Source organism: Microbaculum marinisediminis (assembly GCF_025397915.1).
GTDB lineage: Bacteria > Pseudomonadota > Alphaproteobacteria > Rhizobiales > Tepidamorphaceae > Microbaculum > Microbaculum marinisediminis.
Genome location: NZ_JALIDZ010000001.1, coordinates 559,972 through 615,471 on the forward strand (window position 1 = coordinate 559,972; position 55,500 = coordinate 615,471).

Genomic DNA, 55,500 nt, shown 5'->3' on the forward strand with positions numbered 1-55,500 from the left:
GCTTGCCAAGGCAGTGAATACCGGCTCGCTGCCGGTCACGCCGGATACGGAAAAGGAAATTCGGGAAGCCTGCAAAGCTGTCACTGATATGCGCGACGACCTGAGGCGGGCGCTGGGCCGCAACCCGGAGGGCGGGCCATGATCCTGAAAGCCTCGGAGCGCGGGGACGCGCCGCAACTGGCGCGTTACCTGCTGAGTATGCGCGACAACGATCATGTCGAACTGCATGACGTGCGCGGCTTTGTCAGCGACGATCTGGTGGAGGCATTCGGAGAAGCCGACGCCATTGCGCGCGGTACACGCTGCAAGAACCATCTTTTTTCGATGAGCCTGAATCCACCGGAAGGTGCGAATGTCAGTGTCGAGGGTTTTGAGCGGGCCATTGCCCAGGTCGAGGAAAAACTCGGACTGGAAAATCAACCGCGCGCAATCGTCTTTCACGAAAAAGACGGGCGGCGGCATGCGCATGTCGTCTGGTCGCGGATCGACACAGAGCAGATGCGAGCAATCAACATGTCCCACTACAAGACCCGGCTGCGGGACATATCCCGGCAGCTCTATCTTGAGCATGAATGGGATATGCCACGCGGTTTGCAGGATCGCAGCCTGCGCGATCCGCTGAATTTCACGCGGCAAGAATGGCAACAATCCAAACGCGCCGGGCTCGACCCGCGCGAGATCAAGACCGTCTTCCGCCAATGCTGGCAGGCGTCCGACAACAAGGTATCGTTCGAACGGGCACTGAAAGAACGCGGCTTCTGGCTCGCCAAAGGCGATAGGCGCGGCTTTGTCGCCGTCGATTATCGGGGCGAGGTCTACTCGCTCTCCCGCTACGCCGGAGTGAAAGCCAAAGACCTGGAGGCAAGGCTCGGCAATCCGAAACGGCTGCGCGCTGTCGGTGAGGTCAAAACCGAGATCGCGTCCGGCATGACGCAGCAGCTTCAAGCCCATATCAAGGATGCCGAGCGCGATGCCAAGCACCGCATGGCCGTGATTGCGTTTCGCAAAATGGAAATGGCTTCGCGCCACCGAGACGAGCGGCAAAAGCTGTGGGCTGCGCACGAAAAGCGCTGGCAGGCCGAAACAAGGCAGCGCGCGGAGCGCCTGCCGCGCGGCATATCGGGAATCTGGCACCGCCTTACCGGTCGCTATGCCAAAGTCAGGGCGCAAAACGAAGCCGAGGCGCTGCAAGCCTGGCAACGCGACCGGGTCGAAAAAGATACGCTCGTATTCAAACAAATTGAAGAACGGCAAACCCTGCAACGGGACGGCAAAGCGCAGCGTTCAGTCGCGCAGCACGAATTGATGCAATTGCGCGAGGACGTGGCGAACTACCGGACTCTGGATCGCGATGAACGTGATCGCAGGCGAGAGCGCATCAAAGAGGAAAAGTCAGACCGCCGCAAGCGCACACGCGATCAGCGTTCGCGCCGCCGTGGTTTTGAGCCTTGATTGGGTGTTTACGGGCGCGTCAATTGCAGGCGTTCAGCACGGCAAAATCGCCGCTGCCATAGCTGACGTACCAATACACACCATCGGTCGACGAGGGGGGCGATTTTTGGCAGGCATCACGCGAGCATATTTTTCCACAGGGCAGCCCTGTGTTGCGCGGATGGAGAAATACCGTCATGGCCGCCTGACACAACGAGTTGGAAATGCGTTATCACGCTTGTTAGAGGTGCCCTGGACGCCGTCACTGAACCTCTGCCGATAAGCATTATTGGTGCCGGTATTTTCCGTGGACGACCAGTAGTTGGTGCCGTCTGTAAGCACGCCGGCCACCGGCGTGCCGCCGTTCCATAATAGGTTCAATTCATCTTGCGCGGGCATATACCAGTCGTTGTGGCCGTGGGCACCTAAGCCATCACAAAAAAGAGCTGCCTCATAGGGATAATCGCCGTTACCCGTAGCCGCGACAATCAACGCCGTGTTAGCTTGGCCGTCTGTCGTGCTGTTGGCGTTTGTATCTGTAATACCAGAAGCCCCGTCGTTCCATGTCTTGTTGGCTTCGTTGGCGGCGCTGATCACGTAAATATGCCCGGCCCCGATGTCGCCGATGTAATAGCTTCCGTCGGAGCACACATTACCAACGGTCGGGCATCCGCTCGGTACATTGACGGATGTCGTCACGCTCCACTGTTCGCTTGCGCCGCCGACCGTGACTATGGCGGTGTCCGTGTTGCCCGACGCATTGTTGGTGAGACGGAGCTGTAGGAACTCACCCGCGTTGATTGAGCCGGATGCCGATCCCCATGTTTGAGTTTCCGAGCCACAGGCATCATCCGCACAAATACGGTATTGCGGCGTGCCACCGCCGGTGATGCTGATGGCGCCTCCGTTATCAACCTGCAAAATATTGCTTGTGATCAGTTCTGATGGATACTGATCTGTCAGATCACTAAAGCCGAGAAAGCCACCTGACGGTGCTGCTTGCACAGCGATCCAGTTCTCGCCATCACAATATTGAAGGATGTCGTAGTCATCGTTGTAGACGATAGCGCCTTCGGTATCGGTAGGGTTGGAGCAGGTGCCGCCCCCTGCCGAGGGATTCAGCGTGCCCAGCGAAACCCAAGTCGATCCGGCGCAAACCTGCGGAACATTCTGATCGGCGTTGTAGACGATGGCACCTTCAACATCGGTTGGATTCGTGCACCCCGCATATGCCGGTGCAGCCAGGCAGATAACAAAGCCTAGAAGCAATATCGGTGTCAGACTCCGCACATACCCGATCATTGCTCCCCTGTTTCTGTTGCAGGTTCGTCAATGCCGGTGCCATACCTCGCCTCAAGCGCATCCAGACGCGACCGCAGTTTCTCGATTTCGCTCTGTTGCGCTTTCACGGTCTCGATGAGCGGCGCGATCAGGCCGATGTAGTTCAGCGAGAGCATCCCGTTCTCATGCGTTTTGACGAGTTCCGGGAATACCGTCTGGACGTCCTGCGCCATCAAGCCATATTCGACCGCGCGGTTTTGATCGTCCTTCATCGTGAAGCTGTAGGCTTGCAATGCCATTATGCCCTCGAACGAGTTTTCGAGAGGCACAATGTTCTCTTTCAGACGCTTGTCCGATATGTCGGTTATGTAGCCAGTGTAATCGATATTAATCGTGTTCATTGTGTTGGTTCCAGCGTTCCAAGTCAGGTCGGCATCGCCATCAAACGTACCGGCGCTGTTAAACTGGATTTCGGTATCGTTGCCGCCCGGTGTTGTCGCGCTGCCCCCGGCTGAACTGTACTGGGGTTCAGGGATACCGGTCATTATCCGACCTGCCCAAGGTACCCAGTTGGCACCATCGCAGTAGCGGTGAACTTTTTCGCCTGCGGATGAAAAGAAATCGATTTGTCCTGCGTTCGCAGCCGGACTTGTGCATTGGGCGCGAGCAGCGCTCGGAATGAATATAATCAAGCCGAATATCAAGTATAATATTGAAAATGCTTTGTTTTTACTACTACTCATGCCTGCTCAATGATATTTCCCCTTTCTTCTATTGTAAATCGTTTTAGTTTATTAAAATGTTAATTATATCGTTAATATTTTGGTAACAAATGGAGGGGCGCTATGCGCGCCCCTCGTTTCCGGGTTGGTCGGTATCTTCCAGCGGTGTCCGCAGGACGATACGGCCATTGATCGGGCAGGTTTCAAGCTGGAGGGTGTAGCCCTTTCCGTCCTTGTGCATCCAGGCAGCACCGACTTTGTTCCAGAAGGATTTTTCGCCTTTCTGTGTGACGTGCCAGGCCAGGTAATCGGGTGCTTTCGGGGCCTGCCGGGTGTTGTGTGTGGTCTTTGTATTTTCGCGTGCCATTATCTCTCTCCTTTGTTTGTGGTGGCTTGCTAACGCCTTCCCGACAGGCCGGAGGCAAAGGCACGGCTTCATGGTCAACCCGGTCGCGCCGTAAGGCCGAGTGGTGCGGGCAGGCCATTGAAGAACGGGCCGCATTCGGCCAGGGATTTTCAGCGTCCTCATGCAAGCCGCCTTAAGACAAAGAAGTGAGAGCGGCACGGGATTGGAAAATTCACGCCCCGCCCAAAAGGCCAGCCGCATCCGGGTCAGGACTGCCGCAGATCGCCAGTACCGTCCGGCGATAATCCGTATCTGACGCAAGGCACCGTTGCGCTTCTGGTGCGCAGGGACGGCAGGCAAATCCAGTTCAGCGCCCTGCCGATCAATCCCGTTTTCATTCAGCAATGCCGACGACGACGACCGCCGCAAACCGGATCGGCGTTTCAAGCGCATCCGCCTTTTTATTTCAGCGTTCAGCCCGAACCATCAGCGCCAACCTGGCCGATGATGATGTGTGCCGGGGCCGAAAGGCCCTGAGCGGTTCGGGGCCTCCTTGAAACAAAGGAGGATACGATGAAACTTGTCTCACGATTTGAAGCGGCATCGCGCAGCACCGCCGAACTACACGGTCTGCTCCGCGAGGCGTTCACTGCATTTGCCAGCGCCCCGCGCGGCTCGCAGGATCGCCGCGATGCACTGGCATCGATACGCAATATCGAGAACGAGCTGGCGATACGTCCGCCAGGCTTCTGATCCCGTCGGCTGTTTCCCGGTGTTCGCCGGGAAGCAGTCAAGCTTCTGCGCGTCGTTCGAGTGAAGTTGCCAGCAGATCGACCAGCGCCGAACGCTGGTCGGGGCTGAGTTTGTCGAGATTTTGTTGTCGCCAGCGGACAGCCGGGAGGTCGGCGACGTGTGGGATTGTCAGCAAAGACCAATCCGGTTCGCCGCGCTCGAAGCCGATCAGGAAATCGCGGTGCCGGTCGGGCATGCCGCCGATCAACGCCGCGATCATTTGCTGCTGTGTTTCGATCAGCCCGTCGATGGCAACGGGCTCTTCAGTCATGCCCTCGAATCCGTCGCGGTATTCATCGGCGAGGTCTTTGACGCGTCCGGAAAGCACTTCGCCCATGGGACGGTTATGGCTGAGAAGATAAACGACAAAAGCCTCGCGCAATTCGTCCGTCAGGCCCTCATTTGCAAAGAGGCTGCGAACATCGAAGAGATCGCGGGGATGCTGGCGATCCAGCGCGGCGACGAGTTTCCCTGCATAAAGGTCTTCAAAGGAAACGACTGCCGTTTCAGCATAGCCGAAGGCGTCTTCCACTGCCTCGGTAACCGCGATTACAGCAGGCTCTTTGACCACGCCGCGCATCACGGGAGAGAGTTCGATTTTGACCTGCGTTCCGTCTGCAAAGACCAGAAGACGCAGTATCGCTCCTTCGCTGACATTTTCGGTCACGCGCGCGCCGGGAATCTCGGCCAGCGCTGCCGCCTTGATCCGCTTCATGGCAGCATCGATCCCGGCCAGGGCCTGCGGCCTGCCGTGCATCGGCAGATACATCAGGTCGATATCGACCGAGAGGCGCGGCATATTCCGGATAAAGAGATTGATGGCCGTGCCGCCCTTGAGCGCAAAACAGGTTTCGCGCGCGACGATGGGGATTAGGCGCATCAAAAGCCGGACCTGCCGTTGGTATTGGTCACGAAACGGCATCAAGATCCTCCGGCACGGTTATCAGATAGACCGGATCAAGCTTGCCGCCCGGCACAAGCATGCGCTTGCCGGTCCCGAAATCGATTGCTTCCTTGTCTAGACGTTTAAGCCAGGCATGGCGGTGGCGATCTGCAAAGAAGAAAAACAGGCGCTTTACCTTTACGCTGTCACAGTCGGCGAGCAGCTTTTGTAGCCGCCTTGGACTAAAATTAGCAGCGCCCTGCATAATCATGTCGGCCTGATGGAAGCTTTCGTGACGCGGTAATTCATCGAGCATTTCGAGAAAGGCGCGCTCCGGCTGCGAGAGCGTCAGCGGCCAATCCCATTGACCCCATGCGATTGTCGCAAGGCTGCCGCCCTGAAAGCGGCTCAGGTCGCGTCCTGTTTCTTCGGATATGTTCCAGGCGAGACTACCCAGCCCCATTGTGATGGGGTCGTCCCGGAAAAGCGTAGCACTGTTGTGATAGACGAAACGCTGAGGAAGATTGAGTTTTTTCAGCCACCCAGGCGGCTTTGCCGGACCGTACAGATGAACGGTCTTGATCTCGTGCGAGAGATAGTGCGCAAAACCTTGTAGCTCCAGCGCGGTCCGCCCGCCGACGAAAAGCGGCGCTCTCAGCAGCAAGGTCTGGAGCGATATGACGACCTGCTGCCAACTCAGCGTGCCGCGCGGTCGTCTGTAGACGCTGCGCACGGGTTGTTCGAGCCAGCCGTTCTTGACGTAGTAAGCGCGCAGATTGCTGGCTATGCCGCGCTCTTCCAGCCATGCCGCATCGACAACCAGCCCTTCGGGCAGGTCTTTTTCCAGTCGGTTTAGCAATGATGTCTTTTGCGCAGCCATACTGAGTATATTACACGATTCTCAAACCAATCTCAAGTTTATGATTTTATCTGAAAGCTCAATCTGATTGAGTTAATATCGAATTCCTCAAACCATGCCTTAGACGCCCGCCGATGGCGGGCGCAATTTTTCCAGGTGGGAAGCCGCCGCTTACGCGGCGGCGGCCTTGGTTTCGGGTTCGGCCTGCAAGCCGTGCAGGAAATCCGCTGCCCGCTGGGCATGGGCGGCGGCGCTAAAGATCGCCCGCTTGTCTTCCTTCAAGACTTTCAGCCAGCTCTGAATATAGGCTGCATGGTCGGTGCCGGGTTCTGGCGTCAAAGCCAGATCGGCGCAAAGAAACGCTGCGCCAAGTTCGGCAACCAGTTCTTCTCTAGCATAGCCTTCATCGCCCCACCGCTTGCGTCCGAATTCACGGTCAAGTCGCTTCGGGGGCTTCGTCCAGTGGGTCAGCTCATGCGCCAGCGTGGCGTAGTATGACTCAGGACTGCGGAAGCTATCGAAATAAGGCATCTGCACATGATCGCTGCCGCCGCTATAGAAAGCCCGGTTGCCGCCATGCCGGATGTCTGCGCCGGTCGCCGCAAAGAAACTGTCGGCATGCTCGATCCGCTCTGACGGATCAATGACGGGCTCGGGCTTGGCATAGTAGTGATCGGCCAATCCGTCGATCTGCTCGACGTTGAAAACGGTATACGCCTTCATAAAGGGGATTGTCCGTTCTTCTTCGCTGCCGTCGTCCTGTTCCTCGGTCTTGGTGATTGTGTTCGCGTAGACCACCGGATTGCCGCGCTCGCCCTTGCGGACATGCGCGTCAAGTTCCTTGGCCTGTTTGAAGGTCATCCAGTATGGCGAAATAAACCCTGCTTCCATCGCCGCGCCCCACAGCATCAAGACATTGATACCGCTATAGGCAAGGCCGTTATGGCGTAGCGGCTTGATAATCCGCCCGTCCATGTTTCCGGCGGACCACGGCTTTAGCCATGTCAATTCGCCCTGCTCCAGATCGGCAATGATCTTGTCGGTCACTTTCTGATAGATATCGGTTTTCATTGGCTTTTTCCTTCCTTGGTTAGCCGGTTGCGCATGCAACCGGACTAGGCCCGCGCCAATGAGCGGGGGGAGACCGTCCAGACCGCAGACAGCGGTGGGGGATCACCCGCCCTGCACAAACGAAGTGCGGAAGGATGGGGAGACCGCTGGCTGTGCCCGCAGCGAAACGAAGGGCTTGGTCTTGACGGAGGACGGGGCCGCAGGCCCCCAAACAGGAAAGAAAGTCAGCCCACCAGGGCTGTCAGAAAATCATGCGCAAGGGATGGAAGCCGAATGGCCGAGACCGGCAAAGACGGGCTCGGTTCACGACAGCCCGTCCCGAAATGGGGTGCCAATGACTAAGTTTTCCAGGGTATTTGAGACTTGCCGCACTTGCAGGAAATGGCTTTCTCACCGGGCACTTTGACGTCTGCGCGAATATGACGGCCACAATGCTCGCAAACAAAAAGCGCAACCAGTTTCTCGATATCTTCGAGCAATACATCGATATCCTCGCCGACGATTTTATCGGCATTATCGTGAGAGACCAGGTTCGCAATAAGAGCGGAGCCTGCCAGATCAGAGAAGATTTGCGTATCCAGCAGATCGGGAGACTTGTCCTTCAACGTCGAACGCAGCGCACTGATCAATTCGTCGGACATGCGCTTTTCGTTTATATCGTTGAAGCGGAAGGCCACTTTGACTTCGAGTGCCTGGCAGATGTTCTTGAGGACAAGCTCCAGCAGCTTGCGCAGGTCATTGGTGACGTCTTCCTTGCCCTTCTTCTGCTCGATGATCTCTTTCAGCGTTGCGGGGCTGTTTTCGAGAAGAATGCCATTGGCATCATCTGACCGGACCTCATGAAAGATCCAGCCATGCTGTCCCATCTCCTTCTTGATTATGTCGAACCAAATATTCTCGTGCGTCAGGATGATGATCTGCCAATCGGCGAACTCGTCGCGCAATAGGCGCAAGAGCCTGCGGCGATGGGATGTATCAAAACTTGTAACGATATCATCTAGAACAAGGAACTTGGCGTGCTTGTTGAAGATGCGCGCGTTCGCAAGGAACAGCACGACGCCGAGGCTGTTAAGGTGACTCTCACTTAAATACTTGCGAGGCGGTTGAGTGGGCGTGCCATGAAACGAGTACTGGAACTCGACCCCTTCATCACCAACCATCGACAGGCGAACTTTGTCCACGGCCTCCTTGGGATGAAGCGCCGCGTAGAACTTCCCGACATCAGCGCTGATCGTGTCGAGTACGGCTTGAAGCGCGCCATTCTGAACTTTGATGAAGGCTTCCAGTATCGAGGAAAGGGTAATGATCTGGCCTTCATACGCGTCTTTTATCTTCTGGTAAGTCTCAAAGTCGTTCACCTGGTCGCTGACCGTCTTAAGCTTGGTCAACGTGGCTGCGACCTTCTTTTCCAATTCTGTGAGTTGCAGCTTCTTGGCAGCCTCATTGGCGTGCTTCACAGCCTTTTCGGCTTCCGTACGCAACGCCTTGAGATCAGAATCAAAATTGGCGGGGGTTGCAAAAATTCTCTTCTCATCGAAGGCAGATTTCAGGTCTGCTAAAAAGGTCCGAAGCTTGAGGCGCGCAGTCTTGGCAGACTCGATCAGCGATGAGAAATCCTCCAGATCAGAGTAAGTCTCTGTGATCGTTTTCGTCTTGAGGCCCGCAGTGGTGACGGTTTCAGCAAGCGCATCCTTGAGCAAGCCTGCTTCATCTAGCTGCTGTTGCAAAGCCTCCAAGGCTTCGAGGCGCTTGCTGACCTCTTCCTGAAGTTGTGAAAGCTCGTAGGGACTAAGACAAAACGGGCATTGCGGATCGGTGAAGACCTTGTCGTCGAGAACGGCCTTGCCGCGCGACAGGAAATCGCTGAGCCGCAGCTTGTTGACGTTCTCGTTCTCCTTGGCGATGGCATTGTATTTTTCCGTAAACGCCTTGGCGTCCTGAGAGACCTGATCAATGTCACCGACCAGTTCACTACATGCCTTTTCAAGCTGCGCGAGTCTTTCCGCCAGGCGTATCTTCTCTTCACTGCTTCCCTGTCCCCGCAGCTCTTCCAGCGCTTCGGCGTAGGATTCTTCGTCTGCAACTTTTGTCTTAAGCTCAAATGGCTCCATGACTTTTTCGGCAATACCGTAAAACTCATTTCTGTTTGGAACCACCTGACCTGTTTCTTCAATCATTCCGGATTGAAGGCGCTGAATCTGCTGCTTTGCTGTCGTGTATTCGCTTTCTTTCTCAAGCTGGTTTTTTGTCTGCAGCAAGACATTTCTGAACTTAGTAATTTCACTGTAGCCAATTATATCGGCAATAGCTTCGCGCTTTCCGCCCTTTGTCTTATCGAGAAAGTTTACAATGTCGGCGTGTCTGAGAATGATATTGTCACTCTTCAGGTCGGCGATGAGCTGCCCCACATTGTCATTGGCATAGGTGGTTGAGGTTTTCAGCGTTGCTGAGAGTGCCTTGGTTCCGTTGCGGTCTGTGCCGTCAAAAACCAACTCGACGCTACTGGGCTCGTCGTCGGCCAGGACATTGCGCAACGAGTCTTGTTTGCAATCCTCCCGCCACAAATGGTCCACGCGGTCATGAATGAACCACTCAAGCGCATCTGTGATGGTGCTCTTGCCCGATGCGTTCTCGCCGAAGATGGCAACGCTCTTGGTTTTCTTCGAAAAATCGAGCGGAAGCTCGAAGCGTGCCCCGCGGAAGCGCGAGACCTTGAGCTTGTGAATCTTAGTCATGACCGGTCTGCCCGCTGTCCGCCGCGACAGCCGTGAGCGCGTCCTTCCGCGCCTCTTCCAGCGCTCGCAGCAACTTGATCTTGCTCAGATCGTTATCTTTGCGCAGCTCGGTAACAGCGGACACGGTGTCCATATCGAGGGATTCATCCTTCGCCTGGGAGTCCAGGAACTCCGTAATAACCTGCGAAGCTGTCTTGATGTTTTCGGTGGCCAAAGCCCGTCCCCCCCGTTTAGTATTAGTAAATGCGAATATTATTTACACAAACATACAACCTCAACGAGCAAGAAATCAAGTTCGTTCGCGGCATTGCCGGAATTTACTTTATCTATTTAACCGAAAGTGAAATCTCATATCCCTTCTCGAACTCAAAGCTGATCTACATCGGCATGAGCGAGTCAAAACAAAACAGCCTATTCAAGAGGCTCGGCGGCCATTTGTCTGGCCAGTCCGGTAACATGGGAATTAGCAACTACGCGAAGGCACAGAAGGTGAAGTTTACGTACTATTCTGCCAACGTGCTAAGCAACTATGGTAACGACAACCTTTTTGACATTGAAAATTTTTTCTTAAGTGATTTCCTCAAGCACTACGGCTGCTTTCCCATCTGCAATGGCCAGTCAGGTCATAAACCGGGCGAAACATCGAATCCGATAAAAGCATCGGTAGATTGGTCCTACTTCGACTAACCATCATGCTCTCTTAAGGCGGCTGGATGGTCAGTTAGAGTAAAGCGATGTTTGCATATTCCGGAAGGCGTCTTTGACCGTCGCAAGACCGCCCAGCTTTTCCTTGCCTTCGCTGACACTGCCGTAGCGCGCCGTCAGGAATGTGCCGAGCTTCTTGGTCGCGAGTTCGCTTTCCCCACGAGCCTCATAGGCCGCAAGTATCGCTAGAAGCAGGTCTTTCATATCGCCGTCTGCGTCAGTCATTCCTACTGACCGAACATTGTCGGCGCGTTCGTGTCGGGTTTTCGGCGGATTCGTAAACAGCACGTAGCTGAGAACGTCGAACAGGTCGCTGTCGGGAGCATCGACAAGTCTTCGGATGTCATTGAGCCGATCCGCGTCATAACCGCGATCAGAAAGCTGCTGCAAGAAATGATCACGATTGTCAGGGTCGCTCCAAACTGTGCGTAGGTGATCTTCGTCAGGCACAATCCCGGACAGATCACCAAACAGCCGTTCGAGAAATTCTGCCGCAGAAATGGGTTTACCTTCAGGGCTCCAGTAGGTCGTTGACGCGATGTACTTGATTTTCCGAACGCTTCCATCCGAAAGCTTCACGACAATTTTCTCGCGTGGCGGTTCTTCGGGCCCTTCTCCGCCCGGTTCGGGTGGCTCTTCGTCCGGTCCTGGCTCAGGTCCGGCAGGAGGGACGCGCGGGCCTCTTGGGGGCTCTGGTTCAAGCGGCTCACCATCCCATTCAGGGTCGTTGAAGTTCTCATGTGCTTTTACGAAATCCCAGATGGTGAAGAAGTCCTTCCCTTCGTAGGTCCGCGTACCGCGACCGATAATCTGCTTGAATTCGATCATGGAGCGGATCGGGCGCATGAGCACGATATGGCGAATGTTGCGCGCATCCACTCCCGTCGAGAGCTTCTGAGAGGTCGTCAGAACAGTCGGGATCGTCTTGTCATTGTCTTGGAAGTCGCGAAGATGCTGTTCGCCGACAGCCCCGTCATCGGCAGTGACACGGTGGCAATAGTGAGGGTTTTTGCTGTCCTTCACCTGGTTGATCAGGTCGCGCACCAGAGCCGCGTGGTCCTGCGTGGCGCAGAAGACCAGCGTCTTCTGCCTTTGGTCGAGCTGGCCCATGAATTCTTTCACGCGGCTCAGCTCGCGTTCGGGAATGATAATGCGAGTATTGAAATCGCCTTCAGAGAAGGCTTCACCTGCTTCGACATCACCAGTAACCAGCTCGTCGCTGCCGTCATAGACATACTCGTCGATGGTGCTCGCCATCTGGCGAACCTTGAATGGCGTCAGGAATCCGTCTTCGATCCCATCGCGCAGGGCGTAAGTGTAAACGGGGTCCCCGAAATACGCATAGGTATCTGCGTTGTGTTTGCGCTTGGGGGTCGCTGTCAGTCCAAGCTGCACAGCGGGCTCAAAATACTCAAGCAAGCGCCGCCATTCGCTTTCGTCCTTCGCGCCGCCTCGGTGGCATTCATCGATGACGATGAAGTCGAAGAAGTCAGGCGGGTACTGCGTATAAACGGGCTCACCTTCGCCCGTCATGAAGGTCTGGAAGATTGTAAAGAACAGGCTCGCGTTTTTCGGCGGCTTGCCATGGTTCTTCCGGATCGTGTCCGGATCAATCCTTGTCACCGCATCATTCGGAAAAGCGGAAAAGGCGTTGTAGGCCTGATCGGCAAGGATGTTGCGGTCAGCAAGGAAGAGGATGCGCGGACGGCGCACCGGCTCGCCCGTGAGATTCCATTTGGCCTGAAAGAGCTTCCACGCGATCTGGAAGGCGATGGATGTCTTGCCCGTCCCCGTGGCAAGCGTTAGCAGAATGCGCCGATCACCCTTCGCCAAAGCTTCAAGCGCTGCCGTGATTGCCTTGTGCTGGTAGTAGCGCAACTCCCACTTGCCGCCGTCCGTCTCGAAATCCACCGCCCCGAAACGTTCGCGCCAGTCGTTTTGATCGGCAAAGGTGCGGTCCCATAGCTCTTCGGGAGTCGGGAAGGGCAAGTCCATGTCGCCCTCGGCCCCGTTCGCCATGTCGATCTGATACCAGCTCAAGCCGTTCGACGCGTAGGCATAGCGCGAACCCAAACGGGTCGCGTAGTCTTTCGCCTGTCCAACACCGTTGCGGTGGCTGACGCCTGCGCGCTTGGCTTCCAGTACAGCGAGCTTCTGGCCCTTGTGGATCAGTACATAGTCGGCAGACAGCCCCTTGCCGCGCGTACCGCCCGACTGAATCCGCCCAGGGCAGATGACTTCACGGCGAACCTTTGAGCCGTTCTGTCCCCAGCCCGCCGCCGCAAGAACGGGGTCTATGCGCTCGGCGCGGGTATCGGCTTCGGTTTCGTCGTGAATACTCATCGTCTTTACTCGTTACGTCATGTTAATTCGCCCGCGAAGGCTTTCTGCAAAAGTGATTGTCGAAGATCTTCAATGTCCTGAATCTTCTTGTTTGCTAATTCGCTCAAAGCTCGGCAAGAAATATGTACTTCATCGATAACTTCAGCGATGCGCCGCTGCATATCCAGTGGTGGCAGTTCGAAACGATAGGCGAACAAATGTTTCCTATTCACTTTGGGCATGCCCGCTCTGTCTGAGCCGCTGATTGCATACTCCGTAAAATCGTGTCCCAAGAGCATGTGAAATAAGAAGTCTCTATCCAGCTTGTCGGGGTTCGGAGTAAGAGGGTAGACGTCTGCGCTACAAAGTCCTTGAAAGTCAGGCCTAGCAGCTTTTCTTAAGTAGGGCCTGATCTTACTATAGAGGACGGTTGTTTCGTTAAAGAGATACTTGCCAGACTTCAGCTTTTCTTCACGCGCCGTTTTTACGTCAATGAGTTCATCCGTTCCCGTGATCATATTCCCCGCGCCGAGGTGAAGCATGTCGATGTACGAATCTTCTCGTGGATCAACGAGACTCGATTTAATTTCCGCAACATCGGAGAGGGTGACATTCTCGCCATCTGACACACAACGGCCAAGTTCATCCGCTTTGATACTCTCAAATAATTCTCGCGCGTTTTGGAGGTTGGCTTCAGCATTTTCACGGGCGCGGGCTAGACCCCTGAAGGCCTCATTTAGAACCGCGACAATTCGCTGTTGTTCTTCGAGAGGCGGGATCGCTATCGGCCAATCTTTGACAGTGGCCTGCGTGATAGAGGGAGGATTTGCCTTGTTTGAGAACTCGTAGATGTCAATGCCACGCATCCACCAAGCTAAGAAGTCAGATGAAATCTTCTCTTGGTCGGGAATAAGTCCCATAATATTATTATCTACACAACTAGCGACCTTGATCCGCCGCTTCTTGTTCGTCGCGATTGCACCACCGACCTTTGGAAATACGATACTCTCGGGCGGCAACACCTTTGCGCCAAGTGCATTCCTAATTTCCTCAGAAATATAATTCGGAGTCTCAATCAGGTAATCTTCGTTTCCAACGGTATTCATATCGCCAACCTTGAAGACGGGGAAGTCTCCTTTGGGGCAACCTTGATGCTTGAGTGGGAAGCCAGCGCCAGACTGGATTTGACAGACTTCACCCAAAGTGGCGTGGCTCCACACTGACCTCACAGCATCCCCCGAATGTCTTCAAGGATTTGTGCCGTTTCAGCGTCCCGCGCCAGCATGTCGGAAATGATCTCTTCGGGGCTTCGCAGCGCCTCAGCCTCCGGTGTGTTGGGGTTCTTGACCGATAGGTCATAGGTCCCCTCGTCCAGATCGGCGCGGTTCACGATCCAGCTATTCAGCCCAGGCGCGCGAGTGCGTTGTAGTTTCACGAACTCAGACAGATCATCGTCATTCAGCGGGTTGGTCTTGCCGAGGCTGCGCCCAGGGTTGAGCTGGTAATACCAGATATCCCGCGTCGGTGCGCCTTTATCGAAGAACAGCACCACGGTCCTCACAACGGCCCCCTGAAACGTACCTGCCGGGCAATCAAGGATTGTATGTAATTCCGCGGCCTCCAAAAGTTCTTTGCGTAGGGCGATCGAGGCGCTGTCGGTATTGCTGAGGAAGGTGTTCTTAATCACCACGGCTGCCCGCCCGCCTGCCTTAAGCTTGCGGATGAAGTGTTGCAGGAACAGATATGCCGTCTCGCCCGTACGGATCGGGAAGTTCTGCTGCACCTCGCGCCGCTCGCCACCACCGAAGGGGGGATTGGCGAGGATGATGTCATGGCGGTCCTTTTCCTGAATATCCATCACGTTCTCATTGAGCGTGTTGGAGTGGATCAGGTTCGGAGCCTCGATGCCGTGCAGGACCATGTTCATGATCCCGATGATGTAGGCGAGGCCCTTCTTCTCCTGACCAAAGAATGTCTTGGCTTGCAGGGTCTCATATTCGGACGCGGAGAGCTTATCGGTGCGCAGGTAGTCGTACGCTTCGCAGAGGAAGCCCGCCGAACCGACTGCGCCGTCATAGATCGTCTCGCCGATCTTGGGGGCGGTGACTTTGATCATGGCACGGATAAGCGGGCGCGGCGTGTAGTATTCGCCCCCATTGCGCCCCGCGTTGCCCATGCGACGGATACGGGTTTCGTAGAGCTGGGACAGCTCGTGCCGCTCGGCCTGGGTGTTGAAAGACAGGCCGTCCACGGCTTCGAGCACGTCACGAAGAATATAGCCCGAGCGAAACTTGTTGCGCAGTTCGGTAAAGACTTCGCCGATCTTATATTGGATCGTTTGCGGGCTCGTCGCAGATTGACGGAAGGACCCAAGGTACGGGAAAAGCTCCTGATCAACGAACTTGATCAGATCGTCGCCAATGCGGGCGGCGTTATGATCAAATTCGCTATCCTTCTTTGGTGCGGCCCACTTGTCCCAGTTGAATTCGCCTTCAATGATTGGGGTGTAGTCCTCGCCGTCGAGTTCAGCGCGATCACTGCGCTCGGTTTCGAGATCGTGAAGGTACTTCAGGAACAGCACCCATGAAGTCTGCTCTACGTAGTCCAGCTCATTTGCGATGCCTTCTTCTGCGCGAAGGTCCCTCTCGATCTTGTTGAAAGCGTTCTCGTACAATTTGCCTCCTGCTGGACTACTTAGCGACTTGCTAGTCGGGTTTTCTGGTTTGTTGTTTCGACGACGCGGCCTCTTCGATGGGATGGCTCTCCACGTAAGCGCGCATAAACTCGCGTAGCACCTGTGCGGCAGGTTTATCCTGCTCGCGGCACACAGCAACAAAGGCGTCACGAAGATCGCGCTGAACTCGGATGCGAAGGCCGACATCTTTCATGGCGCGGAGTGTAACCAATGGATACACAATTGTGTAGTAGAAATCCTGCCGTACAGTTATGAAAAATGTCGGGTCCTGCGGCGTTCCTTTGGCGCATATCCAACCTGCGTAAGGTTGGTCGTGGTCCATCTTCGACAAGATGGCGGCATCCAATCCGCGCAGGGTTGGTCAGGGATGCAAGGGGCTCGAAGGCCCCTGCTCGATGGGATGGGTCCAGGGTAAGGGGCAGCGCGAAAGCTCCCTTCCTTGGTCTCGATGAAGGCGTCTCCATGAAATGGTCAGGGGTCTCGGGGGCAGGAACGCCCCTGAGTCGATGGGTGCAGGGTGAGCGAAGTCTCCCGCGAGTGGTTGACCGGCGATACGGTCTACTGGCTCTGGAATGGGCTCAATGCCCTGAAGGAGCAAAGGCCGGGGGGATGCAACGGGGGCGCGCAGCGGGCCCCCTTGCCAAGATAGTTTTGTACTACAAAACACATCTTGCGATTGGCTGAAACCGGTGTTCGAAGCGTTGTTCGACCCTATTCGGTCTGGTGCTGATATTGCCGGATAACTGGCCCTGCTCGCTTCTTCAATAGCTCGATCAGGGCGGGGTCGTCGCGTTCGTATTCATCGGGAATATGCAACGTGATGATCCGTCCGTCGGCTGGGCGCTGCTTGTACTTTTTCCTGATACGCTCGCGGTGGTGCGTTTCCATCGCAATTATCAGATCGACACTCTCAATCAGTTCCTTTGAAAGCGGCGTCGGTGCGTGAGGATCAGTGCCAGCCGACAAGCTCTCAATACCAGGATAATCCCGGAATACAGACTCGGCTGTCGGGCTTCTGAGCTTGTTGGCGGTGCAGACAAACAGGACACGCATGCGCCCATTTTACCTCCGGTTTGAGGTCAATGGAATCCTCCGGCAGCAGTCGCCTTTCATCCATCGGTACGATACGCGCGAGGCACTTGCTGCAACACAACATCGTATTGCGACTGCCAGGGGATTGCTGGCTTTTGTCCGGTAAGCGTTTCGTAAGGCGACGGCAGGACCAGCCTGCCCGAAAAACCGGATGGTTCCCGCGTCAGCACATACATGTGGCTGAACCGGAAATCGCGGATCATGATGAGTAAATCCTGCCTGCCAATCGGCAGGCAAAATCCTTTGCGATCAATCCAGTTTTCAGCAGGTTCGCCAGAATCTTCGTCGTCAGCAGCTTCGTCTTTGCGCAAATAATGCCTTTCCTTCGCAACGCCATAGTCCAGGCTTTCGCCCTGGCTGATGGACAATTCGGCGAACATGATTACTGACGGTTGATCGTAAGTCGGCCTGATCGGGACGCCGTACCCTTGTTCGAGCGTCGGAAAGATATCACCCGAAAAGTCGGGCGCGGTTTCGCCCAAAACGCGGAGGCCATAGTCCCCCTCCAGTTCCTTCCAGAGCTTCTCGTACCTGACGCCATCGCCGACGAATTGCTTCATCGCCAGCCCCAAACCTTCTTCGGGCGGGGTTACCATTTCGACTTCAAGAAATTGTACGCAAGCATTGAGGAAGGTTGCGCCGCGCATATTCTCGCCGTTGCGCAAACGCTGGACGTTTTTCAACGTCGAGTCGTAAGTCACATTCTTTGGCAGATACCTCAGAATTTCTTTTGTCAGCACAACATCGCCGACATCGTGCTTGTCGCGGTAAGCAATGACGGCACGCCTGATCCGCTCGATCTGATGGGTCTCAAATCTCCTGACGAAATCCATAGCTGTCCATTCACTGTCCAAGCCAGTTTGCGGAAAGCGCACCTATGTTTGGATTGATCGCACGAAAAGTCAGCCGAAACAACGCTGCCTTAAGCCAACAATATAGGGCTCGTGGATCGAAGTTGAAGACAGGAGAACGCAATGAGCAACAACGGCTATAGCCACGGTTACAAGACCGGGCTTAACGGCGGGAAGGTTGATACGAGCAATATGCCCTCCCAGCAAAAAGAAAGCACCGATGCCGGTGTGAATAAAGGCCAGCAGGATCGCGGCGGCAAGCGGTAATCCGTATTGCCGGGCGGGGCGGAATATCGCCCCGCCCCTTCAATCAAGACGAGAGCAACCGAATTCAAGGCAAAGGATCAATCCTATGCGCACGATTCTATATCGCGGCACTTTCTACGAAGTCTGCCCACGCTGCGGGCTCTCGCCCTTCGACTACCAGAAGCTGATCGTTCACTTTCCCTGCCATGTTTGCCGGAACGGCGAACATCGGCCCGGTCAGCGACATCGGCATTTTTCCTGGGATGTTCGGCATGGCCCGCCCCTCAAATAACAAAACAGGATCGCCGACCGGCAGCTTGCTTGTCGGCGTTTCTTTCTACGCGCTCGCCGCCTACTGGCCCGAGCTGACCGGCGCAGACCCCAATGCTGGCGATCAGTTCTATCTCGGCTTTTTCAAGTTCATCGGCGCGATGGCGATATTCGGCGGGCTGGTCGGTTACTACAATGCCTGGCGGCGGCGTGAACAACGCAAGCAGGCCGAAGCGCCCTCGGGAACATTTGGCGAAGCGGCTTTTGCCACGCTCGATGAGTGCGGACAGGCGGGCTTGCTGAATCCGCGCGGCCTCTATCTCGGTCTGCTTGAAGGGCAGCCGATCTTCTATTCAGGCAAGGCGCACCTGCTGACAGTCGCCCCGGCCCGCCAGGGCAAGGGCATCAATGTCGTCATTCCGAACCTGCTGCACTTTCAGGGGTCGGTGTTTGTCACCGATCCGAAAGGCGAGTTGGCAGCCGTCACGGCGGCGCATCGCGCGGAGCGGCTCGGTCAGAAAGTTTATGTCCTCAATCCCTGGGGGCTGCACGGCCTGCCGCAGCACCGCTGCAATCCATTACAGCCGCTGCTTGATGCGGCAAACGATCCAGCCCTGCTGCGCGGGATAGCGGACGAAGCCAAGGCGCTGGCCTTGCAGCTCCTGCCGGAGCCGGAAGATCAGAAGAACAGGTATTTCCGGGAAGGTGCGCGCACGATCCTGCGCGCGGTGATGCTGCATCTGGCAACACGCGGCGCGCCCGAAACCTGCACCCTGCCGGAAATGTGGCGGGTGCTCTCAAACACGCGGCGTATCGGGAAACTGATCGATGAGATGGAGGAGTCCGACGCGCTTTTCGGAATGGTGGCCGATCTCGGTCAAGACCTCGCATACCAGATCAAGGACAACCCCGATCAGTTTGCCGACTTCCGGCAAGGGGCGGTGCAGGCGCTCGATATCTTCGATCCGGTGAGCTGGCTCGGCGAAGCGGTCAGCGGCAGCGATGTCGATTTCCGGGAACTGAAAGACGGCAAGGCAAGCGTCTATCTGGTGATCCCTCAAGACAGGATCGCAACGCATGGGGCTTGGCTCGGCCTGCTGACCCGGCAGGCTATTACAGCCGTCGCGCGGTCCTCGGGAAAAAGCGAGGTGCTGTTCCTGCTCGATGAGTTCGCCAACATGGGCAAGCTCTCGGGTCTCGCGGAAAGTCTGACGGCCCTGCCCGGTCTTGGCGTTCGGGTCTGGGCTTTTGTCCAGGAACTGTCCGAGATTATCCGGCTGTATGGACCACATACTACGAGGACAGTGATTTCGCAGGCTGAGGTGACTCAGTTTTTCGCCGTCCAGGACGACCAGCTCGCCAGAACGCTTTCAATGGCGCTCGGGCAGCGGACGGTGAAAGCCCGAAACTACAGTCTCGGTCGTTTTGACAACGACGAGATTGGCGAAAGCCTGGGTGAGACCGGCAGGCCGCTTATGTCGCCTGACCAGATTCGCCTGATGGGCGAGCATGAGCAGCTTCTTTTTATCAAGGCGCTGCCGCCGCTCCGGGCACAGAGATTGCCGTTCTGGTTCATCGCGCCCTGGGCGTCATGGGCCGCACGCAATCCGGTTGAAGGAAACTACCCGGTCGAAATGCCGCTGGTGCGGCTGAAATACCGGCGGAAGGAAAAGAGCAATGGATGAGTTTGACATTGAAGTCATCGGCGCAAAACAGCCGCGCAAGCGGGGCGGACGTATCAAACGGTTCGCCGGGTCTGTTGCGCGGGCGGTGCGGGCAATGCTCATGCGTCCCCGCATCCTGGTTCTCGCCGGAACGGCTGCATTCGCGCTGTTCGTCGGAACGCCGCATGCGGGATGGGACTATCAGTGTCGCCATCCGATGCGATCAGGCAAGCCGTGCCAGTCGGTGCGCTATTGCGCCTATTACGGCATCCAGGGACGGCGGGTCGAGTTCCCTGAGTATGGCAAGACCTGCCGACTCATAACCTTCCTGCCGCCCGACTGGAACAAGCTCATGGGAGAGCGGAAATGATTGAATATTTTTACACGCTCGATCTTGGAAAGACCTATGGGCCGAAGCTCGAAAAGATGGCGGCACAGGCATCCTTCGAAGATGTCGAGGCGTTCGCGGCAATGGCTCTTTGCCATGCGCTCGACCTGATGGAAGCGCGTGAGCAAGCAGACAATGCTTATGAAGCGCTTCGAGACCTGGGCGGAGAAAAGACCGTTCCCGACGGTGATTTTAACGACGGCATCCCGTTCTAGTTCCCCTTACCGGGGTGTCGTCAGTATTTGTCATAATACTACTTTAGGTAGTATACTAAAGATAGAGGCACGAAATGTTGGACGAAAGGAAAAATGGCAGCAATAATGGTCTGTCTGAGCGTTTCGATACGTCGGCCCGGCCTGTTGTTACTGTCGATATCAGTAAATATCAGTCGTATATTGACGATCCTGACCTGGATGACGCGCAGAAGGAAGATTTTCTGGAAGCCCTGTGGTCTGTCGTCGTGACGTTTGTTGAACTCGGTTTTGGCGTTCATCCGCTGCAAGAAGTATGTGGACAAGATTCGCAGACTTCCTCTCAGTCGCCAAAAGAGGCGTTCGATAAGGTAAAATCGAACGGATTGGATAAAACCAAAAAGTTGTTGGATTCCAGCCAGTTGGATGGACTGTAGGTAGAATGAACATTCATGAAAAAACAGATACGGAGATTGTAAAGGCCGTCATTTATTGCCGCGTGTCGAGTGCGAAGCAAACGGTGCGCGGTGACGGCCTTTCCTCCCAGGAAACCCGCTGCCGCGAGTTTGCCAAGTACAAGGGCTATGAGGTTGTCGAAGTATTTCGCGACGATAGCTCTGGCAGCCTCACCTCGCGGCCCGGTATGCAGGCGATGCTGTCTTTCCTGAAAGCACAGCGCAAAGAGCCGCATGCCGTCATTATCGACGACATCAGCCGACTCGCGCGCGGGTTGATGGCGCATTTCGAGTTACGGGTGAAGATCGGCGACGCGGGCGGCATTCTGGTCAGCCCGTCAATCGAGTTTGGCGAGGATTCCGATTCCCAACTCGTCGAAAACCTTCTGGCGTCTGTATCGCAGCATCAGCGCCAGAAGAATGGCGAGCAAACCGTGAACCGCATGCGGGCACGGATTCAAAATGGTTATTGGGTTTTTCAGGCACCGGTCGGCTATCGCTACGAACGCGAAAGCGGTCACGGAAAACTGCTGGTGCGCGATGAGCCCAATGCCTCGGTCCTGCAAGAAGCGCTCGAAGGCTACGCTTCGGGGCGCTTTGCAACACAGGTTGAGGTCAAGCGTTTCCTGGAGCGCCAGCCGTCTTTCCCGAAAGATTTGCCGAACGGAGAAATCCGCAATCAGCGCATCTACGATCTGCTGACGCGCACGGTCTATGCCGGATACGTCGAAGCGCCGAATTGGGGCGTAGGCTTGCGCAAGGGCAAGCACGAGGGCCTTATCAGCTTCGAGACATTCGAGAAGATACAGGCGCGACTCAAGACCACGGCGAAGGCTCCGGCCCGCAAAGATATCAATGCGGACTTTCCGCTGCGCGGATTCATCCTTTGCGATGATTGCGACAAGCCTCTGACGGCCTGCTGGTCGCAGGGCAAGCACCGCAAGTATCCCTATTATCTTTGCGCTACGAAGGGCTGCGAGAGCTATCGCAAGTCGATCAGCCGGGAAAAGCTTGAAGCCGAGTTCGAGGACGTCTTGCAGCGTTTGCAGCCGTCAGAGGGCCTGTTCAAGCTGGTCAAGGCAATGTTCAAGGACGCATGGGACATGCGCCTTGCACAGGCCAAACACGCATCAAAGGCGCTAAAGGCCAACGTCGTCCAGGTAGAAAAGCAGATCGAAGTATTGCTCGACCGCATTGTCGATTCCGGCAACGCGTCGGTAATCGCGGCCTATGAAAAACGGATAACAAAGCTGGAGCGGGAAAAGGCGCTGGCCGAAGAAAAGCTGGTGACAAACGGCAAGCCCCGGCTTACCTGGGAGGAGTCGTTCGAACACGCGCTTCAATTCCTCTCAAGCCCTTGGAATATATGGGATAATACCGATCTGATAGGTAAGAAAACAGTCCTCAGACTGGCGTTTCTGGAGCCTTTGGCATATAGCCGGAATGAGGGACTTCGAACACCTAATTTTGCCTTTCCATTCAAGGCTTTAGGTGAGATTTGCGGCGAAAAATGCGAGATGGCGCGCCGGGGAAGATTCGAACTCCCGACCCCCAGATTCGTAGTCTGGTGCTCTATCCAGCTGAGCTACCGGCGCCTTTGGAGAGGATATCGGTCCGTTTGAAGGACCAATGCTCCGTCGCGCGGGGCTGAAACCAGCCTGCGCGAGCGGCATACCTAATCGCAACGCGGCGCGATTGCAAGACGATCGCGACGGCCAAAGTCGATCATCCACGCAAGATGCAGGATTGCCATACGGCCCCTATATGTCGGAGGTATCGATCCCCGATCCCTCCGCGCAGCGAAAAGACCCGATGACCACGACCACGACCGAGCGCCCGAACCCGCTTCTCGCCGACTGGACCACGCCCTACGGACTGCCGCCGTTCGGCGATATCACCGAAGTCGACTACCGGCCGGCCTTCGAAGCGGCGCTGGCGGCGCATGACGCGGAAATCGCCGCCGTCATCGCCGATCCGGCCGAACCGACGTTTAGCAACACCATCGAGGCGCTGGAGACGAGCGGGCGGCGGCTCAGGCGGATATCCTCGGTGTTCTTCAACCTGGCGGGATCGCACACGAACGACGACTTGCAGGCCATCGAGCGCGAGATCGCGCCGACGCTGACCCGGCACTACAACGCGATCTTCATGAACGAGGCGCTGTTCGCCCGGGTGCGGCGGATCGTCGAGACCCAGGACGGCGCCGGCCTTACGCGCGAGCAGGCGCGCGTCCTGGAGCGCTATCACAAGGCGTTCGTGAAGAGCGGCGCCGGGCTCGACGAGACCACCAAGACGCGCATCGCCGAGATCTCCGAACGGCTGTCGAGCCTCGGCATCCAGTTCGGCCAGAACGTGCTGGCCGACGAGAAATCCTACGCGCTGGTGCTCGACGGCGAAGGCGATCTTGCCGGCCTGCCCGGCTTCGTGCGCGACGCGGCGGCCCGCGCTGCCGCCGACCGGGGCCTCGACGGCAAGCACGTCGTCACGCTGTCGCGCTCCTCGATCGAGCCGTTCCTGCAGTTCTCCGCCCGCCGCGACCTGCGCGAAACCGCGTTCAAGGCCTGGATCGCGCGCGGCGAGACCGGTGGGGACACCGACAACCGCGCGATCATCGCCGAGATGGTCAGGCTGCGCGCCGAGCGCGCGCGGTTGCAGGGCCACGACTCCTTCGCCCATTTCCGGCTGGACGATTCGATGGCCGGCAGCCCGGAGGCGGCGCTCGAGCTCCTGACCTCGGTGTGGACGCCGGCCCGCGATCGGGCACAGCGCGAGCGCGCGGCGCTGCAGGCGCTGGCGAGCGCGGAGGGCGGCAACCACGAGATCGCCGCCTGGGACTGGCGCTACTACGCCGAGAAGCTCCGGGCCGCCGACTACGACATCGACGAAGGCCGGCTGAAGCCGTACCTGCAGCTCGACAAGGTGATCGAGGCCGCCTTCCACACCGCCGGGCGGCTGTTCGGCCTCACCTTTGCCGAGAAGACCGGCACCGGGAAGACCGGCGTGCCGGTCTATCATCCCGACGTGCGCGTGTGGGAGGTGACCGGCAGGGACGGCGGCCATGTCGGCCTGTTCCTCGGCGACTACTTCGCCAGACCGTCAAAGCGCTCCGGTGCCTGGATGAGCGCGTTCCGGGTGCAGCAGAAGCTGGGCGGCGACATCCGCCCGATCATCGTCAACGTGATGAACTTCTCGCGCGCATCGGGCGACGCGCCGACGCTTTTGTCCTTCGACGACGCGCGCACCGTGTTCCACGAGTTCGGCCACGCCCTGCACGGGCTCCTGTCCGACGTCACCTATCCGATGATCTCCGGCACCGCGGTGACGCGGGACTTCGTAGAATTCCCCTCGCAGCTGTTCGAGCACTGGCTGGAGCGGCCCGAGATCCTGCAGCGCTTCGCCGTCCATCACGAGACCGGCGAGCCGATGCCGGAGGATCTGCTGCAGCGGATGATGGCGGCGCGCAACTTCAACCAGGGCTTCGCCACCGTGGAATACGTCTCCTCGGCCCTGGTCGACATGAAGCTGCACATGCTCGACACGGCCGAGGACCTCGACGCGACCCGGTTTGAGGAAGCCGCGCTCGCGGAGATCGGCATGCCGGAGGCGATCGTCATGCGCCACCGCCCGACGCATTTCGCCCACATCTTCTCCGGCGACGGCTATTCGGCGGCCTATTACAGCTATCTGTGGTCTGAGGTCCTGGACGCCGACGGCTTCGACGCGTTCCTGGAGGCCGGCGATCCGTTCCATCCGGAAACCGCGCAACGCCTGCACGAGCATGTCTATTCGGCCGGCAACAGCGCCGATCCGAACGACGCCTACCGGGCCTTCCGCGGCCGGGCGGCGACGCCGGAAGCGCTGCTGAAGAAACGCGGGCTGGTGGAGCCGTAGAGACGGGCGACGCCACGTCTCCTGCTCAGACGGTCATTGCCGGCCTTGTTCCGGGCATGACAACAGGGGTAACGCCAGGGTAACGCGACAGGCGCGCCTCATCCCGCGCTGCGCGCGTCGCCCTCGCGCGGGCGCAGCTGAACGACGCGGTCGGGGATCTCCAGCGAGAACGTCGCTCCCAGCGTGCCGTCGGCAAGCCGGATCGTGCCGCCGTGGGCGCGCACCAGCTCGGCGGCGATGGCAAGCCCCAACCCAGTGCCGCCGGGCCGGGTCGAGCCCTGGAAGGCCTCGAACAGACGCTTGCGCGCCATTTCCGACACGCCCGGCCCGGTATCGGCGACCTCGATGGTCACCACCGCCCCGTCGCGGCGGGCGGAGACGCGGATCATGTCGCGGGCGGGATCGATGTCGCCGCGCCCCTCGATCGCCTGCAACGCGTTGCGGACCAGATTGATCAGCACGCGGAACAGCTGATCGGCGTCGGCATCGACCTCCAGGCCGGACGGCACCGCGTTGACGAAGCGCAGCTCCGCGTTGGTATCGAGGCCCAGGGTGTCGCCGACCTCGTCGACCAGGGCGGACAGGGCGATCCTGCGGCGCTCGGGCGGGGATTCGTGCGCCGAGCCGTATTTCAGCGTGTTAGTGCAGAATTCGCCGGCGCGGTCGAGCGTACGGATCAGCTTGGGCGCCAGCCGCTTCACCAGCGGATCGTCGACGGCGCCGACGCGGTCGACGATAAGCTGGGCGGACGCCAGCATGTTGCGCAGGTCGTGGTTGATCTTGGACACGGCCAGCCCCATCGCGGCGAGCCGGTTCTTCTGGTTCAGCGTGCCGATCAGCTCCTGCTGCAGATGGGCGAGTTCTCCCTCGGCGACGCCGATCTCGTCGCCGCGGGCCGACGGCTGGATGATCCGCCCGGAATCCTCCGGGTTTTCCGCGAAGGCGACCATGTTGGCGGTGAGCCGGCGCATCGGCCGCACCAGGAGCCAGTTGATGGCGAGATAGACGAGCGCGGCGGTGAACACCGAGATGATGATCGACAGCGTCAGGATGTTCACCGAATAGGCGATCATGGCATTGCGCAGCGGCATCTCGTCGATGACGATCTCGATGAACTCGCCGCCCGTCGGCGCGTCGCCAACGACGCGGATGGTGCGGCCGTGCGCCGAGACCAGCGTCATGAAGGATTCGTAGATCTCGCCGGAAACGCTCATCGCGCGCAGGTCGATCGTCTCCTGCACGTCCGGCGGCATGTCGGAGATGGCGAGCAGCCGGCGCGTGGTGCCGCGCTTGTGGGCGACGGTGTAGGCCCCGACGTGCTCGAGCAGCTCGAGCTCCAGCGCCTTGGGCACCATGTTGTCGGGGGCGGCTTCCAGCACCAGCGCCGCCGTCTGGGCCGCGTTCAGCCGGTCGTCGAGCCAGGTGCGCCGGAAATTGGCGATCGAGGGCACGTAGATCAGCACTTCGGCGATCATCACGAACAGGATCGTCAGCACCAGCAGCTTGCCGGACAAGCCCAGCCCGCGCGGCCGCGCGGTCCGCGGTTCCTGTGATTCGTCGGATTGGTTGCGAATGCTCACGGCAGCCTCTGCGCCGGCCCGTTCAGGCGCCTAACCTATCCGAACTTGCGCAGGAACGCGATGGCGCGCCGCACCATCGGGCTGGACAGGCTAGGCCTGTAAAACTCGATCGCCGCCCGCTTGCCTATCTCGGAAAGGGTCGGATAGGGCGAGACGAAGGCGGTCATCGTCTTGATGTCGAGCCCCTTGAGGATGGCGAGGCCCCACATCTGGATGATCTCGCCGGCCTGCGCGCCGGCGATGCCGACGCCGAGGATCCTGCCGCCCTTTGTCGTCACCACCTTGATGAAGCCGTCGGTCTCCCGCTCGGCGCGGGCGCGGTCGTTCTCGCCATAGGGCCAGCGCAGCACCCGGATGCGACCGTAACGCGCGGCGGCCTCCGCCTCGGTCATGCCGACCTGGGCAAGCTCCGGATCGGTGTAGGTGACGCGCGGGATGTGGTCGTAGGAGACCTTGGCGCCGAGCCGGAACAGGATGTTCCGCACGGCGATGCCGGCGTGATAGTTGGCGACGTGCGTGAACTGGGGCCCGCGGGCGACGTCGCCGACCGCGTAGATCTTCCTGTTCGAGGAGCGCAGCTTGCGGTCGACGCGGATGCCCTTGTCGTCGGCGAACACCCGCGCTTTCTCAAGATCGAGCCCCGCCGTGACGGCGGCACGCCCCGTCGCCACCAGGAGATCGGATCCGTCGACCGCCTCCTCGCCCGTCTCCGTCTCGACGACGACGCGCACGCCGCTCGCGCCACGCTTCTCGACGCGGGCGACCGCGGCCCCGGACCGGACCGCGACACCATCCAGTGCCAGTCGGGTCAGCACCTCCTCGGCAAGCTCGGGGTCCTCGCGGCCGAGCGCGCGGTCGGCTTCCAGCACGGTGACCTCGCTGCCGAGCCGGCGGAACGCCTGGGCGAGCTCCAGGCCGATCGGCCCGCCGCCGATGACGACCAGGTGGGCCGGCTTGCGGGTGACGGCGAAGATGGTCTCGTTGGTGTGGTAGCTCACCGCGTCGAGGCCGGGGATCGGCGGGACGGCCGGTTTGGAGCCGGTGGCGACGACGAAGCGGCGCGCCGCGATGCGGGTGTCGCCCGCGATCACCGTGCGCGGGTCCTCGAAACGGGCTGCCGCCTCGATCACCGTGACGCCCATCGCCCGGAACCGCTCGACGGAATCGGTGGGGGCGATGGCGTCGATCACGTCGTGCACGTGGTCGTGGACCTTGCGGAAATTCACCTGCGGTTCGACGGCAGCGACGCCTAACGGCGCGGCGTCGCGCATCGCCTGGGCGCGATTGGCCGCCGCGATCAAGGCCTTGGAGGGGACGCAGCCCGTGTTCAGGCAGTCGCCGCCCATCTTGCCCTTTTCGATCAGCACGACGGGCACCCCGAAGGCCGCGGCCGCCGCGGCCACCGACAGCCCGCCCGAACCGGCGCCGATGACGCAGATATCCGGTTTGAGTACGTCAGCCATGATTGTGAGCCCCGCCGCTTCAGAGCCGTCGGATCCGGCCCGGCCTTGAATCAGCCCGTCGATCGCCGCCTCAGCACTTTCTTAGCCGCTATCGGCACTAACGCAAGGACACCAAGCGCGACAAGGGCGGCGAGCAGGCCGGGCGTAACCAGCGCGGACGGGTCGATTCCAAGCTCGCAGGCCCCGGTCGGATCGAGATTCTTTGCCGTTGCGGCAGCGACGCAGGCCTCGAAGCTCTCGCGCTGCGCCGCCAGGACGCTTTCCAGCCCCGCCCCGACGAAGGCGAAGGCGAAGGTCCCCGGTATGATGCCGAGCGCGGTGCCGATCACGTAGGTCGACAGCGACACGCCCAGCAAGGCCGGGGCGATGTTGACGAGCCAGAAGGGAAAGACCGGAACGAGCCGCAGGAACAGCAGGTAGTGCATGGCATCGTCGTTGAAGCCCTGCCGAAGCGCCGCCAGCCGCGGTCCGGCACGCGCGGCGAGCGCGGCGCCGAGCGACGAGCGGGCGATCAGGAAGATGATCACCGCGCCGATGGTGGCGGCGATCACCGTGACGGTGCCGGCGAGGAACCAGCCGAACAGGAAGCCGCCGGCCAGCGTCAGCAACAGGCCACCGGGCAGCGACAGCGCCACCACCGCGATATAGACCGCGGCATAGACCGCCAGCGCGCCGGCAAGGTTTTCGGCGACGAAGCCGCGCAGCACCATCTCGTGGGTGACCAGGGATTCGAGCGTCAGTTGCCGGTGCCAACCCTGCGACACCGCCACGGCCATGGCGGCGACGATCAGGGCGAGCGGCAGCCAGCGCCACAGCTTGCCTGCCGGTCGGCGGGCGCCTGCCCGCTCCGTATCGTCCGGTTCGCGCGGCACGGCGGCGATATCGCTACGCCCCTCGGGACGCTCTGACGTCGTCATGATCGTTTGTCTTTATGATCGCCTGTCTTGCGCCCGCCGCGTGGCGCCATCGCGTTCGCGTCGGGCCTGTGATGCCTGGTATCGCCCCGCAAGGTAGCGAAACAAAACCGCGATTACCTGCCTTTTCACCGGGAAGTGATGGGCCGGCAGCAAGCGTGATCGCGCGTGACCCCACGTTACACAGGGCGACACGGAACCGGCAATGAAGCGTCGCGGGCGCGTTGACTTGGCCCGGCGCTGTCCCGTATAAGCCCGCTCAACTTGGCGTCGCTTTTGCGGGCCGGGGCGGTATCGGTTGTTTCGATGCCCAGCCACCGCCCGCAGGACATCCTTCACGGGCACGACGCTTTTCCAATCCAGCCGAAACGTCGGAGTGCGGCAGTGAAACGGACCTATCAACCCTCCAAGCTGGTGCGCAAGCGGCGCCACGGTTTCCGCGCGCGGATGGCGACCAAGGCAGGACGCCGGGTCATTACCCGTCGGCGCGCGCGCGGGCGCAAGCGCCTGTCGGCCTGACCGGCAGCGGCGCGACCTCGCCGATGCCTGGCAGCGCCAACGCGCTTGCCGAACCGGTAGCGCCGGACGCGCCGCCGGAGCGGTTGCGCCGACGCGCCGATTTCCTCAAGGTCGCGCGCAGCGGCCGCAAGGTGGCGATGCGCTCGCTGGTCCTGCAGGCGCTGCACCGGGGCGACGATCAGGCTGGCGTCCGTGTCGGCTTCACCGTCAGCCGCAAGGTCGGCAACGCCGTGGAGCGCAACCGGGTACGCCGGCGCCTGCGCGAAGCGGTGCGACTTCGTGCCGGCTCTTTCATGCGCGCGGGCTATGACTATGTTGTCATTGGTCGCCGCGCCGCGTTGACGACACCGTTCGCGCGTATCGTCACCGATCTCGAAACGGCTTTCCGGAAAATCCACGGAGCGCCGCCCGAAAAGGCTTCGGACCAATGATGGGTGAGAACCGGAACTATATCCTGGCGATCGCGCTCTCGCTGATCATCCTGATCGCCTGGCAGTACTTTTACGCCATCCCGCAGATGGAGAAGCAGCAGGCGCAGGAGGAGCTGCGTCAGCAGCAGGCGCAGAGCCAGCAGGTCCAGTCGCCCCAGGCCGGCAGCGAAGCGCCCGGCACCAGCACCCGGCCCGGCACCGCGCAGGTTCCCGGCGTCACCCAGCCCGGCGCGGAAACGGCGCCGGCGGCGACCCGTGACGCCGCCCTGTCGCAGAGCCCGCGCATTCCCCTCGACACCCCGTCGGTCCGCGGCTCGGTTTCGCTCAAGGGCGGGCGCATCGACGACGTCGTGCTCAAGGGCTATCGCGAGACCGTCGAGCCGACGAGCCCCAACATCGTGCTGCTGTCGCCGTCGGGAAGCCCCAATCCCTACTACGTGGAGTTCGGCTGGGTCGCGGATAACAAATCCGTTCCGGTCCCCACCTCCCAGACCGTCTGGTCGGCACCAGGCGACGCCACACTGGGCGTGGACAGCCCGGTCACGCTGACCTGGGACAACGGCCAGGGCCTGACCTTCACGCGCGAAATCGCGGTCGACGAGAACTACATGTTCACCGTCTCCGATTCGGTGGAGAACGCGGGCGAGGGTGCGGTCAAGCTGCTGCCCTACGGTCTCGTCTCGCGCCACGGCCGGCCGCAGACCGCCGGATTCTTCATCCTGCACGAAGGCCTGATCGGCGTGCTCGGCGAGTACGGTCTGACCGAGATCGACTACGACGATCTCGACGACGACGGCCCGCAGAAGTTCCAGGTGACGGGCGGCTGGCTTGGCATCACCGACAAGTACTGGGCCACGGTCCTGGTGCCGAACCAGGAGAAGCCGTTCGAGGGCCGCTTCATTTCCGGCACGGCGAACGGCAAGCCGACCTATCAGGCCGACCTGCTGCGCGACCCGGTCGAGATCGCGCCGGGTGCCACGACGACGGTGACCGAGCGGGTGTTCGCCGGCGCCAAGCAGGTGAGCCTGCTCAACGGCTACCAGGAGCGGTACGGCATCCAGAAGTTCGACCTGCTGATCGACTGGGGCTGGTTCTACTTCCTGACCAAGCCGCTGTTCTACGCCATCGACTACTTCTTCAAGCTGGTCGGCAACTTCGGCGTCGCCATCCTGATCGTCACCGTGCTGGTGAAGCTCGTCTTCTTCCCGCTTGCCAACAAGTCCTACGTCTCGATGAGCCGGATGAAGATCGTCCAGCCGCAGATGATGGAGCTGCGCGAGCGCTACAAGGACGACAGGATGAAGCAGCAGCAGGCGATGATGGAGCTGTATCGGAAGGAGAAGATCAATCCTCTTTCCGGCTGCCTGCCGATCGTCCTGCAGATCCCGGTGTTCTTCGCGCTCTACAAGGTTCTGTTCGTCACCATCGAGATGCGGCACGCGCCGTTCTTCGGCTGGATCCAGGACCTGTCGGCGCCCGACCCGACGACGATCTTCAACCTGTTCGGCGTCATCCCCTGGGACCCGCCGCAGTTCCTGATGCTCGGCGCCTGGCCGCTGATCATGGGCATCACCATGTGGATCCAGATGCGGCTCAACCCGCCGCCGCCCGATCCGACCCAGGCGATGATCTTCAACTGGATGCCGGTGGTCTTCACCTTCATGCTGGCGTCGTTCCCGGCCGGCCTCGTCATCTACTGGTCGTGGAACAACACGCTGTCGGTGCTGCAGCAGTACACGATCATGCGTCGCCAGGGCGCGAAGCCGGACATCTTCGGCAACGTCCTGGCCAGCTTCAGCTCCAAGAAGCGCGAGGAGCTGGCGGAGAAGGAAGCGGCCAAGCTGAAGGCCGACGCCGACAAGCGCAAGGCCGAGGCCAAGGCTGACGAGGACGCCGAGCAGCCGAAGGCGAAGCCGGCCCGCAAGAAGAAGAGCAAGGCCCAGTCCGACAAGCCGGCGGGCTCCGAGGCCGGCGAGTAACGCCGGCCCGATACCCGGGGGCCGCCCATGACGGGGACTGACGACGAAGACGCCGAACGGGAGGCCGCCATCGAGGCGGGCCGGCTCATGTTCGCCCGGCCCTGGGTGTTCCGCCTCGGCGTCGTCAAGCTGGACCAGCTGCCGCCGGCCGACCGCATCGAGGTCGCCTTCGCCGGACGCTCCAACGTCGGCAAGTCGAGCCTTCTGAACGCCCTGACCGGCCAGAACGGCCTGGCGCGAACCTCCAACACCCCCGGCCGCACCCAGGAAATCAACGTCTTCGAGTGCGAAAGCGCCGGCGTGCGCCTGATCGACATGCCCGGCTACGGCTTCGCGCAGGCGCCGAAGGGCAAGGTCGATGCCTGGACCCGGCTGATCAAGCAGTACCTGCAGGGGCGGCCGAACCTGCGGCGGGTGTTCCTGCTGATCGACTCGCGGCACGGCATCAAGGCCGTGGACAAGCGCATCATGGACCTGCTCGACACCGCCGCCGTCTCCTACCAGGTGGTGCTGACCAAGGCCGACAAGATCGGCGCCGCCGCGCTGGACGAGGTCACAGCCGAGGTGTCGACCGAACTCGCCAAGTGTCCCGCCGCCCATCCGGTGATCCTCGCGACTTCCAGCGAGAAAGGCACGGGAATAGCGGAGCTGCGGGCGGCGATCGCGGGGCTGGCGGACTAGCCACCCGGATTGAGCCCGCGACGATCGTCGGATATGACGATTTCGATCTTTCCATGCCAACGGATGCTCAAGACCCGATGACCGACGACAAGAAGGCCGAAGCGCAGGGGCAGGCCCGCATTCTGGCCGAGGCCCTGCCCTACATGCTGCGCTACGACGAGCAGACCGTCGTGGTGAAATACGGCGGCCATGCCATGGGCGATCCGGATCTCGCCCGCGCCTTCGCCAAGGACATCACGCTCTTGAAGACCTCGGGCATCCACCCGATCGTGGTGCACGGCGGCGGCCCGCAGATCGGCGCGATGCTCGACAAGCTCGGCATCAAATCGGAATTCCGCGCCGGCCTGCGCATCACCGACCGGGCGATGGTCGAGGTCGTCGAGATGGTCCTGGCCGGGCGCATCAACAAGGAAATCGTCCAGTCGATCAACCGCGAGGGCGGCAAGGCCATCGGCCTGTGCGGCAAGGACGGCAACCTGATGACCGTGCGCAAGGTGACGCGCACCGTGGTCGACCCCGATTCCAACATCGAAAAGGTCGTCGACCTCGGCTTCGTCGGCGAGCCCGACAAGGTCAATCCGTCGGTGCTGCAGATGGTCTCCAAGGAAGACCTGATCCCCGTCGTCGCGCCGGTCTCGCCCGGTCCCGACGGCGAGACCTACAACGTCAACGCCGATTCCTTCGCAGGCTCCGTCGCCGGCGCGCTGCACGCCAAGCGCCTGCTGTTCCTCACCGATGTCGACGGCGTGCTCGACGCCGACAAGCGGCTGATCAAGGAGCTGACGGTCGACGAGGCGCGCAAGCTGATCGACAACGGCACCATCTCCGGCGGCATGATCCCCAAGGTCGAGACCTGCATCGACGCGGTGGACAAGGGCGTCGAGGGCGTCGTCATCCTCAACGGCAAGGTGCCGCACGCCGTCCTGCTTGAACTCTTCACCGAACATGGCGCCGGCACGCTGATCACGCCGTGACGGAGCAGCGCGCGGACGGACCGGCGATGGGCGCGGAACGACCTTCGAGACGTTCAGGCCGCGGTCTTTTCCTGCGCAGAGCGGTTCCCGCGCTGCGCGACCCCTCTCCCCATCCCTCCCCCACAAGGGGGGAGGGGGACCTCCTGGCACCTCCGAGCGCTACTCTCGACCTTCAGCGGATGCACGATATGAAGCGGTTGCTGAGCGCAGCCCCCTTGCACACGACTTCCCTCCCCCCTTGCGGGGGAGGGTCAGGGAGAGGGGTTGCCCGACGCAGAGCGGCGGGCGAGAAAGTTTTTTCGCGCGGCGGCGCGGTCACCGGCAATGGGAATGTTCGCGATGTCTGAGACGTCCTCCTCCCCTGACGCCTTTTCCGGCGTCGACACCTGGATCTTCGATCTCGACAACACGCTGTATCCGCCGCACTCGAACCTGTTCGCCCAGGTCGACAAGAAGATGGGCACGTTCATCTCGCGGCTTCTCGACGTCGACCTGATGGAGGCGAAGCGGGTCCAGAAGACGTTCTACAAGACCTACGGAACGACGCTGCGCGGCCTGATGACGGAGCATGGCGTCGATCCGCACGAGTTCCTCGCCTATGTCCACGAGATCGATCACTCGCCGATCGAGCCCGACCCGGCGCTGGGCGCCGCCCTCAGCCTGCTGCCCGGCCGCAAGTTCGTGCTGACCAACGGGTCGCGGGCGCATGCCGACGCGATCGTACGGCGGCTCGGCATCGAGGAGCATTTCGAGGATCTGTTCGACATCATCGCCGCGGACTTCGAACCGAAGCCGGGACTGGCGCCGTATGATCGATTCGTCACGAAGTACGGCATCGCGCCGGGCCGGTCGGCGATGTTCGAGGACCTGCCGCGCAACCTCGAGGTGCCGCATACGCTCGGCATGCGCACGGTGCTCGTGGTCGCCGCGCCCGATACGCCGCAGGAGACGCTCGCCTACCGGCAGCGCTGGGAAGTGGAGATCGGAACCGCGGCCCACATCGACCATGTCACCGACGATCTCGCCGATTTCCTGGTGAGCGTCGCCGAGACGACCACCGGGCGAGATTGACAGGGCCGCCTGCCCGAATAAGGTCCGCCGCAATCGATCACGACGGGAGAGAACCGTGGACGCCGCACGCGCCGAAGCCATTATCGAAACCGCCTGGGAAAACCGGGCCGACGTCAATCCGGAAACCACGGGCGAGGTCCGCGAGGCCGTCGAGGCGTCGCTTGACCTGCTCGACTCCGGCCAGCGCCGCGTCGCCGAGAAGCAGGGCGGCGACTGGGTCGTCAATCAGTGGCTGAAGAAGGCCGTGTTGCTGTCGTTCCGGCTCAACGACATGTCCGTCATCCCGGGCGGACCGGGCAACGCCGTGTGGTGGGACAAGGTTCCCTCGAAGTTCGACAACTGGGGTGCCGAGCACTTCAACGACGCCGGCTTCCGCGCCGTGCCGAACTGCATCGTGCGCCGGTCGGCCCATATCGCCAAGGGCGTGGTGCTGATGCCCTCCTTCGTCAATCTCGGCGCCTATGTCGACGAGGGCACCATGGTCGATACCTGGGCGACCGTCGGCTCGTGCGCGCAGATCGGCAAGAACTGCCACATCTCGGGCGGCGCCGGCATCGGCGGCGTTCTGGAGCCGCTGCAGGCCGGCCCGGTCATCATCGAGGACAACTGCTTCATCGGCGCGCGCGCCGAGGTGGCCGAGGGCGTCATCGTGCGCGAAGGCTCGGTGCTGTCGATGGGCGTCTATCTCGGCGCGTCCACCAAGATCGTCGACCGCGCCACGGGCGAGATCTTCTACGGCGAGGTGCCGCCCTATTCCGTCGTCGTGTCCGGCACCTTGCCCTCCGACAAGTCCGCCGGCGACGGCAAGCCGAACCCGAGCCTCTACTGCGCGGTGATCGTCAAGCGGGTCGACGAGCGCACCCGCTCCAAGACCTCGATAAACGAGTTGTTGCGCGACTGACCGTTTTCCCGGCGCCCGGGGCTTTTGCCGACGACGAATCGACCCCGATCGCTTAGCCTTTGCCGTTGCGGAAGCGGGGAACCCGCTTCCGCCGGCGAGAGGAGGCAAGCATGGATTTCAACTACCTGTTCACGAGCTTCGAGGGGCGCATCAGCCGCCAGCCGTTCTGGATCGGCGCGGTGATCCTGTGGGTCATCCACTGGGTGGCGGCAGCGATCCTGTACGGGCTGTTCGGGGAAGGCTTCGCGAACATCCTGTTCACGATCGTCTCCCTGGTGCTGCTCTATCCCGGCCTCGCCCTCGGCGCGAAGCGCTGGCACGACCGGGACAAGTCGGCGTGGTGGCTGCTGATCGTGCTGGTCCCCGTCGTCGGCGCGCTCTGGTATCTGATCGAATGCGGTTTCCTGCGCGGCACCGAAGGCGAGAACCGCTACGGACCGGATCCGCTCGCCTGACACCGACGCGGACCGAACGACACGCGCCCCGAAATGCCCCGGTGATCCCCAGGCGGATCACCGGCCTGATTGCCGCCCGGATTACAGCATGGATTGCCCATCAGGGCTCCGATCTTATATGTCGGCGGTCGACTGTCGGTCGCGCGGAGAGGAATCCTTTGGCGAACAATCCCCAGATCCAGGGCCCCCGGAGTGCCGAACAAGAGGCGGGGCGCGAGGCGTTCGCGTGGCTGTTCTTCGGATTCAACGGCCGCATCGGCCGCGAAGCCTACTGGCTCGCGATCGGGCTTTTGTGGAGCGTGCTGTTCGTCACCATCAGCCTGCTCGTGTCCGCCGTCGGCCAGGAGGCGGCCGCCGGGCCGACCCTCATGCTGGGCCTCGCCTCGCTGTGGCTGGAGATGGCGATCCTGGTGAAGCGCCAGCACGACCGGGGCCTGCCCTGGTTCTGGTGCCTGCTCGCCTTCGTTCCGGTCGTCGGGATGATCTGGGTGGTGGCGGCCGGGGTGATCCCCGGTGACGAGGGGCCGAACGCCTTCGGCGACCGCGCCGATACTCCGCCGGCCTGAGCCCTCGCCAATCTGAATACCCGGTGCCCTGAACTGCCGGCGTCCTGAAGTCCCGGCCTTCCGGCGGTCACTCGCCGGCGAGAAGACGCGGGCCGGGCGGCGCCTTGTCCTCCACCGACGCCCCGCCATTGTCCTCTTCCAGGTCGAGCTGGCCGATCTTCTCGCCGCGCTTGATGATCTTGTCGGTCGAGGTGAGGATCTGCTCGATGTCGCGACCGGCCTGGCCGTGATGCTGCTGCAGCTTCGACACCCGCTCCTGCAGGCGGCGCACGTCTTCCGACAGCATCGTCACCTCCTTGTGGATCAGGTGGGCCTGCTCGCGCATGCGCGCGTCGCGCAGGATCGACTGCATCACCTGGATCGACAGCATCAGCATCGACGGGCCGACGACGATGATGCGGGCGCGGTGGGCCTTCTGGACGACGTCCTCGAAATGCTCGTGCAGGTCGGCGTAGATCGATTCCGAGGGCACGAACATGATCGCCAGGTCCTGGGTCTCGCCCGGGATGAAATAGCGCTCGCGGATATCGGTGACGTGCTTGAGGAAATCGGTGCGCAGGCGCTGCGCAGCGATCTTGCGGGCGTCCTCGACCTCCGCCTCCCGGAACGCGCCGAACGCCTCCAGGGGAAACTTCGCGTCGATGACCAGCACGGCCTCGGTATTGGGAAAACGGACGATGCAGTCCGGACGCCGGTTGTTCGACAGCGTCCACTGGAACTCGTAGGCGCCGGCCGGCAGGCCGTCGCGGACGATCGCTTCCATCCGGCCCTGGCCGAAGGCGCCGCGGGTCTGCTTGTTGGCGAGGATCTGGTTGAGGCCGACCACCTCCTTCGACAACTCGGTGATGTTCTTCTGCGCCCGGTCGATGACGGCGAGCCGCTCGTTCAGCTTCGACAGGCTGTCATGGGTGGCCCGCGTCTGGGTCTCCACCGACTGGCCGAGCCGCTGGCCGAACTTGTCGAGGCGCTCGTTGAGGCCGCGCGCCAGATCGGCATGGCGGGTCCCGAACACCTCGGCCATGGTCTGCATGCGGCCGGTCAGCTCGGCCTGGGTGCGGCTCATGTCCGCCTGGGCGCGGACCATCTCGGTGAGCTGGCGCTCGGCCTCCTCGCGGCGGCGCACTTCCTCGGCATCCGGGCGCCGCGACCGGAAGACGCCGATCAGGATCAGCAACAGGACCACGAAAAACAGCGCGGCGCCGGCGAGAGCGCCCTCGCCGACGGTGAACAGGCGACCCGAGATTTCGACAAGCGGCTGATCCATGCCACCAAGTCTAGTCGATTCTTCTCGCATTGCGAGATCAAAACGCGAACATTCCCCGGCGCGCGGCCAATGCGCCGCGTTGACCCGGGCCGGGCTTTCTCCTATCTGAGCGCCATGACAATTCGCGACATCGTCTACATTCCCGATCCCGTCCTGCGCCAGGTCTGCGAGCCCGTCCCGGCGGTGGACGACGACGTGCGCGCCCTCCTGGACGACATGCTGGCCACCATGTACGAGGCGCCGGGCATCGGGCTCGCCGCCTGTCAGGTCGGCGTCCTGAAGCGCATCGTCGTCATCGACGTGTCGAAGGAAGACGATCCGAAGGCGCCGATCTGCCTCGTCAATCCGGAAATCACCTGGACCTCGGAGGAGACCTCGACCTACGAGGAGGGCTGCCTGTCGATCCCCGACTATTACGAGGAGGTCGAGCGGCCGGCCGCCTGCACCGTCCGGTTCCTCGACCGCGACGGCAAGGAGCAGGAGCTTTCGTGCGAGGGGCTGCTGGCGACCTGCGTGCAGCACGAGGTCGATCACCTAAACGGCGTCCTGTTCATCGATCACATCTCCAAGCTGAAGCGCGACCGGGTGGTCAAGAAGTTCACCAAGGCCGCCAGGCGCGGCGAGATGCCCGAGTTCAAGCGCCGCCGCGCCGCCGAACCCGCCGGGGACAGCGAGCAGCCGGCGGCCGAATGAGCCCCGGGCGCGACCGTCCCGCCCCGCGACCAGGACACGACCTGCCGTGACACTTCGCCTCGTTTTCATGGGAACGCCGGATTTCGCGGTGCCGACGCTGACCGAGATCGTCGGCGCGGGCCACGAGGTCGTCGCCGTCTACTCGCAGCCGCCGCGGCCGGCCGGGCGCGGGATGGCCGAGCGCAAGAGCCCCGTTCATGCGGCGGCGGACCGGTTCGGCCTGCCGGTTCTGACCCCGAAGACCCTGAAAGACGAAACGGCCCAGGCCGCCTTCGCCGCGCACGGCGCCGACGCGGCGGTGGTCGTCGCCTACGGGCTGATCCTGCCGAAAGCCGTCCTCGAGGCGCCGGCGCAGGGCTGCTTCAACCTGCATGCATCGCTATTGCCGCGCTGGCGCGGCGCCGCCCCGATCCAGCGGGCGATCATGGCCGGCGACCGCGAGACCGGCGTCGCCGTCATGCGCATGGCCGAGGGGCTCGATACCGGCCCCGTCTGCATGGAGGAACGGCTCGCGATCGGACCCGACATGACCGCCGGCGAGCTGCACGACCGGCTGGCTCTGATCGGCGCGGGGCTGATGGTGCGCGCGCTCGCCGCGCTGTCGCGCGACAGCCTGGACTGCCGCGACCAGCCGGAAGACGGCGTCACCTATGCCAGCAAGATCGACAAGGCCGAGGCCCGCATCGACTGGGCGCGCCCGTCCCAAGCCGTCCACGACCAAATCCGCGGCCTGTCGCCGTTTCCCGGAGCCTGGTTCGACCTGGCCGGGGAGCGCGTGAAGGTGCTCCGCTCGCAGAGCATGGATCGCGATGGCCCCGAGGCCCCCGGCACGCTCGTAGACGAGGGCGGGATCGTCGCCTGCGCGGACGGTGCGATCCGGCTCGTCGATATCCAGCGGCCCGGCCGCCAACAGATGAGCTATGCGGAATTCGCACGGGGCGCCCGGCTGAAAAAGGGTATACTGTTCGGGTAAGCTGGCTAACCGCCCAATGAAAGACGAACATGTCTTCAGACAAAAATGTGGATGGCGTAACCATCCGCCAGGAAGCACCCGCCGACGTCTCCGCAATCCGCTGCGTCATATCCGCCGCCTTCGACAGCGAGCTTGAAGCCAAGCTGATCGACAAGCTGCGCAAGGACGGCGACCTCGTCCTGTCCCTCGTGGCGGAAAAGGACGGCAAGATCGTCGGCTATGCCGGCTTCTCGCGGCTGAGGATCGAAGGCAGCGACAACCGCGCGACCGCGCTCGCGCCGGTCGCCGTGGCCCGTTGCTACCAGCGCCGCGGCGTCGGCACGGCACTGGTGCGCGACGGCATCGGCCGGCTCGAGGAGGCGGGCGAGGATCTCGTCTTCGTGCTCGGCGACCCGCCCTACTACAAGCGCTTCGGCTTCGATTCGCGGATCGCCAGCCACTACTGCGCGCAGTGGTCGGGCCCGGCCTTCATGGCGCTGGCGCTCGAACCCGGCGGCCAGGCGACGCACCGCCCGCAGGTGGTCTACCCCGCGGCGTTCGAGGCGTTCGGCTGACCTAGCGGCCGGATCTACGCCCGCCGGGCGTCGTCGCAAAGGTCGCGGACGCGGTACAGGGCGTGCGCGACCGGCAGGAACCACGGCCGGCCGAAATGCCAGAACCGGGTCGAGAACTCGGTCTTCATGAAGGCGGTTTCCGCCTCGGCGCGGCCGAGCATCGCCAGCGCGACCTTGTTGCCGAGATAGGGCGCCATCGCGTTGCCGCTTCCCGAGAACCCCATCGCATGCCAGTGCCCGTCGATCCTGCCGATATGCGGCAGGAAGCCGAAGGTGAAGCCGAGCCGGCCGTTCCAGCTGTGGGTGATCCCGACCGGCTCCAGCGCCGGGAAGATCTCCCGCATCAGCCCCCTGATGACCGACGTCGCGGTGTCCTGCGAGACCTGGTGCATGGCCGCGCGGGCGCCGAAGACGAGCCGTTTGCCGTCCGGGGACAGGCGGTAGTAGCAATGCCGGTTGCGGGTCTCCACCACCATGCGGCGGCCCGGCATGAGCGACCGGATCAGATCCTCGGGCAGCGCCTCGGTCGCCGCGATATAGCTCGAGACCGGAATGATGCGCCGCATCAGCGGGCGGAAGCGACGGCGGGTGTAGCCGTTGGTCGCCATCAGCACCGCATCGGCCTGCACGTCGCCACGCGTCGTCGACACGCGGTGCCCGGTTCGCGACGGCGCGACGCCACGCACCAGCGTCGGCGCGGAAACCACAACGCCTGCCCGGCGGGCGGCGTTCAGGAGCCCGGCATGATACTTGCCGGGATGCAGCCCGCCGTGATCGGGCAGCAGCAGGCCGCCGGCATAGAAATCGGAGCCGATCTCGCGGCGCTGATCGGCCCTGGGGACCATCTCGGCGTTGATCGGAACGATTGTCCTGAGCCGCTCGATGGTCCGGGCGGTCTCGTCGTAGACGTCGGGGCTGCGCTGGCCGCTGAAGCGGCCGTGGACATGAAAGTCGCAGTCGATCGCCTCGTCCCGGATGAGCCGCTTCACGAAGTCGAGCGAGTCGACATGGGCTTCGCGCAGCAGGGAATGGGCCGTCTCGGTGCCGTAGCGGGCGACGAGCTGGTCGATCGAAAGCCGGTGGCCGCCGCCGACCATGCCGCCGTTGCGGGTGCTGGCGCCGTAGCCCGGCGCCTCGGAATCGACCAGAAGGACCGAGGCCCCGTTCCTGGCAAGCGTCAGCGCCGCGGTCGTGCCGGTGAGCCCGGCACCGACCACCACGACATCCACCTGCCCCGGCACTGCGGCGTCCGCCTCGGCTTGCGGCGCGGCGGGCGGGGCATCCTCCCACCAGTACGGATCGGGCTTCGGCGCCATCACGCCCCTCCTCGACGGTCGTCGGCGATCCTATCGGAAAAAACCGTGACAGGCGGCATCCTGCGCCGCCTTGACCTTGGTCACGTCGAAGTGGCGGGCGCTACCCTGCCGGAAGTGGCGCCGGGGCCGGCTTCGGCTTGTCGAAATGGCCGCGCAGCTGCAGCCACCACAACAGCGCGAGGCCGGGAATGGCGGCAAGCGCGGTGATGGCGAAGAAGGTCGCCCAGCCGAACGCCTCGGCGGCGTAGCCGGCATTGGCCGCCAGCACGGTGCGGCCGACCGCGGCAAGCGCCGTCAAGAGCGCGAACTGGGTCGCGGTGTGGCGCGCGTCGTTGCAGAGGCTGGAGAGATAGGCGACGAAAATCACCGTGCCGATGCCACCGGTGAAGTTCTCGACCGCGATGGTGACGGCAAGCGCGGTGTTGTTCACCCCGACGATCGCCTGCCAGACGAACACCAGGTTCGAGCCCATCTGCAGGAAGCCGGCGATCCACAGCATCGTGACCATCGACATGGCGCGCAGCATGAAGCCGCCGGCGAACCCGCCCGCCAGCACCGCGAACAGGCCGACGCCCTTGACGATGCCGGCATAGGCGAGCTTGTCGAAGCCGATCGAGATCACGAACGGCCCGGTCATGACGCCGGCGAAGGCATCGCAGAACTTGTAGAGCACGACGAAGGCGAGGACCGCGATCGCGTCCTTGCGGCCCAGGAACTCGGCGAAGGCGTCGACGGCCGTGCGGCCGACGCGGACCGCCGCGTTGCGGTCGTCCGCCATGCCCTCCGGCTCCGCGGGCTCGCGCCCGGCCAGCGCCGCGCCGGTGCCGATCAGGACGAAGACGGCCATCACCGCGTAGGCCCAGGACCACCCCTGCACCGTATCGACGCCATAGCCTTCCAGGATGGCGACGAGGCTGACGCAGCCCGCGGTCGATATGAGCATGCCGATGCGATAGGCGGACACGAACCAGGCCATGCCGGCGGCCTGTTCCTCGGTCTTCAGGCTTTCGACCCGGAAGGCGTCGATGACGATGTCCTGGGTGGCGGACGCCGCCGCCACCAGTACCGCGCCGAGCGCCACGAACCAGGGATCGACCAGCGGATCGACGAAGCCGAGATAGACGATCGCGGCCATCAGCAGGAGCTGCGTGAAGACCAGCCAGCCGCGCCGGCGCCCCAGCCACCGCGACAGCACGGGAACCCGCGTCGCATCGACCAGTGGCGCCCACAGGAACTTGACCGTGTAGGGCAGGCCGACCAGCGAGAACAGGCCGATGGTGCCGAGGTCGACGCCGACATCGGTCATGCGGATGGCCAGCGTCGATCCGGAAAGCGCCAGCGGCAGGCCGGAGGAAAACCCGAGAAACAGGATCACCAGCACGCGCCGTTCGAGAAAAACGGCGAGCGCGGCGGCGAGCCGCTCGGGCAGCGGCTTGCGCGGCTCGCTTCGTTCCACGGCTGCGGAGGCCTCGCTGGGCGGCATGTCGATCCTCGTCGATCCTGTCGCGAATCAGAGGCCTCACCGTAGAGCCAGAGTATGGCGAGGGACAGGGCCGCGATTGACCTTGCCCCAGGGGCCGGGCTAGAGCCTTGCCGGTCACTGTTGCCTCGAAACAACGACTGCCGGGACCATGTCGCAGGACCTCACCGACCCTTCCGCGGAACCGAACACCGATCCGATCGCCATCGCGCGCGAACTGATCCGCTGCCGCAGCGTGACCCCGGACGAGGGCGGCGCGCTGACATACCTGCTGCGCCTGCTCACCGATGCCGGCTTCGACGCCGAGATCGTGCGGTTCTCGGAAGACGGCACCGACGACGTCGACAATCTCTATGCCCGGATCGGCAGCGGCGGCCCGCACCTGACTTTCGCCGGCCATACCGACGTGGTGCCGGCCGGCGAGGAGAGCCGCTGGACGCATCCCCCCTTCGCCGCCGAGATCGCCGGCGGCGCGCTCTATGGGCGCGGCGCCGTCGACATGAAGGGCGCGGTCGCCTGCTTCGCCGCCGCCGTTCTGGACTTCCTGAAGACCGAAGGCACGCCGAAGGGCTCGATCTCCTTCCTGATCACCGGCGACGAGGAGGGCGTGTCGATCAACGGGACGCGCAAACTGCTCGCCTGGGCCAAGGAGCGCGGCGAGCGTTTCGACCATGCCCTGGTTGGCGAGCCGACCAATCCGAACCGGCTCGGCGACATGATCAAGATCGGCCGGCGCGGCTCGCTGTCGGGCACCATCACCATCACCGGCAAGCAGGGCCATTCGGCCTATCCGCATCTGGCCAACAACCCGACGCGAGGCCTGGAGAAGGTCCTGCACGCGCTCTATGCCGAGCCGCTGGACAGTGGCACGCACGAGTTCGATCCCTCGACCCTGGAAGTGACCAGCGTCGACACCGGCAACCCGGCCTTCAACGTCATCCCCGCGCAGGTGCGGCTCAACTTCAACAGCCGCTTCAACAACCTGCACACGGCGAAGAGCCTCCAGGTGCTGATCGAGAAACATGTCGCCTCGGCGCTGGAGGGAACCGGCCTGACGGGGCGCGTAGCCTTCGTTCCCAACGCGGCCGAAGCCTTCCTGACCGAGGCCGGCGACATCGCAGCGCTCTTGTCGGAGACGATCGAGGCGGAGACCGGGCGCAAGCCGGATTACTCCACTACCGGCGGCACGTCGGACGCCCGCTACATCAAGGACTATTGCCCCGTGATCGAGTTCGGCCTCGTCGGCCAGACCATGCACCAGGTCGACGAGCATGTGGCGATCGCCGACCTGAAGGCGCTGACGGCGATCTACCGGCGGTTCCTGACCCGCTATTTCGAGCGCTTCGGTGGCTGACGCGTCCATGCCGGGTATCCCATGCTGAACGCGGACGACATACAGCGCGGCCTGACCGGCGCCTGGCGGCTGTTCCTTGGCAAGCGCGAGGCGATACGCCTGTTCGACACGAGCTTTCGCGGCTTCTGGCGCTCGTTCCTGGCGGCGATCCTGGTGCTGCCGATCTACGTGCTGTACGTCGGCGCCGAGCGGCGCATGATCTTTTCCGCCCTGCCCGACGGCGCCGATTTCCCAGAGCTGGGTTTCGCGCTCGCGCGCCTGCTCTCGCTGGTGATCGACTGGGCGGCGTTTCCGCTGGTCACCGCCATCATCGCGGCGCCGATGGGCTTTGCCAGCAACTACGTCCGGCTGATCGTCGCCTTCAACTGGGGCAGCCCGATCATATCGGCGATGGTGGCGTTGCCGGCGATCCTGTTCGGGTTCGGCCTGGCGCCCGAAGGCGTCGCCCAGCTTCTGCTGTTCACCGCCCTCATCCTCGCGATCCGTTTTCGCTTCATCACGGCGCGGGCGGCGCTCGAATGCAGCTTCGCGCTCGCGGCCGGGATCGTCGCGCTGGAGTTCCTGCTGTCGCTGGTGCTCTCGGAACTGATCAGCCGCGCCACCGGGATGTGAGCCGCCGCGGCGATATTTCGGCCTGGCTTCAGTCCGGATAGTCGACCTTCACCAGATAGAGCCCGTCCGGCGGGGCGACCGGGCCGCAGGCGGTGCGGTCCCTGGCCTCCAGCGCCGCCTTGAGGTCGGCAGCGGCCCACTTGCCCTCGCCGACCAGCTTCAGCGAGCCGACCATCGAGCGCACCTGGTTGTGCAGGAAGGACCGCGCCGAGCAGTCGACGACGATGCGTTCGCCGTCACGGGCGACGGCGAGCCGGTCGAGCGTCTTCACCGGCGAGGCCGACTGGCACTCGGTGGAGCGGAAGGTGGTGAAGTCGTGATGGCCGACGAGCGCCTGCCCGGCCTCGTGCATGGCGGCGGCGTCGAGCGGTTTCATCACCTGCCAGGCGCGGCCGGCGTCCAGCGCCAGCGGCGCGCGCCGATTGACGATCACATAGCGATAATACCGCTTCACCGCCGAGAAGCGGGCATCGAAATCGTTGTGGACCTGCTCGGCCCTCAGGATCGCCACCGGCTCGGGCCGCAGGTGGGCGTTGATCGCGTCGCGCACCGTGTCGGCCGGCCATTCGCGGACCAGATGGATATGGGCGACCTGGCCGAGCGCATGGACGCCGGTATCGGTGCGCCCCGCCCCGTTGACCGACGCCGGCTCGCCGCAGAACGCCGCGACGGCCTCCTCGATCGCCTGCTGCACCGCGCGCCCGTTGGTCTGGCGCTGCCAGCCGACATAGGGGGCGCCGTCATACTCGATCAGAAGGCGATAGCGGGGCATCGGGGCCGGCGCTCAGAACGGCGTGCGCGAGCGGATGGCGGCGGCCAGGGTGCCGTCGTCGAGATAGTCGAGCTCGCCGCCGACGGGTACGCCGTGGGCGAGCCGGGTCACGGTGACGTCGAGGCCATGCAGCATGTCGGTGACGTAGTGCGCCGTGGTCTGGCCCTCGACGGTGGCGTTGACGGCGAGGATCACCTCCGTCACGGCCGGGTCCTTGGCGCGGGCGACGAGCTCGGCGATGTGCAGATCGTCAGGGCCGATGCCGTCGAGCGGCGACAGGGTGCCGCCGAGGACATGGTAGCGCCCGCGCGTCGCCTGGGCGCGCTCCAGCGCCCACAGGTCGCTCACATGCTCGACGACGCAGATGATCGCGGGATCGCGGCGCGGATCGGCGCAGATCGCGCACGGGTCGGCGGTGTCGACGTTGCCGCAGGTCGCGCACACGGTGATGCGCTCGGCGGCGGTGTGCAGCGCGTCGGCGAGCGGCACCAGAAGCTGCTCCCGCTTCTGGATCAGGTGCAGCACCGCGCGGCGCGCCGAGCGCGGGCCAAGGCCCGGCAGACGCGCGAGAAGCTGGATCAGACGGTCAAGCTCGGGACTGGTCGCGGAGGTGGTCATGCACGTTTTGTTCCGTTTCGCCGCACCCTATCCCGCCGCGCCGCCAACGTCCATTCGACCATGACCGCCGCTCAGACGCCGGCGACCATGTCGGCGACGACGCGCACCAGCAGCGCGATGTCCTGCTCGCGCGACAGACGGTGGTCGCCGTCGTGGACGACGGTCAGCGTGACGTCGTCATGAGCGAGCCGCGACACCAGCTCCAGCGACAGGCCGAGCGGCACGTCGGGATCGTCGCGGCCGTGCACGATGTGGACCGGGCAGCCGACCTGCAGCGTGGCGCGGTCCATGATCAGGTAGTTGCGGCCGTCCTCGATGAGCTTGCGGGTGATCGGGTTGCCGGCCGGATCGTACTGCGAGGGCTCGACCCAGACGCCCTTGTCCATGATCTCGGCACGCACGTTACCGGGGAACTCCTCCCACATCAGCCGCTCGGTCATGTCGACCGCCGGGGCCAGCAGCACCAGACCGGCGACCGGATTGCCGGCGGCATGGCGGCCGAGCGCGGTCAGCAGCGCCAGGTATCCGCCCATGCTGGAGCCGACGAGAACCGGCAGCGCGTCCGTGCAGGTCTCGATGACGGTCGAGGACTCGGCGAGCCAGCGGCTGATCGATCCGTCGAGGAAATCGCCGCCCGAAACCCCGTGGCCGGAATAGTCGAAGCGGACGACGCCCTGCCCGGCGTCCGCGCCCCAACGGTCCAGCGCCTCGGCCTTGGTGCCGGCCATGTCGGAGCGGTAGCCGCCGAGCCAGACGATGTCGGGCGCCGTGCCGTCGCGGCGCAATACGGCGATGCTGCGCGCTTCCTCGCCCTCGCCAATCTCGATGTCGGTGCGTTCGGCCTCTGACACGCTCTGGTCTCCTTCAGGTCGGTGGGCTAGGTAATGGCATGGACGAGCGCCCAGAAAAACCCCGGACGGATCCCGGGACGAATGCCCCGACAACGGGCCTGCCGGACCTGTCCGGCATCACGGTGCTGCAGATCGTGCCGTCGCTGGACGCCGGCGGGGCCGAGCGCACCGCCGTCGACGTCGCCGCGGCGCTCGTGCAGGCCGGCGCGCGCGCCCTCGTCGCGACGACCGGCGGGCGCCTGGTGAGAGAGCTCGACGCGGCCGGCGGCATCTGGGTGCCGTTTCCCGCCGCGACCAAGAACCCGATCGAGATCCTGTGGAACGCGGAGCGGCTCAGACGGCTGTCGATCCGCGAAAACGTGTCGCTGATCCACGCCCGCAGCCGGGCGCCGGCCTGGAGTGGCCTTCTGGCGGCGCGGCGCCTGGGCGTGCCGTTCGTGACCACCTATCACGGCGCCTACAAGAAGGGCGGTTCGCTCAAGAACTGGTACAATTCGGTGATGGCGCGCGGCGACGCCGTCATCGCCAATTCCCGCTTCACGGCAGACCTCATCGAGAGCCGGCACCGGCAGGCACGCGGCAAGGTCACGGTGATCTATCGCGGCACGGATCTGACCAAGTTCGATCCCGAGACGATCGCGGCGGATCGCATCGCCGGGCTGCGCGAGGCCTGGGGCGTGCCGGAGGGCAGGCGCATCGTGCTGCTGGCCGCCCGGCTGACGGAATGGAAGGGCCAGGCGGTGCTGATCGACGCCGCCGCCCGGCTGGCCGGCGAGGGCCTCGACGACGTCGACTTCGTGCTCGCCGGCGACCCGCAGGGGCGCACCGACTACGTCGCCGACCTTGAGAAGCGGATCGCCGGAGCCGGCCTTCGCGACCGGGTGCACATCGTCGGCCATTGCTCCGACATGCCCGCCGCCGACCGCGCCGCCGATGTCGTCGCCCTGCCCTCGACCGAGCCGGAAGCATTCGGGCGCAGCGCCGCCGAGGCCCAGGCCGTCGGCACGCCCGTGGTCGTCAGCAACCTCGGCGCGGTGCCGGAAACGGTGCTCGCGCCGCCGGACGTCGACGCGGCCAGGCGCACCGGCTGGCGGGTGCCGGCGGGGGACGCGGTCGCCCTGGCCGCGGCGATTCGCGAGGCGCTTTCGCTGTCGCCAGAGGCGCGCGCGGCGATATCTGAGCGGGCGCGTGCCCATGTCCGCGGCGCCTTCAGCCTGGACGCCATGACCTCGGCAACGCTCGATACCTATGCCCGACTGCTGGGCCGTTGAGCCATTTTCCCTGAAATTCGGTACTTCCAAGACGTTTTCGTTTAGACAGAAGATTGACTTGCCGGCGCTTCTTTCCAATCCTATAAGCGCCGAACTTCGCAGGGAGTGCCTGACGAAGGCGTTTGTGCTGCCAGACTTGGATTTCCGGCAGCGACGTCGGGCACCGACCACAGCATAAGGAGACTGCACAATCGCACGCCGTCCAATGAAAGCGCAGCCGGTCCAGAAGGAAGGACCGCGCGTCAATCGGGAGATCGATTCCCCGCAAGTCCAGCTCATTACCGATACGGGCGACAACAAGGGCGTCGTTTCAATCGGCGAAGCATTGGCGCTCGCCGAAGAAGCGGGCCTCGACCTCGTCGAGATCTCGCCGCACAACAAGCCGCCGGTCTGCAAGATCCTGGACTACGGAAAATACAAGTACCAGGCCCAGAAGAAGGCCGCAGAAGCGCGCAAGAAGCAGAAGACCATCGAGATCAAGGAGATCAAGATGCGTCCGAACATCGACACCCACGACTACGAGGTGAAGATCAAGGCGGCGCGACGCTTCTTCGAGGAAGGCGACAAGGTCAAGGTGACGTTGCGCTTCCGTGGCCGCGAGATGGCGCATCAGGATCTCGGCATGAAGCTGCTCCTGCGCGTGCGCGACGAACTGGGCGAGATCGCCAAGGTCGAATACGAGCCGCGGCTCGAAGGCCGGCAGATGATTATGGTGCTGGCACCGCGTTGAACCGTCGCAGGCGCCCGCCCCCTTTCCGCCACGTTTCTTCGGCTTTCCTCGCCGCATGACAAATGACCAGACAACAGCAGCGGTAACGCCCAGCGCCTGGCTGCAGGACGTGCAGCGGCGGCGCAAATGGACGCTGCTTGTCCTTCTGGTCGCCGCGATCGGCGGCCTCCTGGTCACCGAGTCGACCTGGCCGTCGGGCAGTTTCGCCCACGAAGCGATCGAATATTTCGGGATCGGCCTCCTGCTTCTGTGCGTGCTCGGGCGCGCCTGGTGCACGATTTATATCGGCGGCCGCAAGAAGGCCGAGCTGGTCCGGGAAGGCCCCTACTCGGTCTCGCGCAATCCGCTCTACGTCTTCTCCTTCATCGGCGCCGCCGGCGTCGGCGCGGCGGCCGGCAGCGTCGTGACCACGCTGCTTGCCGCGCTCGCCTGCTACGCGGTGTTCGCCGTCGTGGTCGGCAAGGAGGAGCAGTTCCTGGCGGACCGGTTCGGCGCCACCTATGACGCCTATCGGGCCCGGGTTCCCCGGTTCTGGCCGCGCTTCTCGGCGTGGAAGGACGTCGAGACGGTGGAGACCAACCCGCGCCTGGTCCTCACCTCGTTCGGCGACGGCCTGTTCTTCTTCCTGGCGATCCCGCTGGTGGAAAGCATCGAGTTCCTGCACGAGTCCGGCTATCTGCCGGTCCTGTTCCACCTTCCCTGATTGCAGCTTGTCTATTCCTCGTCGTCCGGATAGCCGCCATCGGGCGGCACCGGGCGGGTGAAGACGAACAGCGCCACGAACACCATCACGCCGGCCTGGACCAGCAACACGTTGCACGGGGCGCCGAAGGCGGCCGCGCCGACGATCGCGCCCAGCATGGCAAGGCCGGCCAGCATCTTGGCCTTGCGGGATATCGCGCCGTGTTCGCGCCATTCGCGGATCGGCACGCCGAGGCGGGGATGGGCGACGAGCCAGTCGTGCCAGGCCTGCGAGCCCCTGGAGAAACAGAAGGCGGCCAGCAGCAGGAACGGGGTGGTCGGCAGCAGCGGCAAAGCGATGCCGAGGATGCCGAGCAGCAGCGCGGTCGCCCCGGCGACCCGCCAGGCCAGCCGGTTGACGCTCCCCACCGCCACCTGAACCTTGTTGCGCACAGCCTCTCGTCCCGTTTCGGCTTCGATCATATAGGGCGGTCGCCGGCGGCTGCGATAGCGCCTTCGGTGACGCATGGCCGTGCGGAGGGCGACGGTCGAATGCCCGTTGCCAGCGTCAGGGAAATCGGTTACGCCGTCGCATAGTTACGTTATAACGTAACAATACGCCGAAAATCGCTCCCCCACAGCACTCAGCAAGGGTTCAGGATACATGCATACAACACTTACCAAATATGCCGGCGCACTGGCGATCGGCACCATGCTGCTCTTTTCGGCACAGGCTCAGGCGGAGGACAGCAAGTCCGCCACGGAAACCTCGTCGCACGATCATGCGCACGATCATGCGAGCGAGGCCGAAAAAGAGATCTACAAGGGCTATTTCGAGGACGACCAGATCAAGCCGCGCACGCTCGCGGACTGGCAGGGCGACTGGCAGTCGGTCTATCCGCACCTACAGGACGGCACCCTGGATCCGGTCATGGCCCACAAGGCGGAGCATGGCTCCATGAGCGCCCAGGAATACCGCGACTACTACGACATCGGGTACAAGACGGATGTGGACCGCATCGTCATCGATGGCGACGACTTCACGTTCTACAAGGACGGTGCAGCCGTCAAAGGCACCTATGCCACCGACGGATACGAGATCCTGACCTACAAAAAGGGCAATCGGGGCGTGCGCTTCATCTTCAAGAAGACCGGCGGCGACGAGGCGGCGCCGGCGTTCGTCCAGTTCAGCGATCACCGCATCGCGCCGGCCGAGGCCGATCACTACCACCTATACTGGGGCGACGATCGCGCCGCCCTGCTCGAGGAAGTGACCAACTGGCCGACCTACTATCCCTCCTCGATGAATGGCGACCAGATCGTCGACGCGATGATGGCTCACTGACGGCCATCTTACCGTTCGGCAGCGTACCCGCCGGACCTCGCAGGCCGCATCGCTCGGGCTTCCGGGCGGTGCGGTCCGTCATCGCACTCCTCGGCGCCACCCCGGGAGGCGAGGAGGCCGCCGGCGGCGCCGGCATTGCGTTTTTCCCGCGCGGGGGCTATATACCGCCCCGCAATCCGGATCGCCCGGCTAAATGGGCATGCCGTGGCGATCCCGAAAGCTCAACCGGACGCGGTCGAAATCCACCGGGCGATCTAGCGCACGGCGGGTTTTTTCGCGTTCTTTCTAGTTGTGAAGGAGACGAGCGAAATGCCCAAGATGAAAACCAAGAGCGGCGCCAAGAAGCGTTTCAAGGTGACCGCGTCTGGCAAGATCAAGGTCGGGGCCGCTGGTAAGCAGCACGGCATGATCAAGCGGACGACCAAATTCATTCGCAATGCACGCGGCACCATGGTGCTGGCCGAGTCCGATGCGGGCATCGTGCGCCAGTACATGCCGTACGCACGCAAGAAGCGGCGCGCCAAGCCCGCTTCGACCAAGACGGAGGGCTGATCCATGTCACGTGTGAAACGCGGCGTTACGGCTCACGCCCGCCATCGCAAGGTCATCAAGAAGGCGAAGGGCTATTACGGCCGTCGCAAGAACACCATCCGCGTCGCGATGCAGGCGGTCGAAAAGGCCGGCCAGTACGCCTATCGCGACCGCAAGGCGAAGAAGCGGACCTTCCGGGCGCTGTGGATCCAGCGGATCAACGCGGCGGCGCGCGAGAACGGTCTGACCTACGGTCGATTTATCGATGGCCTCGGAAAGGCCGGGGTCGAAGTCGACCGGAAGGTGCTCGCCGATCTCGCCGTGCACGAGCCGGCCGCCTTCAAGGCACTGGTCGAGCAGGCACGCGCCGCGCTCGGCTGAGGCCGCCGACGACCCACCTCGGACCTTTCCGGGGCCGGCCGCCCGCATATCCCCAGCGAAGGGACGACAGTGCGGGCGGCGCCGGGTCCGGGAGGCGAAAGCCTTTTCCTCGAGAGACGTCTCTCTTGAAAGTTCGTCTCGGACCCGTTTTCTCGCCAATGCCGACGAAAGACGGGAGATGACGTTATGGCCGAACTCGATCGGCTGGAATCCGACATTCAGAGCCAGATCACAGCCGCCGCCGATGAGGCGGCGCTGGAGACCGTGCGCGTGGCCGCGCTCGGCAAGAAGGGCTCGATCAGCGACCTATTGAAAACCCTCGGCTCGATGAGCCCGGACGAGCGCCGCACCATGGGGCCGGCGATCAACGGGCTCAAGGACCGGGTCAACGCCGCGATCCAGACGCGCCGCGCCGCGCTGCAGGAGGCCGCGCTGGAGCAGCGGCTGGCGACCGAGAAGGTCGACGTGACCCTGCCGGTGCGCGAGAGCGCGCTCGAAACCGGGCGTATCCATCCGGTCAGCCAGGTGATGGACGAGCTCACCGCGATCTTCGCCGACATGGGCTTCTCGATCGCGGAAGGCCCGCATATCGAGGACGACTTCCACAACTTCACCGCGCTGAACATGCCCGCCGACCATCCGGCCCGCGAGGAAATGGACACGTTCTATTTCCCGGAAGCCGAGAACGGGTCGCGGATGCTGCTGCGCACCCATACCAGCCCGGTGCAGATCCGCACGATGCTGAACACCGAGCCGCCGATCCGTATCATCGCGCCGGGCCGGGTGTTCCGCTGCGACTACGACCAGACCCACACGCCGATGTTCCACCAGGTCGAGGGCCTGGTCATCGACGAAGAAGCCCATCTGGGCCACCTGAAATGGGTGCTGCAGGAGTTCTGCAAGGCGTTCTTCGAGGTCGACGACGTGAAGATGCGCTTCCGCGCCTCGCACTTCCCGTTCACGGAGCCGTCGATGGAGGTCGACATCAACTGCTCGCGCGTCGGCAACGAGCTCAGGATCGGCGAAGGCGACGACTGGCTGGAGATCCTCGGCTGCGGCGTCGTGCACCCGAACGTGCTGAGGGCCTGCAACCTCGATCCCAAGCGCTACCAGGGCTTCGCCTGGGGCATGGGGATCGACCGCATCGCCATGCTGAAATACGGCATGCCGGACCTGCGCGCCTTCTTCTCCGCCGACCTGCGGTGGCTGAATCACTACGGCTTCGCGCCGCTTGACGTGCCGAGCCTGGCGGGAGGGCTGTCGCGATGAAATTCACCCTGTCCTGGCTCAAGGATCACCTGGAGACCGACGAGTCGCTCAAGACGATCGTCGACAAGCTCAGCCTGATCGGGCTCGAGGTCGAGGGCGTGCACAATCCGGCCGAGGAGCTGGCGGCGTTCAAGGTCGCCCACGTGATTTCCGCCGAGCAGCATCCCAACGCCGACAAGCTGAGGGTCTGCAAGGTCGACACCGGCGACGGCACGGTGCAGGTCGTGTGCGGCGCGCCGAACGCGCGCACCGGCATGAAGGGCGTGTTCGCCCCCTCCGGCACCCACATCCCGGGAACCGGGCTCGACCTGAAGCCGACCAAGATCCGCGGCGTCGAATCGAACGGCATGCTCGTCTCCGAGCGCGAAATGGGCCTCTCCGACGAGCATGCGGGCATCATCGAGGTCGCCGAGGACACGCCGATCGGCACGCCGCTGGCCGACGTGCTGGGCCTCGACGATCCGGTCATCGAGGTGGCGGTGACGCCGAACCGGCCGGATGCGCTGGGCATCGCCGGCATCGCCCGCGATCTGGCCGCCGCCGATCTCGGCAAGGTCGTCACCCCGGAGGTCGAGCGGATCGCCGGCGAAGGCCCCTGCCCGGTCTCGGTGACCCTCGACTTTCCGGACGACGAGGCGCATCTGTGCCCGGCCTTCGCGCTGCGGCTGGTGCGCGGGGTCAGGAACGGGCCGTCCCCGGCCTGGCTGCGGCAGCGGCTGGAGGCGATCGGGCTCAGGCCGATCAACGCGCTGGTCGATATCACCAACTACATCACCTACGACCGCAACCGGCCGCTGCATGTGTTCGACGCCAACAAGGTGAAGGGCAACCTCACGGTCCGCCATGCCAGGGCCGGCGAGGAGCTGCTGGCGCTTGACGGCAAGACCTACACGTTCGCGCCTGGCCAGGTGGTCATCTCCGACGACAACGGCGTCGAATCCATCGGCGGCATCATGGGCGGCGAGGCGTCGGGCTGCGACGAGACCACGACCGACGTGCTGATCGAGTCGGCCCTGTGGGACACGTCGACCACGGCCCGCACCGGCCGCACGCTCGGCGTCCAGTCGGACGCGCGCTACCGCTTCGAGCGCGGCGTCGATCCGGCGTTCTGCGTGCCCGGCCTCGACATGGCGACGCGGATGGTGCTCGACCTGTGCGGCGGCACCGCCAGCGAAATGGTGCTGGCCGGCGCGGTGCCCGAGCCGGTCAACATCATCGCCTTCGACCCGAAGGAGGTGAAGCGGCTGACGGGCCTGGCGCTGTCGTCCGTGGAGATGCGCTCGATCCTGACGCGGCTCGGCTTCTGGGTCGCCGGCGAGGGCGAGGAGCTGCGCGTCGCGGTGCCGACATGGCGGCCGGACGTCCACGAGGCGGCCGATCTCGTCGAGGAGATCACCCGCATCGTCGGCGTCGACCGCGTGGAGACCGTGCCGCTGTCGCGCGGCAGCGCCGTTCCCAAGCCGGTCCTGACGATCCGCCAGAACCGCTGCATCATGGCGCGGCGCACGCTGGCGGCGCGCGGCATGGTCGAGGCGGTGACCTGGTCGTTCATCCCGAAACCGCACGCCGAGGCGTTCGGCGGCGGCCAGCCGGAGATCGCGCTGTCCAATCCGATCTCCTCGGAAATGAGCGACATGCGGCCGAGCCTGCTGCCCGGCCTGATCACGGCGGCGCAGAAGAACGCCGACCGCGGCTTCTCCGACCTGGCCCTGTTCGAGATCGGCGCGACCTATCACGGCGACCGGCCGGAGCATCAGCAGGAGATCGTCGCCGGCGTCCGGCGCGGCACCGCCAAAGCCGGCGGCGCGGGCCGGCACTGGTCCGGCGCGGCCGAGCCCGTCGACGTGTTCGACGCCAAGGCCGACGCGATGGCCGCGCTCGCCGCGCTCGGGGCGCCGGTCGCCACGGCGCAGGTGCAGCCCGGCGGCGGCGACTGGTATCACCCGGGCCGCTCCGGACTGATCACGCTCGGGCCGAAGACCGTGCTCGCCCGCTTCGGCGAGCTGCATCCGCGCACGCTGTCGGCGCTCGACGCGGACGGGCCGATGGTCGCCTTCGAGATCCTGCTCGACGCGATCCCCGTGCCCAAGGCGAAGCCGACCAAGGCGCGCCCGGCGCTCGACGCCTCCGACCTGATGCCGGTGCGGCGCGACTTCGCCTTCGTGGTCGACAGCGACGTCAAGGCCGGCGCCATCGTCCGGGCCGCGCGCGGCGCCGACAAGGCGCTGATCACCGGGGTCTCGGTGTTCGACGTCTTCACCGGGGCGAGCCTCGGCGAGGGCCGCAAGTCGGTCGCCATCGAGGTGACGCTGCAGCCGCGCGACAAGACTCTGACCGACGAGGAAATCGATTCGGTCGGCAAGGCGATCGTCGCCGCCGTG

At 62.9% G+C, this 55,500-nt stretch carries 57 protein-coding genes, 1 tRNA gene and 1 pseudogene (2 of these 59 cut by a window edge); 33 read left to right on the forward strand and 26 right to left on the reverse strand.

Going from position 1 to position 55,500, the window contains the following annotated elements; translation table 11 throughout:
• Both MUB46_RS02810 and MUB46_RS02815 read left to right on the forward strand, forming a co-directional pair.
• Positions 1-142: the 3' end of a hypothetical protein gene (locus MUB46_RS02810; protein ID WP_261614334.1), read on the forward strand. Its footprint begins 275 nt before the window's first position; 142 of the gene's 417 nt are visible here — the last part of the coding sequence; its start codon lies beyond the left edge, outside the window; its stop codon occupies positions 140-142.
• Positions 139-1,452 (forward strand): relaxase/mobilization nuclease domain-containing protein, encoded by a 1,314-nt coding sequence (locus MUB46_RS02815; RefSeq protein WP_261614335.1) that lies wholly within the window; start codon positions 139-141, stop codon positions 1,450-1,452. The genes MUB46_RS02810 and MUB46_RS02815 overlap by 4 nt, the downstream gene beginning before the upstream one ends.
• 174 nt (positions 1,453-1,626) lie before the next feature.
• Here the strand turns inward: MUB46_RS02815 and MUB46_RS02820 are convergent, their stop codons facing one another.
• From MUB46_RS02820 to MUB46_RS02830, 3 genes are all read right to left on the reverse strand, one after another.
• Complete coding sequence (locus MUB46_RS02820; protein ID WP_261614336.1) at positions 1,627-2,733, reverse strand: DUF1566 domain-containing protein; 1,107 nt, start codon at positions 2,731-2,733, stop codon at positions 1,627-1,629.
• Positions 2,730-3,257 (reverse strand): tail fiber domain-containing protein, encoded by a 528-nt coding sequence (locus MUB46_RS02825; RefSeq protein ID WP_261614337.1) that lies wholly within the window; start codon positions 3,255-3,257, stop codon positions 2,730-2,732. Before MUB46_RS02825 ends, MUB46_RS02820 begins: the two co-directional genes overlap by 4 nt.
• Positions 3,258-3,555: 298 nt before the next feature.
• Complete coding sequence (locus MUB46_RS02830) at positions 3,556-3,801, reverse strand: hypothetical protein (RefSeq protein ID WP_261614338.1); 246 nt, start codon at positions 3,799-3,801, stop codon at positions 3,556-3,558.
• A gap of 552 nt (positions 3,802-4,353) precedes the next feature.
• On the opposite strand from MUB46_RS02830, the gene MUB46_RS02835 reads away from it, so the two are divergent.
• Positions 4,354-4,533 (forward strand): hypothetical protein, encoded by a 180-nt coding sequence (locus tag MUB46_RS02835; RefSeq protein ID WP_261614339.1) that lies wholly within the window; start codon positions 4,354-4,356, stop codon positions 4,531-4,533.
• A 37-nt stretch (positions 4,534-4,570) separates the two neighbouring features.
• On the opposite strand, the gene MUB46_RS02840 is transcribed toward MUB46_RS02835, so the two are convergent.
• The 5 genes from MUB46_RS02840 to MUB46_RS02860 form a co-directional block, all read right to left on the reverse strand.
• The gene (locus MUB46_RS02840) at positions 4,571-5,494 is read right to left on the reverse strand and encodes a nucleotidyl transferase AbiEii/AbiGii toxin family protein (protein WP_261614340.1); all 924 of its coding nucleotides are present in this window, start codon (positions 5,492-5,494) and stop codon (positions 4,571-4,573) included.
• The gene (locus MUB46_RS02845) at positions 5,481-6,335 is read right to left on the reverse strand and encodes a type IV toxin-antitoxin system AbiEi family antitoxin (RefSeq protein ID WP_261614341.1); all 855 of its coding nucleotides are present in this window, start codon (positions 6,333-6,335) and stop codon (positions 5,481-5,483) included. Before MUB46_RS02845 ends, MUB46_RS02840 begins: the two co-directional genes overlap by 14 nt.
• Before the next feature lie 150 nt (positions 6,336-6,485).
• The gene (locus MUB46_RS02850; RefSeq protein WP_261614342.1) at positions 6,486-7,385 is read right to left on the reverse strand and encodes an ArdC family protein; all 900 of its coding nucleotides are present in this window, start codon (positions 7,383-7,385) and stop codon (positions 6,486-6,488) included.
• A 338-nt stretch (positions 7,386-7,723) separates the two neighbouring features.
• Complete coding sequence (locus MUB46_RS02855) at positions 7,724-10,120, reverse strand: hypothetical protein (protein ID WP_261614343.1); 2,397 nt, start codon at positions 10,118-10,120, stop codon at positions 7,724-7,726.
• The gene (locus MUB46_RS02860) at positions 10,113-10,334 is read right to left on the reverse strand and encodes a hypothetical protein (RefSeq protein WP_261614344.1); all 222 of its coding nucleotides are present in this window, start codon (positions 10,332-10,334) and stop codon (positions 10,113-10,115) included. Before MUB46_RS02860 ends, MUB46_RS02855 begins: the two co-directional genes overlap by 8 nt.
• A 29-nt stretch (positions 10,335-10,363) precedes the next feature.
• Here MUB46_RS02860 and MUB46_RS02865 point away from each other — a divergent pair, with 29 nt between their 5' ends.
• Entirely contained in the window at positions 10,364-10,807 is a 444-nt protein-coding gene (locus MUB46_RS02865) for a hypothetical protein (protein ID WP_261614345.1), read from the forward strand.
• Positions 10,808-10,837: 30 nt separating this feature from the next.
• Here MUB46_RS02865 and hsdR read toward each other — a convergent pair whose 3' ends face one another.
• From hsdR to MUB46_RS02895, 6 genes are all read right to left on the reverse strand, one after another.
• The gene (gene hsdR / locus MUB46_RS02870) at positions 10,838-13,162 is read right to left on the reverse strand and encodes an EcoAI/FtnUII family type I restriction enzme subunit R (RefSeq protein WP_425256212.1); all 2,325 of its coding nucleotides are present in this window, start codon (positions 13,160-13,162) and stop codon (positions 10,838-10,840) included.
• A 23-nt stretch (positions 13,163-13,185) separates the two neighbouring features.
• Positions 13,186-14,367: a restriction endonuclease subunit S gene (locus MUB46_RS02875; protein ID WP_261614347.1), complete on the reverse strand. Its 1,182-nt coding sequence runs from the start codon at positions 14,365-14,367 to the stop codon at positions 13,186-13,188.
• A 5-nt stretch (positions 14,368-14,372) separates the two neighbouring features.
• Positions 14,373-15,821, reverse strand: a complete 1,449-nt coding sequence (locus MUB46_RS02880) for a class I SAM-dependent DNA methyltransferase (RefSeq protein ID WP_261614348.1) — start codon at positions 15,819-15,821, stop codon at positions 14,373-14,375.
• Positions 15,822-15,852: 31 nt separating this feature from the next.
• Positions 15,853-16,173 (reverse strand): hypothetical protein, encoded by a 321-nt coding sequence (locus MUB46_RS02885; RefSeq protein WP_261614349.1) that lies wholly within the window; start codon positions 16,171-16,173, stop codon positions 15,853-15,855.
• Positions 16,174-16,553: 380 nt separating this feature from the next.
• Positions 16,554-16,895, reverse strand: coding sequence for a low molecular weight protein tyrosine phosphatase family protein (locus MUB46_RS02890; RefSeq protein WP_261614350.1), 342 nt, complete (start codon positions 16,893-16,895; stop codon positions 16,554-16,556).
• A gap of 56 nt (positions 16,896-16,951) precedes the next feature.
• Positions 16,952-17,767, reverse strand: a complete 816-nt coding sequence (locus tag MUB46_RS02895) for a hypothetical protein (protein ID WP_261614351.1) — start codon at positions 17,765-17,767, stop codon at positions 16,952-16,954.
• Positions 17,768-17,908: 141 nt separating this feature from the next.
• Between MUB46_RS02895 and MUB46_RS02900 the strand changes: the two genes are divergently transcribed.
• The 6 genes and pseudogenes from MUB46_RS02900 to MUB46_RS24310 form a co-directional block, all read left to right on the forward strand.
• The gene (locus tag MUB46_RS02900) at positions 17,909-18,052 is read left to right on the forward strand and encodes a hypothetical protein (RefSeq protein ID WP_261614352.1); all 144 of its coding nucleotides are present in this window, start codon (positions 17,909-17,911) and stop codon (positions 18,050-18,052) included.
• A 185-nt stretch (positions 18,053-18,237) separates the two neighbouring features.
• Positions 18,238-19,986 carry a type IV secretory system conjugative DNA transfer family protein gene (locus tag MUB46_RS02905; RefSeq protein WP_261614353.1) on the forward strand — a complete coding sequence of 583 codons (1,749 nt, stop codon included), beginning with the start codon at positions 18,238-18,240 and terminating at the stop codon, positions 19,984-19,986.
• Positions 19,979-20,335, forward strand: coding sequence for a hypothetical protein (locus MUB46_RS02910; RefSeq protein WP_261614354.1), 357 nt, complete (start codon positions 19,979-19,981; stop codon positions 20,333-20,335). Before MUB46_RS02905 ends, MUB46_RS02910 begins: the two co-directional genes overlap by 8 nt.
• The gene (locus MUB46_RS02915) at positions 20,332-20,568 is read left to right on the forward strand and encodes a hypothetical protein (RefSeq protein WP_261614355.1); all 237 of its coding nucleotides are present in this window, start codon (positions 20,332-20,334) and stop codon (positions 20,566-20,568) included. The genes MUB46_RS02910 and MUB46_RS02915 overlap by 4 nt, the downstream gene beginning before the upstream one ends.
• Positions 20,569-20,642: 74 nt before the next feature.
• Entirely contained in the window at positions 20,643-20,981 is a 339-nt protein-coding gene (locus MUB46_RS02920; RefSeq protein WP_261614356.1) for a hypothetical protein, read from the forward strand.
• Between the two features lie 5 nt (positions 20,982-20,986).
• Positions 20,987-21,976, forward strand: a pseudogene (locus MUB46_RS24310) (recombinase family protein); the annotation flags it as partial.
• Between the two features lie 162 nt (positions 21,977-22,138).
• On the opposite strand, the gene MUB46_RS02930 reads toward MUB46_RS24310, so the two are convergent.
• Positions 22,139-22,333, reverse strand: coding sequence for a hypothetical protein (locus MUB46_RS02930; RefSeq protein WP_261614358.1), 195 nt, complete (start codon positions 22,331-22,333; stop codon positions 22,139-22,141).
• A 184-nt stretch (positions 22,334-22,517) separates the two neighbouring features.
• A tRNA-Arg gene (locus MUB46_RS02935) sits at positions 22,518-22,594 on the reverse strand.
• A gap of 217 nt (positions 22,595-22,811) precedes the next feature.
• On the opposite strand from MUB46_RS02935, the gene MUB46_RS02940 reads away from it, so the two are divergent.
• On the forward strand, positions 22,812-24,890 hold the full coding sequence (locus MUB46_RS02940; protein ID WP_261614359.1) for a M3 family metallopeptidase: 2,079 nt from the start codon (positions 22,812-22,814) through the stop codon (positions 24,888-24,890).
• Positions 24,891-24,988: 98 nt separating this feature from the next.
• On the opposite strand, the gene MUB46_RS02945 is transcribed toward MUB46_RS02940, so the two are convergent.
• The 3 genes from MUB46_RS02945 to MUB46_RS02955 all read right to left on the reverse strand — a co-directional run bounded on the left by MUB46_RS02945 (position 24,989) and on the right by MUB46_RS02955 (position 28,850).
• On the reverse strand, positions 24,989-26,365 hold the full coding sequence (locus MUB46_RS02945) for a sensor histidine kinase (RefSeq protein WP_261614443.1): 1,377 nt from the start codon (positions 26,363-26,365) through the stop codon (positions 24,989-24,991).
• 140 nt (positions 26,366-26,505) lie between these two features.
• Positions 26,506-27,933, reverse strand: coding sequence for a dihydrolipoyl dehydrogenase family protein (locus tag MUB46_RS02950; RefSeq protein WP_261614360.1), 1,428 nt, complete (start codon positions 27,931-27,933; stop codon positions 26,506-26,508).
• Positions 27,934-27,983: 50 nt separating this feature from the next.
• Positions 27,984-28,850 carry a TVP38/TMEM64 family protein gene (locus tag MUB46_RS02955; protein WP_261614361.1) on the reverse strand — a complete coding sequence of 289 codons (867 nt, stop codon included), beginning with the start codon at positions 28,848-28,850 and terminating at the stop codon, positions 27,984-27,986.
• A 381-nt stretch (positions 28,851-29,231) separates the two neighbouring features.
• Between MUB46_RS02955 and rpmH the strand changes: the two genes are divergently transcribed.
• The 9 genes from rpmH to MUB46_RS03000 all read left to right on the forward strand — a co-directional run bounded on the left by rpmH (position 29,232) and on the right by MUB46_RS03000 (position 36,424).
• A complete protein-coding gene (gene rpmH / locus MUB46_RS02960; RefSeq protein WP_261614362.1) occupies positions 29,232-29,366 on the forward strand; it encodes a 50S ribosomal protein L34 in 135 nt (44 codons plus the stop codon).
• Between the two features lie 83 nt (positions 29,367-29,449).
• Positions 29,450-29,797, forward strand: coding sequence for a ribonuclease P protein component (gene rnpA, locus MUB46_RS02965; RefSeq protein WP_315902700.1), 348 nt, complete (start codon positions 29,450-29,452; stop codon positions 29,795-29,797).
• A complete protein-coding gene (gene yidC, locus MUB46_RS02970) occupies positions 29,794-31,776 on the forward strand; it encodes a membrane protein insertase YidC (protein ID WP_261614364.1) in 1,983 nt (660 codons plus the stop codon). Before rnpA ends, yidC begins: the two co-directional genes overlap by 4 nt.
• 27 nt (positions 31,777-31,803) lie before the next feature.
• The gene (gene yihA, locus MUB46_RS02975) at positions 31,804-32,457 is read left to right on the forward strand and encodes a ribosome biogenesis GTP-binding protein YihA/YsxC (protein ID WP_261614365.1); all 654 of its coding nucleotides are present in this window, start codon (positions 31,804-31,806) and stop codon (positions 32,455-32,457) included.
• 77 nt (positions 32,458-32,534) lie between these two features.
• Positions 32,535-33,431, forward strand: a complete 897-nt coding sequence (gene argB, locus MUB46_RS02980) for an acetylglutamate kinase (protein WP_261614366.1) — start codon at positions 32,535-32,537, stop codon at positions 33,429-33,431.
• Positions 33,432-33,770: 339 nt separating this feature from the next.
• A complete protein-coding gene (locus MUB46_RS02985; RefSeq protein ID WP_261614367.1) occupies positions 33,771-34,502 on the forward strand; it encodes a pyrimidine 5'-nucleotidase in 732 nt (243 codons plus the stop codon).
• 55 nt (positions 34,503-34,557) lie between these two features.
• Positions 34,558-35,403, forward strand: coding sequence for a 2,3,4,5-tetrahydropyridine-2,6-dicarboxylate N-succinyltransferase (dapD, locus tag MUB46_RS02990; RefSeq protein WP_261614368.1), 846 nt, complete (start codon positions 34,558-34,560; stop codon positions 35,401-35,403).
• A gap of 110 nt (positions 35,404-35,513) precedes the next feature.
• Positions 35,514-35,858, forward strand: a complete 345-nt coding sequence (locus MUB46_RS02995) for a DUF805 domain-containing protein (protein WP_261614369.1) — start codon at positions 35,514-35,516, stop codon at positions 35,856-35,858.
• A 158-nt stretch (positions 35,859-36,016) separates the two neighbouring features.
• Positions 36,017-36,424 carry a DUF805 domain-containing protein gene (locus MUB46_RS03000; RefSeq protein ID WP_261614370.1) on the forward strand — a complete coding sequence of 136 codons (408 nt, stop codon included), beginning with the start codon at positions 36,017-36,019 and terminating at the stop codon, positions 36,422-36,424.
• Between the two features lie 67 nt (positions 36,425-36,491).
• Here the strand turns inward: MUB46_RS03000 and MUB46_RS03005 are convergent, their stop codons facing one another.
• Positions 36,492-37,688, reverse strand: a complete 1,197-nt coding sequence (locus tag MUB46_RS03005; protein WP_261614371.1) for a DNA recombination protein RmuC — start codon at positions 37,686-37,688, stop codon at positions 36,492-36,494.
• Positions 37,689-37,802: 114 nt separating this feature from the next.
• On the opposite strand from MUB46_RS03005, the gene def reads away from it, so the two are divergent.
• The 3 genes from def to MUB46_RS03020 are packed head-to-tail and all read left to right on the forward strand — an operon-like array spanning position 37,803 to position 39,908.
• Positions 37,803-38,381 carry a peptide deformylase gene (def, locus tag MUB46_RS03010; RefSeq protein ID WP_261614444.1) on the forward strand — a complete coding sequence of 193 codons (579 nt, stop codon included), beginning with the start codon at positions 37,803-37,805 and terminating at the stop codon, positions 38,379-38,381.
• 46 nt (positions 38,382-38,427) lie between these two features.
• Positions 38,428-39,354, forward strand: a complete 927-nt coding sequence (fmt, locus tag MUB46_RS03015; protein ID WP_261614372.1) for a methionyl-tRNA formyltransferase — start codon at positions 38,428-38,430, stop codon at positions 39,352-39,354.
• A gap of 29 nt (positions 39,355-39,383) precedes the next feature.
• Positions 39,384-39,908: a GNAT family N-acetyltransferase gene (locus MUB46_RS03020; RefSeq protein WP_261614373.1), complete on the forward strand. Its 525-nt coding sequence runs from the start codon at positions 39,384-39,386 to the stop codon at positions 39,906-39,908.
• Positions 39,909-39,922: 14 nt separating this feature from the next.
• On the opposite strand, the gene MUB46_RS03025 is transcribed toward MUB46_RS03020, so the two are convergent.
• Positions 39,923-41,224 carry an NAD(P)/FAD-dependent oxidoreductase gene (locus MUB46_RS03025; protein ID WP_261614374.1) on the reverse strand — a complete coding sequence of 434 codons (1,302 nt, stop codon included), beginning with the start codon at positions 41,222-41,224 and terminating at the stop codon, positions 39,923-39,925.
• 100 nt (positions 41,225-41,324) lie between these two features.
• A complete protein-coding gene (locus tag MUB46_RS03030; RefSeq protein WP_261614375.1) occupies positions 41,325-42,707 on the reverse strand; it encodes an AmpG family muropeptide MFS transporter in 1,383 nt (460 codons plus the stop codon).
• A 148-nt stretch (positions 42,708-42,855) separates the two neighbouring features.
• Between MUB46_RS03030 and dapE the strand changes: the two genes are divergently transcribed.
• Together dapE and MUB46_RS03040 are read left to right on the forward strand one after the other, a co-directional pair.
• Positions 42,856-44,058, forward strand: coding sequence for a succinyl-diaminopimelate desuccinylase (gene dapE / locus MUB46_RS03035; protein WP_261614376.1), 1,203 nt, complete (start codon positions 42,856-42,858; stop codon positions 44,056-44,058).
• A gap of 21 nt (positions 44,059-44,079) precedes the next feature.
• Positions 44,080-44,670, forward strand: coding sequence for a hypothetical protein (locus tag MUB46_RS03040; RefSeq protein ID WP_261614377.1), 591 nt, complete (start codon positions 44,080-44,082; stop codon positions 44,668-44,670).
• Between the two features lie 28 nt (positions 44,671-44,698).
• Here MUB46_RS03040 and truA read toward each other — a convergent pair whose 3' ends face one another.
• From truA to MUB46_RS03055, 3 genes are all read right to left on the reverse strand, one after another.
• Positions 44,699-45,442 (reverse strand): tRNA pseudouridine(38-40) synthase TruA, encoded by a 744-nt coding sequence (gene truA, locus MUB46_RS03045; RefSeq protein WP_261614378.1) that lies wholly within the window; start codon positions 45,440-45,442, stop codon positions 44,699-44,701.
• 12 nt (positions 45,443-45,454) lie between these two features.
• The gene (gene recR, locus MUB46_RS03050) at positions 45,455-46,060 is read right to left on the reverse strand and encodes a recombination mediator RecR (protein WP_261614379.1); all 606 of its coding nucleotides are present in this window, start codon (positions 46,058-46,060) and stop codon (positions 45,455-45,457) included.
• Between the two features lie 71 nt (positions 46,061-46,131).
• Entirely contained in the window at positions 46,132-46,911 is a 780-nt protein-coding gene (locus tag MUB46_RS03055) for an alpha/beta hydrolase (protein ID WP_261614380.1), read from the reverse strand.
• Between the two features lie 38 nt (positions 46,912-46,949).
• Between MUB46_RS03055 and MUB46_RS03060 the strand changes: the two genes are divergently transcribed.
• The 3 genes from MUB46_RS03060 to MUB46_RS03070 all read left to right on the forward strand — a co-directional run bounded on the left by MUB46_RS03060 (position 46,950) and on the right by MUB46_RS03070 (position 49,615).
• On the forward strand, positions 46,950-48,182 hold the full coding sequence (locus tag MUB46_RS03060) for a glycosyltransferase family 4 protein (protein ID WP_261614381.1): 1,233 nt from the start codon (positions 46,950-46,952) through the stop codon (positions 48,180-48,182).
• Between the two features lie 205 nt (positions 48,183-48,387).
• Positions 48,388-48,912 (forward strand): translation initiation factor IF-3, encoded by a 525-nt coding sequence (gene infC, locus MUB46_RS03065; RefSeq protein WP_261614382.1) that lies wholly within the window; start codon positions 48,388-48,390, stop codon positions 48,910-48,912.
• Positions 48,913-48,967: 55 nt separating this feature from the next.
• The gene (locus MUB46_RS03070) at positions 48,968-49,615 is read left to right on the forward strand and encodes a methyltransferase family protein (protein WP_261614383.1); all 648 of its coding nucleotides are present in this window, start codon (positions 48,968-48,970) and stop codon (positions 49,613-49,615) included.
• Positions 49,616-49,626: 11 nt separating this feature from the next.
• Here the strand turns inward: MUB46_RS03070 and MUB46_RS03075 are convergent, their stop codons facing one another.
• Complete coding sequence (locus MUB46_RS03075; protein ID WP_261614384.1) at positions 49,627-50,076, reverse strand: YbaN family protein; 450 nt, start codon at positions 50,074-50,076, stop codon at positions 49,627-49,629.
• 181 nt (positions 50,077-50,257) lie between these two features.
• Between MUB46_RS03075 and MUB46_RS03080 the strand changes: the two genes are divergently transcribed.
• From MUB46_RS03080 to pheT, 5 genes are all read left to right on the forward strand, one after another.
• Entirely contained in the window at positions 50,258-50,938 is a 681-nt protein-coding gene (locus MUB46_RS03080; protein ID WP_261614385.1) for a ZinT family metal-binding protein, read from the forward strand.
• A 309-nt stretch (positions 50,939-51,247) separates the two neighbouring features.
• Positions 51,248-51,490, forward strand: a complete 243-nt coding sequence (gene rpmI, locus MUB46_RS03085) for a 50S ribosomal protein L35 (protein ID WP_261614386.1) — start codon at positions 51,248-51,250, stop codon at positions 51,488-51,490.
• Positions 51,491-51,493: 3 nt separating this feature from the next.
• Positions 51,494-51,850 (forward strand): 50S ribosomal protein L20, encoded by a 357-nt coding sequence (rplT, locus tag MUB46_RS03090; RefSeq protein ID WP_261614387.1) that lies wholly within the window; start codon positions 51,494-51,496, stop codon positions 51,848-51,850.
• Between the two features lie 186 nt (positions 51,851-52,036).
• Positions 52,037-53,119, forward strand: coding sequence for a phenylalanine--tRNA ligase subunit alpha (pheS, locus tag MUB46_RS03095; RefSeq protein ID WP_261614388.1), 1,083 nt, complete (start codon positions 52,037-52,039; stop codon positions 53,117-53,119).
• Positions 53,116-55,500 carry the 5' portion of a phenylalanine--tRNA ligase subunit beta gene (pheT, locus tag MUB46_RS03100; protein ID WP_261614389.1) on the forward strand. 30 nt of this gene lie beyond the right edge of the window, so 2,385 of the gene's 2,415 nt are visible here — the first part of the coding sequence; its start codon is at positions 53,116-53,118; its stop codon lies off the right edge, out of view. Before pheS ends, pheT begins: the two co-directional genes overlap by 4 nt.

What these genes read in the sequence shown, in the direction of transcription:
- MUB46_RS02815 (WP_261614335.1), top strand. Translation starts at nt 139, where the DNA reads ATGATCCTGAAAGCCTCGGAGCGCGGGGACGCGCCGCAACTGGCGCGT.
- MUB46_RS02820 (WP_261614336.1), bottom strand. Translation starts at nt 2,733, where the DNA reads ATGATCGGGTATGTGCGGAGTCTGACACCGATATTGCTTCTAGGCTTT.
- MUB46_RS02825 (WP_261614337.1), bottom strand. Translation starts at nt 3,257, where the DNA reads ATGACCGGTATCCCTGAACCCCAGTACAGTTCAGCCGGGGGCAGCGCG.
- MUB46_RS02830 (WP_261614338.1), bottom strand. Translation starts at nt 3,801, where the DNA reads ATGGCACGCGAAAATACAAAGACCACACACAACACCCGGCAGGCCCCG.
- MUB46_RS02835 (WP_261614339.1), top strand. Translation starts at nt 4,354, where the DNA reads ATGAAACTTGTCTCACGATTTGAAGCGGCATCGCGCAGCACCGCCGAA.
- MUB46_RS02840 (WP_261614340.1), bottom strand. Translation starts at nt 5,494, where the DNA reads ATGCCGTTTCGTGACCAATACCAACGGCAGGTCCGGCTTTTGATGCGC.
- MUB46_RS02845 (WP_261614341.1), bottom strand. Translation starts at nt 6,335, where the DNA reads ATGGCTGCGCAAAAGACATCATTGCTAAACCGACTGGAAAAAGACCTG.
- MUB46_RS02850 (WP_261614342.1), bottom strand. Translation starts at nt 7,385, where the DNA reads ATGAAAACCGATATCTATCAGAAAGTGACCGACAAGATCATTGCCGAT.
- MUB46_RS02855 (WP_261614343.1), bottom strand. Translation starts at nt 10,120, where the DNA reads ATGACTAAGATTCACAAGCTCAAGGTCTCGCGCTTCCGCGGGGCACGC.
- MUB46_RS02865 (WP_261614345.1), top strand. Translation starts at nt 10,364, where the DNA reads ATGCGAATATTATTTACACAAACATACAACCTCAACGAGCAAGAAATC.
- MUB46_RS02890 (WP_261614350.1), bottom strand. Translation starts at nt 16,895, where the DNA reads ATGCGTGTCCTGTTTGTCTGCACCGCCAACAAGCTCAGAAGCCCGACA.
- MUB46_RS02895 (WP_261614351.1), bottom strand. Translation starts at nt 17,767, where the DNA reads ATGGATTTCGTCAGGAGATTTGAGACCCATCAGATCGAGCGGATCAGG.
- MUB46_RS02900 (WP_261614352.1), top strand. Translation starts at nt 17,909, where the DNA reads ATGAGCAACAACGGCTATAGCCACGGTTACAAGACCGGGCTTAACGGC.
- MUB46_RS02905 (WP_261614353.1), top strand. Translation starts at nt 18,238, where the DNA reads ATGTTTGCCGGAACGGCGAACATCGGCCCGGTCAGCGACATCGGCATT.
- MUB46_RS02910 (WP_261614354.1), top strand. Translation starts at nt 19,979, where the DNA reads ATGGATGAGTTTGACATTGAAGTCATCGGCGCAAAACAGCCGCGCAAG.
- MUB46_RS02915 (WP_261614355.1), top strand. Translation starts at nt 20,332, where the DNA reads ATGATTGAATATTTTTACACGCTCGATCTTGGAAAGACCTATGGGCCG.
- MUB46_RS02920 (WP_261614356.1), top strand. Translation starts at nt 20,643, where the DNA reads ATGTTGGACGAAAGGAAAAATGGCAGCAATAATGGTCTGTCTGAGCGT.
- MUB46_RS02940 (WP_261614359.1), top strand. Translation starts at nt 22,812, where the DNA reads ATGACCACGACCACGACCGAGCGCCCGAACCCGCTTCTCGCCGACTGG.
- MUB46_RS02945 (WP_261614443.1), bottom strand. Translation starts at nt 26,365, where the DNA reads ATGATCGCCGAAGTGCTGATCTACGTGCCCTCGATCGCCAATTTCCGG.
- MUB46_RS02950 (WP_261614360.1), bottom strand. Translation starts at nt 27,933, where the DNA reads ATGGCTGACGTACTCAAACCGGATATCTGCGTCATCGGCGCCGGTTCG.
- MUB46_RS02955 (WP_261614361.1), bottom strand. Translation starts at nt 28,850, where the DNA reads ATGACGACGTCAGAGCGTCCCGAGGGGCGTAGCGATATCGCCGCCGTG.
- yidC (WP_261614364.1), top strand. Translation starts at nt 29,794, where the DNA reads ATGATGGGTGAGAACCGGAACTATATCCTGGCGATCGCGCTCTCGCTG.
- yihA (WP_261614365.1), top strand. Translation starts at nt 31,804, where the DNA reads ATGACGGGGACTGACGACGAAGACGCCGAACGGGAGGCCGCCATCGAG.
- argB (WP_261614366.1), top strand. Translation starts at nt 32,535, where the DNA reads ATGACCGACGACAAGAAGGCCGAAGCGCAGGGGCAGGCCCGCATTCTG.
- MUB46_RS02985 (WP_261614367.1), top strand. Translation starts at nt 33,771, where the DNA reads ATGTCTGAGACGTCCTCCTCCCCTGACGCCTTTTCCGGCGTCGACACC.
- MUB46_RS02995 (WP_261614369.1), top strand. Translation starts at nt 35,514, where the DNA reads ATGGATTTCAACTACCTGTTCACGAGCTTCGAGGGGCGCATCAGCCGC.
- MUB46_RS03005 (WP_261614371.1), bottom strand. Translation starts at nt 37,688, where the DNA reads ATGGATCAGCCGCTTGTCGAAATCTCGGGTCGCCTGTTCACCGTCGGC.
- def (WP_261614444.1), top strand. Translation starts at nt 37,803, where the DNA reads ATGACAATTCGCGACATCGTCTACATTCCCGATCCCGTCCTGCGCCAG.
- MUB46_RS03020 (WP_261614373.1), top strand. Translation starts at nt 39,384, where the DNA reads ATGTCTTCAGACAAAAATGTGGATGGCGTAACCATCCGCCAGGAAGCA.
- MUB46_RS03025 (WP_261614374.1), bottom strand. Translation starts at nt 41,224, where the DNA reads ATGGCGCCGAAGCCCGATCCGTACTGGTGGGAGGATGCCCCGCCCGCC.
- MUB46_RS03030 (WP_261614375.1), bottom strand. Translation starts at nt 42,707, where the DNA reads ATGCCGCCCAGCGAGGCCTCCGCAGCCGTGGAACGAAGCGAGCCGCGC.
- dapE (WP_261614376.1), top strand. Translation starts at nt 42,856, where the DNA reads ATGTCGCAGGACCTCACCGACCCTTCCGCGGAACCGAACACCGATCCG.
- MUB46_RS03040 (WP_261614377.1), top strand. Translation starts at nt 44,080, where the DNA reads ATGCTGAACGCGGACGACATACAGCGCGGCCTGACCGGCGCCTGGCGG.
- truA (WP_261614378.1), bottom strand. Translation starts at nt 45,442, where the DNA reads ATGCCCCGCTATCGCCTTCTGATCGAGTATGACGGCGCCCCCTATGTC.
- recR (WP_261614379.1), bottom strand. Translation starts at nt 46,060, where the DNA reads ATGACCACCTCCGCGACCAGTCCCGAGCTTGACCGTCTGATCCAGCTT.
- MUB46_RS03060 (WP_261614381.1), top strand. Translation starts at nt 46,950, where the DNA reads ATGGACGAGCGCCCAGAAAAACCCCGGACGGATCCCGGGACGAATGCC.
- infC (WP_261614382.1), top strand. Translation starts at nt 48,388, where the DNA reads ATGAAAGCGCAGCCGGTCCAGAAGGAAGGACCGCGCGTCAATCGGGAG.
- MUB46_RS03070 (WP_261614383.1), top strand. Translation starts at nt 48,968, where the DNA reads ATGACAAATGACCAGACAACAGCAGCGGTAACGCCCAGCGCCTGGCTG.
- MUB46_RS03075 (WP_261614384.1), bottom strand. Translation starts at nt 50,076, where the DNA reads ATGATCGAAGCCGAAACGGGACGAGAGGCTGTGCGCAACAAGGTTCAG.
- MUB46_RS03080 (WP_261614385.1), top strand. Translation starts at nt 50,258, where the DNA reads ATGCATACAACACTTACCAAATATGCCGGCGCACTGGCGATCGGCACC.
- rpmI (WP_261614386.1), top strand. Translation starts at nt 51,248, where the DNA reads ATGCCCAAGATGAAAACCAAGAGCGGCGCCAAGAAGCGTTTCAAGGTG.
- rplT (WP_261614387.1), top strand. Translation starts at nt 51,494, where the DNA reads ATGTCACGTGTGAAACGCGGCGTTACGGCTCACGCCCGCCATCGCAAG.
- pheS (WP_261614388.1), top strand. Translation starts at nt 52,037, where the DNA reads ATGGCCGAACTCGATCGGCTGGAATCCGACATTCAGAGCCAGATCACA.